40 protein-coding genes and 1 pseudogene (1 of these 41 cut by a window edge) are annotated in these 45,333 nt (G+C 60.9%); all 41 read right to left on the bottom strand.

Annotated elements, in window-relative coordinates:
• Window positions 1–268, bottom strand: a pseudogene (locus ACIQY3_RS06640) (flagellar motor switch protein FliM); the annotation flags it as partial.
• 9 nt (window positions 269–277) lie between these two features.
• A complete protein-coding gene (gene fliL, locus ACIQY3_RS06635) occupies window positions 278–784 on the bottom strand; it encodes a flagellar basal body-associated protein FliL (protein ID WP_403018082.1) in 507 nt (168 codons plus the stop codon).
• 347 nt (window positions 785–1,131) lie between these two features.
• The gene (locus ACIQY3_RS06630; protein WP_403018081.1) at window positions 1,132–2,514 is read right to left on the bottom strand and encodes a flagellar hook-length control protein FliK; all 1,383 of its coding nucleotides are present in this window, start codon (window positions 2,512–2,514) and stop codon (window positions 1,132–1,134) included.
• 83 nt (window positions 2,515–2,597) lie between these two features.
• Entirely contained in the window at window positions 2,598–2,966 is a 369-nt protein-coding gene (locus tag ACIQY3_RS06625; RefSeq protein WP_403018080.1) for an Hpt domain-containing protein, read from the bottom strand.
• 30 nt (window positions 2,967–2,996) lie between these two features.
• Entirely contained in the window at window positions 2,997–4,703 is a 1,707-nt protein-coding gene (locus tag ACIQY3_RS06620; RefSeq protein ID WP_403018079.1) for a SpoIIE family protein phosphatase, read from the bottom strand.
• Between the two features lie 5 nt (window positions 4,704–4,708).
• Window positions 4,709–5,014 (bottom strand): STAS domain-containing protein, encoded by a 306-nt coding sequence (locus ACIQY3_RS06615; protein ID WP_054049335.1) that lies wholly within the window; start codon window positions 5,012–5,014, stop codon window positions 4,709–4,711.
• Between the two features lie 218 nt (window positions 5,015–5,232).
• On the bottom strand, window positions 5,233–5,682 hold the full coding sequence (fliJ, locus tag ACIQY3_RS06610) for a flagellar export protein FliJ (protein WP_403018078.1): 450 nt from the start codon (window positions 5,680–5,682) through the stop codon (window positions 5,233–5,235).
• Window positions 5,683–5,688: 6 nt separating this feature from the next.
• Complete coding sequence (gene fliI / locus ACIQY3_RS06605) at window positions 5,689–7,047, bottom strand: flagellar protein export ATPase FliI (RefSeq protein ID WP_403018077.1); 1,359 nt, start codon at window positions 7,045–7,047, stop codon at window positions 5,689–5,691.
• Window positions 7,037–7,855, bottom strand: coding sequence for a flagellar assembly protein FliH (gene fliH, locus ACIQY3_RS06600; RefSeq protein WP_403018076.1), 819 nt, complete (start codon window positions 7,853–7,855; stop codon window positions 7,037–7,039). The genes fliI and fliH overlap by 11 nt, the downstream gene beginning before the upstream one ends.
• A 7-nt stretch (window positions 7,856–7,862) precedes the next feature.
• A complete protein-coding gene (gene fliG, locus ACIQY3_RS06595; protein ID WP_054049327.1) occupies window positions 7,863–8,882 on the bottom strand; it encodes a flagellar motor switch protein FliG in 1,020 nt (339 codons plus the stop codon).
• Window positions 8,875–10,662, bottom strand: a complete 1,788-nt coding sequence (fliF, locus tag ACIQY3_RS06590; RefSeq protein ID WP_403018075.1) for a flagellar basal-body MS-ring/collar protein FliF — start codon at window positions 10,660–10,662, stop codon at window positions 8,875–8,877. The genes fliG and fliF overlap by 8 nt, the downstream gene beginning before the upstream one ends.
• Before the next feature lie 15 nt (window positions 10,663–10,677).
• Window positions 10,678–11,007 (bottom strand): flagellar hook-basal body complex protein FliE, encoded by a 330-nt coding sequence (gene fliE, locus ACIQY3_RS06585; RefSeq protein ID WP_054049322.1) that lies wholly within the window; start codon window positions 11,005–11,007, stop codon window positions 10,678–10,680.
• A 228-nt stretch (window positions 11,008–11,235) separates the two neighbouring features.
• A complete protein-coding gene (locus ACIQY3_RS06580; protein ID WP_403018074.1) occupies window positions 11,236–12,615 on the bottom strand; it encodes a sigma-54-dependent transcriptional regulator in 1,380 nt (459 codons plus the stop codon).
• A gap of 5 nt (window positions 12,616–12,620) precedes the next feature.
• On the bottom strand, window positions 12,621–13,814 hold the full coding sequence (locus tag ACIQY3_RS06575) for a sensor histidine kinase (RefSeq protein ID WP_403018136.1): 1,194 nt from the start codon (window positions 13,812–13,814) through the stop codon (window positions 12,621–12,623).
• Between the two features lie 128 nt (window positions 13,815–13,942).
• On the bottom strand, window positions 13,943–15,418 hold the full coding sequence (locus ACIQY3_RS06570; protein ID WP_123509133.1) for a sigma-54 dependent transcriptional regulator: 1,476 nt from the start codon (window positions 15,416–15,418) through the stop codon (window positions 13,943–13,945).
• A 173-nt stretch (window positions 15,419–15,591) separates the two neighbouring features.
• A complete protein-coding gene (locus tag ACIQY3_RS06565) occupies window positions 15,592–15,888 on the bottom strand; it encodes a hypothetical protein (RefSeq protein WP_054049314.1) in 297 nt (98 codons plus the stop codon).
• 10 nt (window positions 15,889–15,898) lie between these two features.
• Entirely contained in the window at window positions 15,899–16,294 is a 396-nt protein-coding gene (gene fliS, locus ACIQY3_RS06560) for a flagellar export chaperone FliS (protein ID WP_054049312.1), read from the bottom strand.
• A gap of 132 nt (window positions 16,295–16,426) precedes the next feature.
• Entirely contained in the window at window positions 16,427–17,848 is a 1,422-nt protein-coding gene (fliD, locus tag ACIQY3_RS06555) for a flagellar filament capping protein FliD (RefSeq protein WP_403018073.1), read from the bottom strand.
• A gap of 82 nt (window positions 17,849–17,930) precedes the next feature.
• Window positions 17,931–18,311 (bottom strand): flagellar protein FlaG, encoded by a 381-nt coding sequence (locus ACIQY3_RS06550; protein ID WP_403018072.1) that lies wholly within the window; start codon window positions 18,309–18,311, stop codon window positions 17,931–17,933.
• A gap of 72 nt (window positions 18,312–18,383) precedes the next feature.
• On the bottom strand, window positions 18,384–19,247 hold the full coding sequence (locus ACIQY3_RS06545; protein ID WP_123409194.1) for a flagellin domain-containing protein: 864 nt from the start codon (window positions 19,245–19,247) through the stop codon (window positions 18,384–18,386).
• A 244-nt stretch (window positions 19,248–19,491) separates the two neighbouring features.
• Window positions 19,492–19,758 (bottom strand): hypothetical protein, encoded by a 267-nt coding sequence (locus ACIQY3_RS06540; RefSeq protein ID WP_403018071.1) that lies wholly within the window; start codon window positions 19,756–19,758, stop codon window positions 19,492–19,494.
• Window positions 19,755–21,047, bottom strand: a complete 1,293-nt coding sequence (locus tag ACIQY3_RS06535) for a motility associated factor glycosyltransferase family protein (RefSeq protein WP_403018070.1) — start codon at window positions 21,045–21,047, stop codon at window positions 19,755–19,757. The genes ACIQY3_RS06540 and ACIQY3_RS06535 overlap by 4 nt, the downstream gene beginning before the upstream one ends.
• A gap of 79 nt (window positions 21,048–21,126) precedes the next feature.
• On the bottom strand, window positions 21,127–22,053 hold the full coding sequence (locus ACIQY3_RS06530; RefSeq protein ID WP_265044118.1) for a ketoacyl-ACP synthase III: 927 nt from the start codon (window positions 22,051–22,053) through the stop codon (window positions 21,127–21,129).
• A 229-nt stretch (window positions 22,054–22,282) separates the two neighbouring features.
• Entirely contained in the window at window positions 22,283–23,335 is a 1,053-nt protein-coding gene (pseI, locus tag ACIQY3_RS06525; protein WP_403018069.1) for a pseudaminic acid synthase, read from the bottom strand.
• Complete coding sequence (gene pseG, locus ACIQY3_RS06520) at window positions 23,328–24,833, bottom strand: UDP-2,4-diacetamido-2,4,6-trideoxy-beta-L-altropyranose hydrolase (protein WP_403018068.1); 1,506 nt, start codon at window positions 24,831–24,833, stop codon at window positions 23,328–23,330. Before pseG ends, pseI begins: the two co-directional genes overlap by 8 nt.
• Window positions 24,830–25,531, bottom strand: coding sequence for a pseudaminic acid cytidylyltransferase (gene pseF, locus ACIQY3_RS06515; protein ID WP_403018066.1), 702 nt, complete (start codon window positions 25,529–25,531; stop codon window positions 24,830–24,832). Before pseF ends, pseG begins: the two co-directional genes overlap by 4 nt.
• Window positions 25,528–26,148, bottom strand: coding sequence for a pseudaminic acid biosynthesis-associated methylase (locus tag ACIQY3_RS06510; RefSeq protein ID WP_403018065.1), 621 nt, complete (start codon window positions 26,146–26,148; stop codon window positions 25,528–25,530). Before ACIQY3_RS06510 ends, pseF begins: the two co-directional genes overlap by 4 nt.
• 135 nt (window positions 26,149–26,283) lie before the next feature.
• Window positions 26,284–27,441: a UDP-4-amino-4,6-dideoxy-N-acetyl-beta-L-altrosamine transaminase gene (gene pseC / locus ACIQY3_RS06505; RefSeq protein WP_403018064.1), complete on the bottom strand. Its 1,158-nt coding sequence runs from the start codon at window positions 27,439–27,441 to the stop codon at window positions 26,284–26,286.
• Window positions 27,438–28,439, bottom strand: coding sequence for a UDP-N-acetylglucosamine 4,6-dehydratase (inverting) (gene pseB / locus ACIQY3_RS06500; RefSeq protein ID WP_403018063.1), 1,002 nt, complete (start codon window positions 28,437–28,439; stop codon window positions 27,438–27,440). Before pseB ends, pseC begins: the two co-directional genes overlap by 4 nt.
• Window positions 28,440–28,452: 13 nt before the next feature.
• Window positions 28,453–31,371, bottom strand: a complete 2,919-nt coding sequence (locus ACIQY3_RS06495) for a TIGR00180 family glycosyltransferase (protein WP_403018062.1) — start codon at window positions 31,369–31,371, stop codon at window positions 28,453–28,455.
• Between the two features lie 55 nt (window positions 31,372–31,426).
• A complete protein-coding gene (locus tag ACIQY3_RS06490) occupies window positions 31,427–32,164 on the bottom strand; it encodes a cephalosporin hydroxylase family protein (RefSeq protein ID WP_403018061.1) in 738 nt (245 codons plus the stop codon).
• Between the two features lie 17 nt (window positions 32,165–32,181).
• Window positions 32,182–33,252, bottom strand: coding sequence for a class I SAM-dependent methyltransferase (locus ACIQY3_RS06485; RefSeq protein WP_403018059.1), 1,071 nt, complete (start codon window positions 33,250–33,252; stop codon window positions 32,182–32,184).
• Window positions 33,242–34,096: an NAD-dependent epimerase/dehydratase family protein gene (locus tag ACIQY3_RS06480; RefSeq protein WP_403018058.1), complete on the bottom strand. Its 855-nt coding sequence runs from the start codon at window positions 34,094–34,096 to the stop codon at window positions 33,242–33,244. The genes ACIQY3_RS06485 and ACIQY3_RS06480 overlap by 11 nt, the downstream gene beginning before the upstream one ends.
• Window positions 34,093–35,319, bottom strand: coding sequence for a methyltransferase domain-containing protein (locus tag ACIQY3_RS06475; RefSeq protein WP_403018057.1), 1,227 nt, complete (start codon window positions 35,317–35,319; stop codon window positions 34,093–34,095). Before ACIQY3_RS06475 ends, ACIQY3_RS06480 begins: the two co-directional genes overlap by 4 nt.
• Window positions 35,316–35,876, bottom strand: coding sequence for a dTDP-4-dehydrorhamnose 3,5-epimerase family protein (locus ACIQY3_RS06470; protein ID WP_403018056.1), 561 nt, complete (start codon window positions 35,874–35,876; stop codon window positions 35,316–35,318). Before ACIQY3_RS06470 ends, ACIQY3_RS06475 begins: the two co-directional genes overlap by 4 nt.
• Window positions 35,873–36,955: a CDP-glucose 4,6-dehydratase gene (gene rfbG / locus ACIQY3_RS06465; protein WP_403018055.1), complete on the bottom strand. Its 1,083-nt coding sequence runs from the start codon at window positions 36,953–36,955 to the stop codon at window positions 35,873–35,875. Before rfbG ends, ACIQY3_RS06470 begins: the two co-directional genes overlap by 4 nt.
• Window positions 36,937–37,710 (bottom strand): glucose-1-phosphate cytidylyltransferase, encoded by a 774-nt coding sequence (rfbF, locus tag ACIQY3_RS06460; RefSeq protein ID WP_054049272.1) that lies wholly within the window; start codon window positions 37,708–37,710, stop codon window positions 36,937–36,939. Before rfbF ends, rfbG begins: the two co-directional genes overlap by 19 nt.
• A 315-nt stretch (window positions 37,711–38,025) precedes the next feature.
• Entirely contained in the window at window positions 38,026–39,843 is a 1,818-nt protein-coding gene (locus ACIQY3_RS06455; RefSeq protein ID WP_403018054.1) for a calcium-binding protein, read from the bottom strand.
• A gap of 135 nt (window positions 39,844–39,978) precedes the next feature.
• Window positions 39,979–43,575 (bottom strand): glycosyltransferase, encoded by a 3,597-nt coding sequence (locus ACIQY3_RS06450; RefSeq protein WP_403018053.1) that lies wholly within the window; start codon window positions 43,573–43,575, stop codon window positions 39,979–39,981.
• A gap of 116 nt (window positions 43,576–43,691) precedes the next feature.
• Window positions 43,692–45,269 carry a flagellar hook-associated protein 3 gene (locus tag ACIQY3_RS06445; protein ID WP_403018052.1) on the bottom strand — a complete coding sequence of 526 codons (1,578 nt, stop codon included), beginning with the start codon at window positions 45,267–45,269 and terminating at the stop codon, window positions 43,692–43,694.
• 13 nt (window positions 45,270–45,282) lie between these two features.
• Window positions 45,283–45,333: the 3' portion of a flagellar hook-associated protein FlgK gene (gene flgK / locus ACIQY3_RS06440; RefSeq protein ID WP_403018051.1), read on the bottom strand. 1,989 nt of this gene lie beyond the right edge of the window; 51 of the gene's 2,040 nt are visible here — the last part of the coding sequence; the start codon falls outside the window, past its right edge; it ends in the stop codon at window positions 45,283–45,285.

Genomic DNA, 45,333 nt, shown 5'->3' with positions numbered 1-45,333 from the left:
CGAACTTCATCACCTGCACGCCACCGACGGCAACGTCCGCCGAGCGGCGCAGCATGTTGAACATGCTGATGCGGGTGTAGCGGGCGAAACGCTCGTTGATCATTTCCAGGGTCGGCATGCGTCCGCGGACGATCCGATCCTGGCTGGTCAGGTCGTAACTTTTGACGCTGCCGGGTTCGGAAGCGGTATCGGTCTGTACCAGACCATCGTCGACGCCATGCAACAGCGCATCGATCTCATCCTGGGACAGCAGGTCCTGCACGGCCATGTCGTGTTCCTACTGCAGTACGAAATTAGTGAAAAGCAACTGTTCGATCACCACTTTGCCGAGCTCTTTTTGCGCCACTTCCTGGACGCTGGCGGTGGCCTTCTGACGCAACATTTCCTGGCCGACCGGGGTCGCGAGGGTGGCGAAATCCTGGCCCGAGAACAGCATGACGAGGTTATTGCGAATGACCGGCATGTGCACTTTCAGCGCCTCCAGGTCAGCCTGATTGCGCCCCTGCATGGTGATACTCACCTGCATGTAGCGCTGGCGGCCGTTCTGGGTGTAGTTGGCGACGAAGGCTGGCGCCATCGGCTCGAAAACTGCGGGTTGCTTGCCGGTCGGCGCGGTTTCCGCCGCCACCGCAGGTTTGCTCTGGGCGCTGTGCATGAAGTACCAGGTGGCCCCCACGGACAAACCGATCGCCAGCAGCACCGCCACCACGATCGCAATGATCAGCTTGAGTTTGCCTTTGGTTGCAGGGTCTTTAACCACTGCTGCTGCTTCGCTCTTCGCCATGCCAATAATCCGTCACTATTCAGGTTTTCACAGTCGCACGGCAAGGCAAGAGCAAGTGTTATGCCAGAAGTGTGGAAGAGGAAGTCGAGGTCTTGGAGATGATCGTTCCCACGCTCTGCGTGGGAATGCCTCAATGGACGCTCCGCGTCCGCTTCGACAGGGACGCGGAGCGTCCCAGGCTGCATTCCCACGCGGAGCGTGGGAATGATCAGGAAAAGTGGTGCCCGGGCACCACAAACCAATGTGGGAGCGGGCTTGCTCGCGAAAGCGGTGTAACAGTCGACATAAATGTTGAATGTTGAACCGCTTTCGCGAGCAAGCCCGCTCCCACAGGGTATGGCGTTTGATCAGGCGTAATAATCGACGGCACTGGAGCCGATGACGCTGGTGGTGCTGGCGGCCACTTCGGCAACGCTCGGCACAATCTCATCATCCATGGCATCAACCCGGCCACCGCTGGCACTGGTGCGACCGCCCTGCCCTTGCTGCGCCTGTTGCTCCTGCCCCTGGCCCTGCCAGCCACGGGACTGGTCGGACACGTTGACGTCGACCTGGCCCATGCCCTGCTGCGCGAACATGTCACGCAGGCGATGCATTTGCCCATCCAGTGCTTCGCGAACGCTCGGGTGAGCGCTCATGAAGGTCACTTGGGTCTGCTGGTCCGGGATCATGTTCACCCGAATATCCAGGCGTCCCAGTTCGGCCGGCTGCAACTGAATGTCGGCGGCCTTGAGGTTGGCGCTGGACAGGTACATGACCCGGTTCACCACTTCCTCGGTCCAGCCACTCTGATGCATGGCGATCGGCTGGTTCACCGGCAATGCATTGGCGGTTTTCGGCGTGGCGGCCTGGGTCAATGCCGCGAGACGACTGGCGAAATCATCGACACGGGTATCGCTGCTGGCGGACGTCAGGTCCTTGAGTCCTTCATTGAGCAAGCCACTGAAGGCCTTTTCGCCGCCCTGGCTGGTGCTGTCCTTGTCGGTTTGCACATCGAGCATGGTCGCCATGCCGGCGGCGAAGTTCTGCGCCGAGGTCAACTCGCCATCAGCGGACGCCTGTGCGGGCGTCGTTTTGGATTGAGTCTGGCTGGAGGCCGAGACATGACCGCTCTGTTCCATGGCCATGCGCAGGGCTGGCAGCGCATCGAGGGGATCGGCCTCCGGATCGAAATCCGTGTCGGTGGTCGCGGCAGCTTGCGCCGGTGCGGCAGTCACGGCAGCGGCAACCGCTGGCAACTCGACTTGTGGTTGCGCGGTCGTGACCACGGCCGGCGCCTCTGCCACTGGCGCGGGAGCCACTGGCTGAACGGCTTGCATCAGGGCAGGATCCAGCGCTGGATCGACCGGCGGCGCATCGACGGCGACCGGAGTATCAGTAGTCTGCGCATCGCTGTCACTGTCGCTGGCGCTCTTGTCGTCCGTGGAGGATGGCGCCGGTTTATCGGCGGGCAAGGATTTGCCGCTATCGGCAACTGCCGGCTTCGAAGCGGCAGACTTATCGCTGCTGACGTCCTTTTTGCCGGGGCTGTCCGGGGTCTTATCCTTGCTCGGTTTTACCGGCGCGTCAGCCACCACGGAGGGCTTGTTCTGGGCTTGATTGGCGAAGACATTGGCGAAGCTGGATGCTTTATCCCCAGGCTCAGCGGCCACCGCCGGGGTATTGGCGGGGGCGGCTTGAGGCTTGGCCTTGGCAGCGGCCTGAAGTAGCAAATTGGGGGTAACGGGCATGACGCGGTCTCCGCTGCACTGGGATCGTAGGTACAGTTGCGAGAGATAACTGCAAAGGTCGAGCCAGGCCAGCCAAAAAAGATCTAAAAGCGCCGGACGGTCGCATTGTCGGCCAGTGAGCGTTGACGCTCGGCTTCGTAGAGGGGGCGCACGATGGCGAACTCGCCGTCGATCTCCCCGACCAGTTTTTCGATGCCGGCGAGGCTTTTTTGCCGGGCGCGCTGTTCCAGCTCGTTGCACAGCTCGGCCAGGCGAATGGCGCCCATGTTGCTGCTGCTGCCTTTGAAGCTGTGGGCAGCGTTCATCAGTTGCGCAGCATCTTCAGCTTGTCGCAGGACGCGCAAACGCTCTTCGGAGTCGGCGATGAAGGTATCCAGCAAGGTTGGATACTCGTCCTCCATCACTTCCTGCAACGCGCTCAGCACGTCGCGATCCAGATGTGTGTCAGCCACTTGTTCACTCCTTGATCAAGAATTCGCGGATTATGCCAGAGCCTCCCAGTAAAACTCCACGTGCGCACTACGACCATCGTCGGACCAACTCGCCTTGCGGCTCAACTGGCGGATCAGACTGACGCCGCGCCCCGATAGACGGACGCCCTCCACGGGCCCTTGCATCACCCGCGCCACATCGAAACCCTTGCCACTGTCATCGACCCGGATGCTCAGGCGGCCACCCTCGCCTTCGGGCGTCACCTGCAAATGCAGGCGCACATAGCCGTCCTGCAATTGGTCCAGACGTGTATTGCGCTCCTGATAATAACGCGCAAAACCCGAAGCATCGCGCTTGAGGCCGGAGTCCAGGCCCAGCACGCCGTGCTCCAGGGCATTGGAATACAGCTCGGCCAGAACACTGTACAACGCGCCGCTTTGCGCCCGCAGGCCATGCACTTCCAGCAGCAATTGCAGCAGGTACGGCAGCGGATTGAAGCGCTTGAGGGTGGCGGCGCGGAATTCAAAACTCACCGACCAGTCCAGCGGGCAGGACTGGCCGCTGTCGGAATACACCAGTGCTGGCGGGTTCAGTTGTGCCGCTTCCAGCAGACTGACCTCGACCATGCTCACATCGTCCCGGGCCTCGCCACGGAAGTCGCGCAGGGCCTGCTCGATTTCTTCGAACAACGCATCGGGCTGACGATTGTCGGCAAACACGCCCTCCAACCGCTCGATGCCAAACAATTGCTCGTTGGCATCGCAGGTGTCGATCACCCCATCGGACAACACGAACACCCGATCACCGACCGCCATCGGGAACACTTCGGTGCGGTCATTAAAGGTTTGCGGGCTCAATACGCCCAACGGCAAGTGCCGCGCCTTCAGCGGCGTACGTTCGCCCGTGGTGTTGCTGTGCAGGTAACCGTCCGGCATTCCGCCGTTCCAGACTTCCACCGAACGGCGCTGAAAACTCAGGCACAGCAGCGTCGCGCAACAGAACATGTCCACCGGCAGGATGCGCTTGAGCTTGGCATTCATCTCCCGCAGCATTTCGGACAAGCCGTAGCCCTTGGCGGTCATGCCGTAGAACACTTCCGCCAGCGGCATGGCACCGACGGCGGCCGGCAAGCCATGGCCGGTGAAATCGCCGAGCAGCACGTGCATGTCGCCGGCCGGGGTAAACGCGGCCAGCAACAAATCGCCGTTGAACAGCGCGTAGGGCGATTGCAGGTAGCGGATGTTCGGCGCGTTCAGGCAGCCGGAGTGGGCAACCTTGTCGAATACCGCCTTGGCCACCCGCTGCTCGTTAAGCAAGTACTCGTGGTGCCGGGCGATCTGGTCACGCTGCTCGAGCACGGTGGCTTGCAAGCGTCGCAAGCGATCCATCGCCTTGATCTTGGCGGCGAGGATCACCTGGTTGTAGGGCTTCGCCAGAAAGTCGTCGCCGCCTGCCTCCAGGCATCGGGCCAGGGCTTCGCTTTCGGTCAGCGACGTCAGGAAGATGATCGGCACCAGGGTTTCCCCGGCTAGCGCCTTGATCTGCCGGGCCGCCTCGAAACCGTCCATTACCGGCATCATGGCGTCCATCAACACCAGTTGCGGTCGTTGCTCACGAAACGCTTCGACCGCCTCGGCACCGTTGGCCGCCGTCAGCACCTCATGGCCCTGACGCCGGACGATACTCGACAGCAGCATACGATCAGCCGCGCTGTCTTCAGCGATCAGGATCGTCAGCGGTTCGAACAACGACTGCACGGCGTTCACGCCACGTCGAAGATTTGTTCGAAGTTGGAGATCGCGAGGATCTTGCGCACGTCAGCGTTCGCGTGGGTCAACGAGATTTCGGCATTCTCGCCACCGGCGTGATCACGCAACAGCAGCAACATGCCGAGCGCGGAACTGTCGAGGTAAGTGGCGTCCTTCAGGTTGACTTCGAAGGACTCGGGTTTTGGCTGGAGATTTTCGTAGGACTCACGAAATTCCTGATGCTTGGCAAAATCGAATCGTCCCTTGATCGAAATCGTCAGCTTTTGCCCATCTTGGGAGACTTCTGTAACGACTGACATTTAACGGCTTCCTTGTCATTGGCGAACATGCGTGTACAAGGTTTAGCACTTGGCGGGGGTGGCGGCAAGGTGGGAAGCATCAGTGGTTCGCCAAAGATTTGCTGAATGTGAGGGCCCCTTCGCGAGCAGGCTCGCTCCCACATTGGATTTCTGTCACTCCGAAGATCCCTTGTGGGAGCGAGCCTGCTCGCGAAGAACGATAACGCGGTGAACCTGCTTTAATACGGATCCTGCCGCGGCAACCGTTGGGACAATTCATCCAGCAGCTTTTGCTCGCGCCGGTCTTCGAGCTTGCGCGCCTCGTCCATGTAGCGCTGCACCAGTTTGCGCAAACCTTCGACCCGGGCAAACGCCTGCTGCCAGGAGTCGCGAGCCTTGTTCAGGTTATTTTGGTGCCACACCAGGCTCTGGCGCTGCTGATCGATGGCCGTGCCCAGTTGCGCCAGGAAGCCCTGGTAGCCCAGCAACCACTGGCCGGAAACGCCACTGCTGCCGCGGATGATCCACTGTTCCTGGTAATCGAGGCGAAAGGCTTCAAGGTCGGCGAGTTTGCTTTCGGCCAGACGCACCTGGCCCTGAAAGTGCCCCAAGCGCTGGACAGCGGCTTTCTCGGCCTTCTCGGCCATTTCAACCACCGGTGCCAGGCGCCCCGCGCGACTCTGGGCCATGGCCGGTTAACCGCCAGCCGCAGGGGCGAAGATCGTGCCGAGGTAGGCTTCGCTTTCGCCCAGGCTGATGCTGTCGTTCAGGCCCTGGCGCAGGTAGCGGACCAATTGTGGCTGCAACGAAATCGCCAGGTCGGTTTCGCGATCGCCGCCGGCCACGTAGGCGCCAACGCTGATCAAGTCGCGACTCTGCTGATAACGCGACCACAACTGCTTGAAATACTGGGCACGCATCATGTGTTCCGGCGTGACCACCGACGGCATGACCCGGCTGATAGACGCTTCGATGTCGATGGCCGGGTAATGTCCTTCCTCGGCCAGACGCCGGGACAGCACGATGTGCCCGTCGAGCACCCCTCGCGCGGCGTCGGCGATCGGGTCCTGTTGATCATCACCTTCGGACAGTACGGTGTAGAACGCAGTGATCGAACCGCCGCCCTTCTCCGCATTCCCGGCCCGTTCCACCAGTTTCGGCAACTTGGCGAACACCGATGGCGGATAACCCTTGGTCGCCGGCGGCTCGCCGATGGCCAGGGCGATTTCCCGCTGGGCCTGGGCGAAACGGGTCAGGGAATCCATGAGCAACAGGACGTTCTTGCCCTTGTCGCGAAAATATTCGGCGATACGCGTGCAGTACATCGCGGCGCGCATACGCATCAGCGGCGCATCATCGGCCGGTGAGGCGACGACGACGGAACGCTTGAGCCCTTCTTCACCGAGGATGTGCTCGATGAATTCTTTAACTTCACGACCCCGCTCACCGATCAGCCCGACCACGATGATGTCGGCCTCGGTGAAGCGGGTCATCATGCCCAGCAGCACCGACTTACCGACACCGGTACCGGCGAACAGGCCGAGACGCTGGCCGCGCCCGACCGTCAACAAACCATTGATGCAGCGAATCCCCACGTCCAGCGGTTCGCTGATGGGGTGGCGCTTGAGCGGGTTGATCGTCGGGCCGTCCATCGGCACCCAGTCTTCGGCTTTCATCCCGCCCTTGCCGTCGAGTGCGCGACCGGCACCGTCGAGCACCCGGCCGAGCATGCTCATGCCCATCGGCAAGCGACCGGTATCGGCCAGCGGCACGACACGAGCGCCGGGCGCGATGCCGGCGACGCTGCCGACCGGCATCAGAAAGACTTTGCTGCCGGAGAAGCCCATGACCTCGGCTTCGACCTGCACCGGGTGATAGCTGTCATCGTTGATGACCATGCAGCGGCTGCCCATGGCGGCGCGCAAGCCTTCAGCTTCGAGGGTCAGGCCGACCATGCGCAGCAGGCGACCTTCAAGGATCGGCGCGCCTTCCAGCTCCGTGGCCTCGGCGTAGCCGCTCAGGCGCTTGGCGAAACTGGTGCGTTCAAGGCGCATCGGGGGTGTCCGGTTCCGGCGGCAGGTCGGCTTCCGGCGCGGCCGCAGGCTTTGCCTCCACCGGCAGTTCCAGGCTCAGGTCCGGCGCCGCCGGGTGCAAGGCTTGCTCATGCAGTTGATCGAACAGCTTGTCCATGATCCGGGCGACACGGGTTTCGACGGTGGCATCGATGCGGCTGTGCTCGGTTTCAACCCGGCAACCACCGGGCAACAGCGCCTCGTCCTCGACGATGCGCCAGGTTTCTTCATGGCGCTCGCGCAGGGCTTTGACCTGTTCGAAATCCTGGGGATTGATGTACAGCCGCACATTGCCCACGCCCAGCGGCAACAGCTTGAGGGCTTCGCGCATCACGCTTTCGATCTGCGTGGAGTCGATGGCCAGTTCGCGCTGGATCACCTGTTTGGTGATGTGCTGCACGAGATCCACCAGGGACTTTTCGATCTGCGAATCTTGCTCGGCGATGGGCTCGAACAAATGGCCCATCAGCTGTTCCAGGCTCGCGATCTTGGCGGTCAGGGCCACCTCGGCTTCCTGACGGACCTTGAGCGTGGAGCTGTGGAAACCTTCTTTCTCACCCGTGGCGAAGCCTTCGTTGTAGGCCTCCTGACGGATGCTTTCGAGTTCTTCAAGGGTCAGTGGCTGGACTTCTTCCAGCGGCACTTCTTCCATTTCCGGCGGTTCGGGCTCGGGTTCCGGCTCGGGCTCCGGCACATGCGGGTCGAAGCTGGGCAACGACCACACGTCGAACCCACTGACCCCGGTGCCACGGATCAGGTCAGTGTTGGACTCATCATGTTTGGACGACATAGTGACCTTAGATCATCTCTTCGCCACCCTTTCCACCGAGAACGATTTCTCCGGCTTCGGCCATACGGCGGGCAATGGTGAGGATTTCTTTCTGCGCGGTTTCCACGTCGCTGACACGCACCGGGCCTTTGGCCTCGAGGTCGTCGCGCAACAGTTCGGCCGCTCGTTTGGACATGTTCTTGAAGATCTTTTCCTTGACGCCTTCGTCCGAACCCTTGAGAGCCAGCACCAGCACGTCGGAGGACACTTCGCGCAGCAACGCCTGGATGCCACGGTCGTCGACATCGGACAGGTTGTTGAACACGAACATGAGGTCTTCGATCTGACCGGACAGGTCTTCGTCGACTTCGCGGATCGAGTCCATGAGCTGGCCTTCGATCGAGCTGTCGAGGAAGTTCATGATGTCGGCCGCACGCTTGATGCCACCCAGGGTGGTGCGCGAGGCATTCGAGTTGCCGGAGAACTGCTTCTCGAGAATCTGGTTGAGTTCTTTCAGGGCCGCTGGCTGCACGGTGTTCAACGACGAGACGCGCAGGATGATGTCCAGGCGCACCTTGTGGTCAAAGTTGCCGAGCACTTCGCCGGCCTGGTCCGGGTCGAGGTACGCCACGACGATCGCCTGGATCTGTGGGTGCTCGTAACGGATCACGTCGGCGACGGCGCGCGGCTCCATCCACTTCAGGCTGTCGAGGCCGCTGGTGTTGCCACCCAGCAGGATGCGGTCGATCAGGCCGTTGGCCTTGTCTTCGCCCAGGGCCTGGGTGAGCATTTTGCGCACGTAGTCGTCGGAGCCGACGCCCAGGCTGGTCTGATCGCCGACGATTTCGACGAACTCGCTCATCACCTGCTCGACCTGCTCGCGGTGCACGTTACCCATTTGCGCCATGGCCACGCCCACACGCTGGACCTCTTTGGGCCCCATGTGGCGCAGCACTTGGGCGGCGTCGGTCGAACCCAGGGACAGCAGCAGAATCGCGGCTTTATCGACCCGGGACAGTTTGGCGACAGCGGCTCGGTTATCACTCATCTGCGTTAATCCACTCTTTCACGACCTGGGCCACACGACCCGGATCTTCTGCCACCAAACTTTTGATTGCATTCAACTGTGCGTCATAGCCTTCGCTCGGGCTCGGCAGCAGGATGCTTTGTGGGCCGCCGAGGCTGACGCGGTCGTTGGCCAGTTCGCCGTCCAGGCCGCCCATGCCACCCAACTCGACGTCGCTGCCCAGACCGGCCAGTTGTTTGCCTTTGCCGCCACCGGTGATGTTGTTGAGCACCGGACGCAGCACACCGAACACCAGCACCAAGATGAACAACACACCCAGCACTTGCTTGACGATGTCCCAGAACCAATGCTGGGAGTAGAACGGAATATCGGCAATCACTTCGCCGCGCTCGGCGGAGAACGGCATGTTGATCACGCTGACGCTGTCGCCACGGCTTGCGTCGAAACCGACGGCGTCTTGCACCAGGCGAGTGAAGCGCGCCAATTCGTCGGCGCTCCATGGCGCACGAGTGGTTTCACCGTTGGCCGCGTTGATCTTGACCTGGTCATCCACCACCACCGACACCGACAGGCGATTCAAACGGCCCTGTTGCTGCTTGGTGTGGCTGATGGAGCGATCAAGCTCGAAGTTCTTGGTGGATTGTTGACGCTTGTCCGCCGGGTAAGGTGCAAGCATAGGCTGCCCGGTGGCCGGGTCCATGATTTGCTGACCATTGGCATCGAGCAATGGCTGGCCTGGCTGCACCATGCCGGCCGACGCAGTCGCGCCACCGGTGGTTTGCGGCGCGGAGGCTGGCGATGGCGGCTGGTTGCTCAGGGCACCCGGCACGCCTTGCGGGCCATTGCTGGCGGTGCGTTGTTCGTTGACCGACTGCTCGCTGCGCAACGCCGGTTGATCCGGGTTGAACTGCTCGGAGGTCGATTCGACGGCGCTGAAATCCACGTCGGCCGAGACTTCGGCTTTATAACGATCGTTGCCCAGGACCGGTTGCAGGATGTTGTGCACTCGCTGGGTGAGCATGCTTTCCATGCGGCGGCTGTAATCGAATTGCTTGCCGGCCATGGTCAGTTCGGAGTTCTCCGCCTGATCGGACAGCAGGTTGCCCTTCTGGTCGACGACGGTGATCTGCGATTTGCTCAGCTCTGGAACGCTGGTGGCCACCAGGTTGATGATCGCCAGTACCTGGCCAGGCTCCAGGGAGCGACCGGAATACAGTTCAACCAGGATCGACGCACTCGGCTTGCGCTCATCGCGCACGAACACCGAGCTTTTCGGAATCGCCAGGTGCACGCGGGCACCCTTGACGTTGTTCAGGCTGGAGATGGTGCGCGCCAGTTCGCCTTCGAGGCCGCGACGATAACGGGTCGCTTCCATGAACTGGCTGGTCCCCAGACCCTGGTCCTTGTCGAGGATTTCAAAACCGACGTTGCCATCGCTGGGAGTGACACCAGCGGCCGCGAGCTTGAGTCGCGCACGGGACACATCGTCGGCCTTGACCAGCAAGGCACCGGAGTTGGGTTCCACGGTGTAAGGAATGTCAGCGGCGGCCAGGGTTTCCATGACCTGCTTGGCGTCCATACCGGCAAGACTGCCGTACAGAGGCCGGTAGTCCGGCTGCTGCGACCACAACACCACGGCAAAGCCAATCGCCACGCTCGCAGCCAGGCCGACCAACAGGCCCACCTGACGCAACATGGTCATCTCGGAGAGGTTTTCCAGGAAGGACAACCCGAACAGCGGCGGTTTACCGTCTATTGGAGTGGCCTTGGCCGGAACATTATCGGCGACTGCTTCTGCCATGACTCAATCTCGTCCTTAAACCGGCATCTGCATGATGTCTTGGTAAGCCTGAACCAGCTTGTTACGCACTTGGGTCAACGCCTGGAAAGACACGCTGGCCTTCTGCGAGGAAATCATCACATCCGTCAGATCAACGCCACTCTTGCCAATTTCAAAGGCACTGGACAGCTGATTCGACGCCTGCTGGGTGTCGTTCACTTTATTGACGGCTTGACCGAGCATGTCGGCGAAGCTGCTGCCACCCAGTTCGGGAACGGCGGCAGTCGATTTCGGCGCAGACATGGCATCCATTTGCATGGAGCGCATATCCAACATCAATCGATTAAATTCAATACCTTGGCTCATGGTCTACTCTCTCTGGCGACCCGCAATTTTTTGACACTCACTCGGCGGGTACTGAGGTGTTAGCAACAAGGGTGCCAGCTCGGCGACCTTGTTTCACAAAAGCCGTCCGGACCGCGAATCACTGCAAAACCATTGTGGGAGCGAGCTTGCTCGCGAAGTGGGAGTGTCAGTCGACATTTGTGTACCTGACACATTGCCTTCGCGAGCAAGCCCGCTCCCACAGTGAGATCAAGTGGCGAACAAATAGGCTTCCACATCCATTCCGGCATCGCGCATCTGCGCCAGCTTGTAGCGCAAGGTGCGCGGGCTGATGCCCAGGCGTTCGGCGGCTTCTTTGCGCCGGCCGCGCTCGGAACGCAAGGTGTCGATGATCATCTGGAACTCATGGCGGCGCAGGTCGTCGCCCAGGGCACTGGCCGATTCGACCTCAACCTCCGCGACTCGCACAGCTGCCAATGCGGGCAAAGGCGCACAAGCGACCGGCCCCGACAGGCAGAAATCCTGCGGCTGAATCAACCCGCCCTGCTGCAGAATCAGCGCACGCTGAATGGCGTTGTCCAGTTCGCGAACATTGCCCGGCCACGGATAACTGATCAGACACGCCTGAGCCTCGGGCGACAACCTGGCCGCCGCGTGCTTCATTTTATTGACGTGTTTGGCCAACAGGCGCTCAGCCAGCGGCAGGATGTCGGCGGTGCGCTCGCGCAACGGACGCCAGGCCAGCGGAAAAACCGAGAGCCGATAATAAAGGTCTTCACGAAAACGCCCCGCCGCCACTTCACCCGCCAAGTCACGGTTGGTGGTGGCGACAACGCGGATGTCGAGGCTGATCGGTTTGCGTGCGCCAACGCGCTCGACTTCCCGCTCCTGCAACACGCGCAGCAACTTGGCCTGCAGACCCATGGGCATTTCGGAGATTTCGTCGAGCAGGATGGTCCCGCCGTCAGCCTGTTCAAACTTGCCGGCCTGGGCCGCGATGGCGCCGGTGAACGAGCCTTTCTCGTGACCGAACAACGTGGCTTCGAGCATGTTGTCCGGGATCGCCGCGCAGTTGATCGCGATGAACGGTTGGTTGGCGCGATGGGAATGCTGGTGGATGTAGCGCGCCAATACTTCCTTGCCGGTGCCGGACTCGCCGGAGATCAACACCGTGGAATCACTGCGCGCCACACGGGCGGCCAGTTCCAGCAATTGCGCACTGGCCGGCTCGAACGCAATCGGCCCTTCGCTGTCGCTGGCGCCGAGATTGCCCAAGGCATGCCGCGCCACCAGATCGAGCAAAGCCTTGGGTTCGAACGGCTTGACCAGGTAATCCGCCGCGCCCTGGCGCATCGCATCGACGGCCCGCTCCACCGCGCCGTGCGCCGTCATCAACAGCACCGGCAATTGCGGCTGACGCGCCCGCAATAATCCGAGCAACTGGTGGCCGTCCATGCCCGGCATATTGACGTCACTCACGACCAGACTGAACGCCTCGACGCCGACCGCTGCCAGCGCTTCTTCCGCTGAACCGACAGCCTTGTAATCGTGCCCGGCGAGCAGCAGCGTATCCGCCAGTGCTTCCCGTAGCGCGCGGTCATCCTCGACCAGTAGAACCTTGATTGCCATGCCCTTCACTCCGCATCCGATGCGCTGGAAAACAACGGCAGGGACACCAGCGCACAAGTGCCGCGACCGAGCCGCGAGCGCAAGTGCAATTCTCCCTGATGAGCGCGAGCCACTGCCTTGACCACGGTCAGGCCGAGGCCGGTTCCGGTGGTCTTGGTGGTAAAAAACGGTTCGCCCAGGCGCGCCAGCACCGTGTCATCGATCCCGCTGCCGCTGTCGCTGACGCACAGGCGCAGGTTGTTGCCACGGGTATAGAGGTGAACCTTGAGACGGACTGCACCGCCACTGGCCTGAATCGCATTTTCGATCAAATTCAGAATCGCCCCGACCAGGGTGTCGCGGTTGCACAGCAACTCCCCGGCGTGACTGTCGCACTGCCAGCGGATCGGCAGTTCCTGGACATGGGTCAGCGCCGCCGCTTGCAGCGACTGCATCAATTCCTTGGGGGTGACGCGATTGGTCAGCGGCAGTTCGCCGCGGGCGAACACCAGCATGTCGCGCACTTGATGTTCCAGTTCGTGCAGACGCTCTTTCAAACGACCGGCGAAGCGTTGCTGGGTGGCGACCGGCAGTTCCTGTTCAGTCAAATGACTGGCGTACAGCAGGGCGGCGGAAAGCGGTGTGCGAATCTGATGGGCCAGCGAAGCCACCATGCGCCCCAGGGACGACAGGCGTTCGTGGCGGGCCAGTTGACCTTGCAGTTGACGGGTTTCGGTCAGATCGTTGAGCAACACCAACTGACCGGGCTCGGCATCCAGCGAGCGGGTGGCAATCGACAGGCGCCGACCGTCCTTGAGGGAGATTTCGTGACCGTCGTCTTCACGGGGCGCGAAGCAGCGGGCAATCACCTGGCGCCACAGCTCGCCTTCGAGGGGCTGACCGAGCAACTCGCTGGCCGCCGGGTTGGCTTCGCGCACCATGCCCTGGGCATCGATCACGATGACGCCGCCGGGCAACAGATCAAGGAGGTTTTGCAGGCGGTTGGCCAGGCGTTCTTTTTCCGCCAGTTCCTGCATGCGCTGGGCGCTGACCACCGCCAGTTCGCCCTTGAGCTCGGTGACCCGGGCTTCGAGCATGCTGTAGGAGTCAGTCAATTGGCTCGACATCTGGTTGAACAGGGCAAACGCCTGCTCAAGACCCAGCCGGCTCGCCTGTTCTACGGACGACGGTTGCCCCGAAGCGTCAGGGACAGAAGACATCTGGGCGGCTTGGGGCATCGTGCTCTCTCGCTTGGCTGACCGTCAGTGAAACGGAACGTTGCGAGAGCTGTAGCAATACCCGTGCCTAAAAAAAACCGCCTATAAATGAAGCACTTGAAAAACAGGCGTCAATCATCCGCCTGTTCATCACCATCCCGACGACTCATGCCGTACTTGCGCATCTTCTCCACCAGGGTGGTGCGACGAATACGCAGACGTTCGGCGGCACGCGCCACGATGCCATTGGCATCATCCAGCGCCTGCTGAATCAACCCTTGCTCCAGACCACCGAGGTAGTCCTTCAAGTCCAGGCCTTCGGGCGGCAGCAGTGCATTGGCGGTGAAGTCCGGGGTATGCCCGTTGATGGCCACCCGTTCTTCCAGATCGCTGCGCAAGCTGTCGACCAGTTGCTCGTCTTCATCATCGACGTAGCGGAATTTCTTCGGCAACTCGACCACGCCGATCACCCCGTACGGATGCATGATCGCCATGCGCTCCACCAGGTTGGCCAGCTCGCGGACGTTGCCCGGCCAGCCGTGACGGCACAGGGACATGATCGCGGCCGAGTTGAAACGGATCGAACCACGCTTCTCGTGCTCCATGCGCGAGATCAACTCGTTCATCAGCAGCGGAATGTCTTCGACACGTTCGCGTAACGGAGCCATCTCGATCGGGAACACGTTCAGGCGGTAGTACAAGTCTTCGCGGAAGGCGCCGATCTCGATCATGCTTTCGAGATTCTTGTGGGTCGCCGCGATGATGCGTACGTCGGCACTCTGGGTCTTGTTGCTGCCCACGCGCTCGAAGGTGCGCTCCTGCAACACGCGCAACAACTTGACCTGCATCGGCAACGGCATGTCGCCGATTTCGTCGAGGAACAGCGTGCCGCCGTTGGCCAGTTCGAAACGCCCGGCACGACTGGTGATTGCCCCGGTGAAGGCGCCCTTCTCGTGGCCGAACAATTCGCTTTCCAGCAACTCGGCCGGGATCGCCCCGCAGTTGACCGGAACGAACGGCGCGTCACGCCGCTTGGAGTGGTAGTGCAGGTTGCGCGCGACCACTTCCTTGCCGGTGCCGGACTCGCCGAGGATCAGCACGCTGGCATCGGTGTCGGCCACTTGCTGCATCATCTGGCGCACGTGCTGGATCGCCCGGCTGGTGCCGACGAGGCTGCGGAACAGATTGGGTTCACGGTGACGACCGCGCTCGCGGGCCTGGTCGTACATCTCGCGATAGACCTGGGCACGGTGCAGGGAGTCGAGCAGCTTGCTGTAGCTGGGCGGCATTTCGAGGGTCGAAAGCACCCGGCGACGCTGGTCTTCAGGCAGGTCAACGGAAGAATTATCGCCCATTAACAAAACCGGAAGGAACTCATCCCAGGTTGAGAGTGTCTTTAACAGGCCCAAAAGCGCACCAGGAGCACTGACCGTCCCGATTAGTACGCAAATGACTTCACGACTCGATGACAAAGAGCCGACCGCCTGCTGCCAGTCATGGCTGCCGCAGGGTAAATTTTCTTCACCGAGAAAATTTAAAATCACCGCCAAATCGCGGCGACGGACGCTATCGTCATCAATCAGCAGAATTTTGGTTTCACGCCACATGCAATAGCAACTTCCCTAGTCAACTCAATGCCCGAAATGAGGGGGCAAGCTAGACGCTTGCAGACACGTTATGCCTGTAGACGCCTGAAATCTGGAACCAGCCACTAGTTAAGTCAAAAAACCGTGCACAGTCAAATTTATGGCGCACTATGTTTGGATTAACCTGGGATTAATTAACCAAACAGATGGTAAACCTTTGCAGCGTTTTGCGCTTGGTGGATCTGAGACATCTCGTCGACTATCGCTTGTCTCTCCCCCATCGCCACCTCAAGAAGCTCCTTGTAGACCCCCAGCAACTCCTCAAGATTGGCGCGCAACGCCACCTCGTCCAGCGAAGCTTCACTCAAGACATCTTCCATGCAGGAACGGCAATCAAGGTCCAATTGACCGATAGCTTCCCAGTTGCGTTCGGCCAGTGCCCCGACCAACGCTTCACGGGTTTGTTCGATTCGCTGCAATACAAGACTCATGGTGATCTCCTTAAAACTGCGGACCAGGCGCGGCGATGGCATCCCAGCCTTCTTTGACCGTGCGCAGCAAACCAGCGACTTCATCGAGAATCCGCGGGTCGCTCTTGATGTTCGCCTCGGCGAGGCGCTTCATCATGTAGGCATAGAGACGGTCGAGCTCACCGACGGTATCGGCGGCTTTTTCCAGGTCCAGGCCTTCGCGCAAGCCACCGATGATGCCGATAGCCTTGCTGATCGACGTTCCCTTGCCGGGAATGTCCTTGCGCTCCATCGCGCCTTTAGCCTGGGCAATGCGATCCAGGCCGCCTTCCATCAGCATTTGCACCAGACGGTGCGGACTGGCTTCGGACGTCTGGGCTTGCGCCCCAACCTTCTGATATTGCCGAAGGGCTAACATCGGATTCATGTTCTACCTCATTGCCACTCAATGACTCGTATGACCAGTGTATCGTCTGCGAGCCTGAAAACTTTAGATCAGAAGACAAAAACCCGGCACACGCCGAAAAAGCGTAGCCGGGTTTTTGTCGTCAGCCCATCGCTATTTGGCGGACTGCTGAGCGTTCAACGACGCGAAGAAGCCGGTGATGTTGCTGGCGGTGGCCTTCATCTGGCCGACCAACAGGTCCATCGCGTTGTACTTGGCAGTCAACGAAGCCGTCAGGTTGGTCACCCGCAGGTCCAGCGCCGTCTGCTGGCTGCTCAGGTCTTTCTGGACCTTGCTCAGGCTGGTGTTGCGCTGATCGAGGATCCCGCCAGTCTGGGAGTACGGCGTGATGGCCGCCGACATACGTGCCAGCAGACCATTTTTCGGGTCAGTGCCGGTGAACAGGTTCTGTACCGAACTGCTCATCCCCGGGGTGGCCATCGCCTTGGCGTACTTGGTTGCATCGATGGTCAACGTACCGGTCTTCTGATCGGTCTGGATACCCAGCTGCGACAGCACCGACAATTGACCGCCCGCCCCCGGCGCCACCAGCTCATTGCGCACGGCAGTGATCAGGTTACGCGGCAGGGAGTCACCGGTCATGGCCGCGCCGATGGTCGGGTTGCCCTCATCATCCAGGCTTGGCTTGGTGAGGGTCGTCAGGGTGTTGATCACGGTGTTGTAGGCGTCGACGAACGTCTGCAGCGAGGTTTTCAGGCCGTCGGTGTTGGTTCCGACCGTCACTTTGACCGGTGTCGGGCTTTCCGCCACCAGGGTCATGTTGATGCCGCCGACCGCACCGCTGATGGTGTTGCTTTTGCTGGTAACAGTCAGGCCATCAATGACGACCGTTGCATCCTCGGCCAAACCGCCGATGTTGCCCGATGCGCCAGCAGCAGGGGTCGTCCCCAGGCTGGTGGAACCGTCGATCTCCAGGCCGGCAATACCGCTGACCTTGAGGTCCGAGCCCGCGCCCGTAACGGTCGAACCGATGACCAGGCGCGAACCGTTGGAGTCGGTGACGATGTTGGCGCTGATGCCCTTGCCTTGCAGCGTGGAGTTGATTGCGTCGCGGGTCGACTGCAAGGTCGCGCCGCTGGCAATGGTCACCGGGTAATCAATACCATTTTGACTGATTTTCAAAGTACCAGTCGGAATGGCACTGCTGGCACCGCCGGCAAACGCCGCACTGGCCACTTTCGAACTGGTTGCCAGGTTAGTGACTGTAACGTTGTAGGTACCGTTTACCGCGGTGTTATCCGAGGTCACAGTCAGCGTCGCCGGCGTGCTCGACGTCGCGGTAAAACCGGAAAACGCGGGCGCGTCTTTTTTGCCCAGGTTGGTCATTGCGGTCTGGAATGCTGCCAGCGCCGACTTCAACGAACCGGTAGCGGAAATCTTGGCCGTGTTGATCGTCGTCTGATTGGTGATCAGCGTCTGTTTGGCCGATTTGTCGGAGTTGACCAGCGCGGTCACGATCGCACCGATGTCGAGACCGGACCCTAGACCCGAACCCGGTAGAATTGGACTTGCCATGTGCATCTCCCTATCTGTGTGTCGCCGGTCTTTTGACCACTATGCGCGGACAATGATCGTACAAACACGTTTCATGCCAGTGTCAGGCTTTGGCATCGAACAAAACGTTACTGGCGTTGTGCAGGCTTTCAGCCAGTTTCATGGCCTCAGCCGACGGAATCTGTCGAATCACTTCACCGGATTCGCTGGCAATCACCTTGACGATGACTTTGCCGGACGTTTCATCGATGGAAAATTCGAGGTTACGCTTGACCGACTGAACAAACTTTTCGATCTCCTGAACGGCCATTTTCAACTTATCCGAGTTGTCCGAAGTGTCCGAGTTGTCTGAATTCGAGCTTTTTGCAGTTGCAGCGACAGCCTGGGGGAATTCGGCACGAGGCGCATCCGCCGGCTTATCGGTAGTACTGACCGCCGGTTTCGCGGCCGGGTAAGACAAGTTCAGCTTAACGCTCATGTCCATGACCATCACCTCTTAAACGGAAAAAGCGAGAGAGCACGCAAGCGCACTCCCCCGCCAAAACTCAATCCGATATTACTGAAGCAGTTTCAGTACAGCGGATGGCAGCTGGTTAGCCTGGGCCAGAACAGCGGTGGAAGCTTGTTGCAGAGTTTGCTGTTTGGTCAGGTTAGCGGTTTCTGCGGCGAAGTCGGTATCTTGTACGCGACCTTGAGCAGCAGTAACGTTTTCAGTGATGTTTTGCAGGTTGGAGATGGTGCTGGTCAGACGGTTTTGCGAAGCACCCAGGTTTGCACGGGTTGCACCGATCGCAGCGATTGCAGCGTCGATTGCGGTGATCGCGTTGTCGATGTTGGTTGCAGCGGAGCCAGCACCCGAAACAGCGGTAGTACCGGTCAGAGCTACAGTACCGCTACCTACCGACAGGCTGACGGCGTCGAACTTGGAGCTCAGGGTCAGGTCGATGTGGTTGGCGGTACCAGTGTTGGAACCAACCTGCAGGGTCATGGTGCCAGCCGAACCGTCCAGCAGTTGCTTGCCGTTCAGGTTGGTCGAAGCCGCGATACGAGTCAGTTCGTCAGACATCTGAGCGAATTCAGCGTTGGTTGCGGTCTGGTCAGCAGTGCCATTGGTGCCGTTACGTGCTTGTACAGCCAGTTCACGCATACGTTGCAGAATGTTGGTGGATTCTTGCAGAGCGCCTTCAGCGGTCTGAGCCATCGAGATACCGTCGTTGGCGTTTTTAACCGCTACGTTCTGGCCACGGATCTGGGAGGACATACGGTTGGAGATCTGCAGGCCGGCAGCATCGTCTTTAGCGCTGTTGATTTTCAGGCCGGAAGAAAGACGAGACATCGAAGTCGACAGAGCGTCGGAAGCGCGGTTCAGGTTTTTCTGAACGTTCAACGACGTGGTGTTGGTGTTTACTGTTAAAGCCATGACGAATTCCTCGTTGGTTGGGTACTGCGGCTTCCGGCCCTGGCAACCGCCGGGTATGGCCTAGAGAACCTTCGTAATAGTTATCGTCGGATATGCAGGTTGCTTGAGGGCTTTTTTGAAAAATATTGCCATCACACTGCCACCCCCTAGAAAACAAAGGCTTAGCGGCCTCTCCCCACCCGAAAAATGACGCCATAAAACCGTCCGACACCCAAACATCCCAACCAGAGCCCTTACCCGGCTTTCAAACCTGGACGCTTTCCAGCAAATCCACCAGTTCATATTCCATGAAGTCGGCCAGTCCCAGCCAATCCTGGCGCTCCTGGCACGCGAGCATGTGCGTGAGCACCTGCGTCCATTTCAGTTGCACGGCTTGAGGCGCTGTCGATAACAGTCGCTGCGCCTCATCAAACACATCGACCATGGTCAGTGCCGCTTCGACATCCCGGCCCAGACGAAACAAACCGGCGCACTGCCGGCATTCATTGATGCATTGCGCAAGCGCACTCACTGCACGAACTCCCGATTGAACCGGGTACCGGCGATCATGGCGCCCGCCCGACTGCTGTTAAAGAAGCGCACCTCAGGGTGCCCGGCGATGTATCGCTCCAGCTCACACAGGTAGCTACGGAAATTCAGTTGCGTCCTGACCCGCTCGCCATGCCCGTCGCGCACCCAGTGCCGGGCCAGATTCACCCCGGGCCCCAGATCACCGTCGTTCCAGCCGGCATGGGTCTTGTTCATCGGAAAGGCAAAGTCGGCGCCAAACAGGGTAATGCTGGCCGCCCCCATCTTCACCGCCAGGTCCACGGCTGGATGAATCACGCTGCCGCCCACGTACAGCTGCGCCCTGGCGTGCTGGTGGCGCAACGCGGCGTAGATCGGGCTGGCCGAGTAACCGCCATATCGCTTGCCCTTCCAGGCCTTCAGGACGTGCGGATCACTCATGGGCAGGTACACCAGCGGAATCCCGTCGGACTCCTCGAAAGGCAAATGCTGGAAGCTGATGCGCTGATCGATGGTCACCACCAGGTCGGGCTTGATCCCGTGCTCTCGCAGCGGCCGGTAGGCGGTGTCGACGCAAATGAACAATGGCCGTTGCGCCTGCTCGCGAATCGCCGTCAATTGCTGGAAATGGCTTTCCAGGCTCGGGCCGGTGCCGATCACATAGACTTCCCGGCCAGCACACGTACCGAACAGCTGCGCGACATCATCATCGGCGAGCAGCACTTCAAGGCTGTCCTGCAAACGCTGGAGTATCGCCGGGGACTGCGGATCGAAATCACGGTTGTTGAAGTTCAAGTGCACTTCGCTGACCAGCCGATCGCGAATCTTCGCGTTGAAGTCGTCTGCCAGGACCATCTCCGAGGGCAGCGCAAAGAACGGCGTGTAGATATCCGGCTGATCACCGGCATACAGCAATTCAACGCGCGGGTCGTCGAGCCATTGCCGCTGGTCGAGCAAGCGCAGCACCAAGGCAAACAACGCGCCGTTGAGGATATGCACGTACAGTCGCTCGAGATCGGCGCGCTCCAGCAGGACGGTGGGCAGATCCCCCAGTCCGGTGCCATAGACATGCAACTGCGCCTTGCCGCTGGGCAGGCTGGCCGCCTGAACACGGGCTTCGCGGACACGGTCATGCCGACTGGTGAGTTGAATGCCACCGATACTCAGCGTCGAACCCAGCCCTTCGGACAACTCGGCGTGGACCGACGTGCTGTCCTCCAACATCAATCGCGTATGGAGCGTCGGCCAGCGCCGTTCTATCACCCTCGCATTGTCGTCAAAGCTGTCGCTCATGCTGGCTCGCTCTTCTCACAGGCAAAAAAATAGCGTTCAAGGTTAACCCTTGAACGCTTTTTTTATATCAGGTTGTGGGTCAAGGACGATAGATAATCGCCGAACCCCACGACAGCCCCACACCAAAACCGCTCAACGCCACGCGCTTCCAGTCCGAGTCCAGGACGTGTTTTTCCAGCAACAACGGAATGCTCGACGACACGGTATTCCCGGTCTCGACCATGTCCTTGATGAACTTCTCCGGTTCGCCTTCGAAGCGCCGAGCGACCGCATCGACAATCGCCGCGCTGCCCTGGTGGATGCAGAAGGCATCGATGTCGTCAGCCTTGAGGCCGGACTCGTCGAGCAACTCATGCAAATGCGCCGGGACCTTGAGCAGCGCGAAGTTGAAGACCTGACGGCCGTTCATATAGAACACGCCATCGGTGACCTTCAAATGCGGTGCGCCGGAACCGTCGGTGCCGAACTTGGCCTTGCCCAGTTGCCACGGCGCGCCCTCGCCCATCCAGGTCGCGGTGGCGGCATCGCCGAACAGCATGGTGGTGTTGCGGTCTTCCGGGTCGACGATCTTGGAGTACGGATCGGCGGTGATCAGCAGGCCATTCTTCAGGCCGGCGGCCTCCATGAAGCCCTTGATCGCGTAGATGCCGTAGACATAACCCGAGCAGCCCAGGGAAATATCAAACGCGGCCACGTTGGTCGACAGGCCCAGCTTGTCCTGCACGATGGCGGCGGTGTGTGGCAGGCCTTCTTCGTCGCCGTTCTGGGTGACGACGATCAGCACGTCGACGGCTTCACGTTTCAAATCGGGGTTGTTGGCGAACAGCGCATTGGCCGCTTCGACACACAGGTCCGAGGTTTCTTGCTCAGCGTCTTTGCGCGGCAGGAAGGCCGAACCGATCTTGCCCAGGATGAACTCTTCATCCTTCTCGAATTTTGCACCTTGTGCGTAATTGTCCACGCCGGCTACAGGAACGTAGCTCGCAATGCTTTTTATGCCAATCATTACGGCTTCCCAATAATAAACAGCCCAATACCACCGCTCGCAAGGATTCGAGGGGCGCCGACATACAGAGATTTTCAGCCGCCCGTAATGGGCGACAGCGGGAAGCGTCAAGGGCTATCACTGGACCCGATAAAGGGCCAGGCGCCATCTCCCCGGTCAATACAATACAGTGAAGATGCGCGTTATGACTCACAGGTCACGCTATTTTGCCGAATCAACCCGACAAGGGTTATTCGACCAAGGACCAGTCCAGTGCGGTTCCGCGCTTGATCGCCTGGCGAGCGCGGCGGCCCAGCAGGGTTTCAGCGTGTTTGGGCGCCAGCCCCAGGCCCGGGCGGATGGCCCGCAGATTGGCGGTGGTAAAGGCTTCTCCGGCGGCCATGTCCTGGGTGACATACAGCGAGCGCCGGTACACCAGGGACTTGCGCTCAGCCTCGGTCACGCCGTAATGCACCTGGCCCATGGCTTGCCAGGCGCGCTCGGTTTCGATCACCAGGCTGGCCAGCTCCGACGGCTCCAGGGAGAAACTGGCGTCCACCCCACCGGCAGCGCGGTCGAGGGTGAAGTGCTTTTCCACCACCGTCGCCCCGAGCGCCACTGCCGCGACAGAAACGCCAACGCCCATGGAGTGATCCGACAGACCAACCTCACAACCAAACAATTCGCGCAAATGTGGAATGGTCCGCACATTACTGTTGGCCGGTGTCGCCGGGTAGGTGCTGGTGCACTTGAGCAGCACCAGGTCCTTGCACCCGGCCTCACGGGCGGCGCGTACGGTTTCGTCGAGTTCGGCGATGCTCGCCATGCCGGTGGAGATGATCAGTGGTTTGCCAGTCGCGGCGACCCGACGGATCAGCGGCAGGTCAGTGTTTTCGAAACTGGCGATCTTGTAGGCCGGCACGTCGAGGCTTTCGAGGAAGTCCACGGCGGTGTCGTCGAAAGGCGTCGAAAATGCGAGCATCCCCAGTTCCTTGGCCCGGGCGAAAATCGGCGCGTGCCATTCCCACGGCGTATGGGCCTTCTCGTACAGCGCGTACAGCGAAGTGCCGGCCCACAGGCTGTTCGGGTCCTTGATGAAGAACTCGCCTTCATCGAGGTCCAGGGTCATGGTCTGGGCGGTATAGGTTTGCAGCTTCAAGGCATGGGCGCCGGCCTTGGCCGCGGCTTCGACGATTTGCAGCGCCACGTCCAGCGACTGGTTATGGTTGCCACTCATTTCGGCAATGATGAACGGCGGCGCATCGGCACCGATCAAGCGTTCGCCAATCTTGAAGCTAGTCATTGCGGTGATCCTTTAGAACGCGGGTGAACGCGCAAGCACTCTGGGTGAAACCGGCTTCGCGAAACAGACTCAGCGACGGCTGGTTGGCAGGCAATACCTGAGCAGTGATGGTTTGCAATTGCGGCCAATGGGCCTTCACGAATGCTTCGCCGCGAGCCAGCAGCGCCCTGCCCCAGCCCAGACCGAAGCGACCTTCAAACAGATAAATCGAGACTTCGGCGCTGGCACCGTGAAGGTCGTAGCGCAACGCACCGACCGGGCCGTCACCCGCTTCGGCGATCAACAGCAATCGCTGCGGATTGTCCAGGCTTGCGGCCAGCCAGGCTTGATGCGAAGGCCAGTCGATGACGCGGCTGTCCAGCGACCAGCGCCGCACGGCGTCGGCATTGCGACCCTCGAACAACAATCGTGCATCGTCCAGCGTCGCCGCTCGCACCGGCAACACCGCACCAATCAGCGCGGCCGCCACCCGTTGTGCGCCACGGCCATCGACCCATTGTCGGGAACGCTCTGCCAGGCTCTGGCGCAAACCCTGGTTGCCCGCGACAAAACCGACCGCCTGGCGCAACTGCTCGACGCTGACCTGCTCACGCGCCCCGAGGAACACATGAGCACCGGAAGTCGCCATGACCTCGCCATTGGCCTGCTGATTGTTCGACACCGCAATGCAGATCGTCGGCAACCCCATGGCGGCCCGCTCCCAACTGGTGCCGCCGCCGGCGCCGATAAACAGGTCGGCCTCGGTCATCAATCGGTAAAAGTCGCTGACAAAGCTGTGCAAACGCCAACTCGGACGATCAGCCGCCAGCGCTTGCATTTCGTCCCAGGCCGGGTTGTCGGCACCGGCGACAAAGTCCACTTGCAGTTCATGAAAGTCCGCCAGCGCCCGCATCGCGTGATGGGTTTGTCGCGCCGCATCGAAGCCGCCGAAATTCACCACTACACGTGTGGCCCGAGGTTTGATTTCAATCGCCGGGCAGCGGAATTCATCGCGCAGCATGGCAAAGCGCGGACCGAGCAAGGTCCGGCAATCCGCGCCAATCAAACCGACATAGGCCTCGGGTGTGCCCGACAGATTCTGATTGAGCAGCAGATCGACGCTGTAGGTACGCGTGGCCAGATCATCCACCGCCGCAATCCGTGGCGCCCAGCGCCGCGCTGCGGTTTGCCAGTGATGATCGAGGCCGTAGTGGTCGACGATGATCCAGTCGAAGGTCGCGTGATTTTCCAGTGCCCGGCCCAGCGCGGCAATGTCCGCCTGCCATGGCAGCATGGATTCGATGGCTTGCTGCGGGTCTTCATCGGGATAGCGATCGGGCAAACGCAACGTTTCAAAACCTTCGGCCGCCAGACTGTCCAGTCGATGACCAGGCAACTCACGACAGGCAAAAGCAACGTGCACGCCTTTCTGGCGCAAGGTCCGGGCCAGGGGCAGCAAGCGGGCGATATGGCCGCTGCCGATGGTCGGTGACGCGTCGGAGCGAATCAGCACCCTCATTGCAATTCACCACCCGCCTTCAACGCAGCGTAGAGGTATTCGGCACGTTTCCAGTCCTCAAGCGTGTCGATGTCCTGCACCAGATAGCGCGGCAGGATGACTGGCAGGCTTTGCGTTGAATACAACACCTCGCCGCGCAGCCAGGCACCGGTGCGCCCCCAATAGAACTGTCCGGCGTCCTGATAAGCCGGTGGCAGATCCTGGGAACGCGTCTGGCGGAACTCCGGGTACAACGCGGTCAAGGCGCCCTCTTCATCAAGGGTCAGGGCACGCTGCACCGGAAAACCAAAGTCGCAGACCGAGAACGCAAAGGACTTGTCCGGATGCTGCTGCAACAGGCTCAGACCCTGTTGCAGAAACCGGGGTTGCAGCAGCGGCGCAGTGGCGTAGATGCAACAGGCAAAATCGAACGCCTGCCCCTGCAACGCTTGCAGCGCATGGACAATCACCGCAGCCGTGCCGGTGAAATCATCCGCCAGCGCCGCCGGGCGCATGAACGGCACTTGAGCGCCGCAGTGGCGGGCCAGTTCGGCGATTTCTTCGTCATCGGTACTGACCACCACTTGGGCGAACAACCCCGAATCGAGGGCGGTTTTAATCGAACGGGCAATCATCGGCACGCCGTCGAACGGCTTGAGGTTCTTGCGCGGTATGCGTTTGCTGCCACCGCGGGCCGGGATGATTGCGACGTTGTTCAAAGGCGCTTTTCCAGAAGGAACCAGGTGATGTCATCCACCGGGAATTGCGGGTCGCGGTGGTAGCCGAAGCCGTAATCCACCAGCTGCAAGTCATCATAACGATCGAGCATTTCACCGGCAAAATCACGTTTGAACAACTTGCCGCTGTTGCCGCGATACGAGACTTCCACCGGCGCCGGGTTGTAGTACTCGGCAATCAGGATGTAACGCTGGCTCAAGGCATACAGCTGCGCATACGCTGCCGGGAGTAACTCCGGCGCCAGATGAATCAGCACGCCTTTGCTCAGGGTCAGGTCAAAGTGGCGCTCACGGGGGAAATCAAACAGCGAGCCGTGCCAGATCTGCGCGATCCCCAGTGCCTGGGCCTGGGCATGAGCGCTGGCGTTGATCTCCACACCGAACAGGTCGCATTGGGGCAACAGCTGACGCAGCGCCTGCAAATTGTTGCCGGCATTGGTGCCGAGCTCCACCAGACTTTCAATCCGCCCGGCCCGGGTCAATGCCTTGGCAAACAACGCCAGGTTGGCCGCCACCAGCGGTTGACCGATATTGCGATCGACGTATTGATTGCCGAAGTCGCCCTGCCAGAACTTTTCCTGCTCACTCAATTCACGCATTGCACATTCTCATCTAAAGCACTGGACCCTGTGGGAGCGGGCTTGCTCGCGAAAGCGGTGTGTCAGTCAGCATTAATGTCGCCTGGCACACCGCTTTCGCGAGCAAGCCCGCTCCCACATTGGGGGCTGCGGCGGTTATTCGGTCAGTCGTCGCAATTGCTCTACCACATAGTCCTGTTGTTCTTCGCTGAGCAACGGAAACAGCGGCAGGCTGATGGCCTCGGCGTAGTAACGCTCGGCCTGTGGGAAGTCCCCTTCGGCAAAGCCCAATTCGCGGTAGTACGGCTGCAAATGCACCGGAATGTAGTGCAGGTTCACACCGACCCCGGCCGCTCGCAACCCTTCGAACACCTGCCTATGGCTGAGGCTGATGCGATCCGGCTGCAAGCGCACCACGTACAGATGCCACGCCGACTCGGCTTCGGGCTGAGGGCTGGGCAAGGTCAGCGGCAAGTACGCGAGCAAGCGGTCATAGCGCGCCGCCAGTTCACGTCGGCGCGCGATGAAGTCATCCAGTTTGTTCAGCTGTGACAGCCCGAGGGCCGCTTGCAGGTCGGTGATGCGGTAATTGAAGCCCAGTTCCACTTGCTGGTAATACCAGGGGCCATGGCTCGGCTCGGTCATCTGCGCGGGGTCGCGGGTCATGCCGTGGCTGCGCAGGCGTTGCAGGCGCTCGGCCAGATCCCGGCGATTGGTCAGCACCATGCCACCTTCGGCACTGGTGATGATTTTCACCGGATGAAAACTGAACACGGTCATCGCCGCGAAATCACCGCAGCCTACCGGGCGCCCGGCATAGGATGCGCCGACCGCGTGGGAGGCGTCCTCAATGATCGTGAAGCCATAGCGCTCGGCCAGTTCGGCGAGCAAGCGCATGTCGCAGCTCTGCCCGGAGAACGCCACCGCCACCAGCACTGTGGGCAGCGTGCCGTTGTCCTCCGCCACTTCGAGTTTGGCCTTCAGGGCGTAGGCATCGAGGTTCCAGGTCAGCGGGTCGATATCAACGAAATCCACCTCGGCGCCACAGTAGCGACCGCAATTGGCCGAGGCCAAAAAGGTATTCGGTGTGGTCCACAAACGATCACCCGGACCGAGTCCGGCGGCCAGGCAAGCGATGTGCAGCGCCGCGGTGGCGTTACACACCGCCACCGCGAAATCGGCCTGGCAACGGTCGGCCATGGCCTGTTCGAAACGCTCGATGGTCGGGCCCTGGGTCAGCCAGTCGGATTGCAACACGGCGACCACCGCATCGATGTCCGCCTGATCGAGACTTTGCCGACCGTAGGGAATCATGCCGACAGGTCCGCGTGCAGATCGGCGATCTGGCCGACCGACAGGTAATGCGGATTGGTGTCGGAGCGGTATTCGAAATCCTCACTGACCGGTTTGCCCTGCTCGCCCAGTTTGTCCACGGCAAAATCCACGTCGACGCTGGTAAAGCGAATCGACGGCTGGATCGTGTAGTGATCGGCGAATTCCAGGGTCATGCGCGCATCGTCCAGCGGCACCATCAACTCATGGAGTTTTTCCCCCGGACGAATCCCCACGTGCTTGTGCGGCAGGTGCCCGGCCATGCCTCGTGCCAGATCGACGACGCGAATCGACGGGATCTTCGGCACGAACACTTCACCGCCGTGCATCCGGGCGAAGCTGTCGAGCACGAATTGCACGCCGTGATCGAGGGTGATCCAGAACCGCGTCATGCGTTCGTCGGTGATCGGCAGTTCGGTGGCGCCTTCGTTGATCAGCTTGCTGAAGAACGGCACCACCGAGCCTCGCGAACCCGCCACATTGCCGTAGCGCACCACGGCAAAGCGGGTTTGCTGTTCACCGGCGATGTTGTTGGCGGCCACGAACAATTTGTCCGACAGCAACTTGGTCGCACCGTACAGGTTGATCGGGCTGGCGGCCTTGTCGGTGGACAGCGCGACCACTTGCTTGACGCCATTGTCGATGGCGGCGGCGATGATGTTTTCCGCACCGTTGACGTTGGTGCGGATGCATTCGGTCGGGTTGTACTCGGCGGCCGGCACTTGTTTCAGGGCCGCGGCATGCACCACATAATCGATGCCGCGCATGGCCTGGCGCAAACGCTCGGCATCGCGCACATCCCCGAGGAAGTAGCGCATGCACGGCGCGTTGAACGTCTGCTGCATCTCGTACTGCTTGAGCTCGTCCCGGGAGAACACCACCACGCGCTTGGGCTGGTATTGCTCCAGCAAGCGGCGGATGAAGTTGCGCCCGAACGACCCTGTGCCGCCCGAGATGAAAATCGATTTGCCGTTGAACATGCCGTGAATCCTTTTAGGCGATCAACTGTGCCCAGTTGATCGGAGTGCTTTCACCCAAAGCGAAACCCTTGCCGGTCAGCGCCAGGTTGGCGTTGTAGGCCTGATCCTGCGCAAACGCGTCGGCCCATTTGTCACGCAGGGCGTCGAGTACCTGCGGCGCTTGTGGCACCACACCCGAATGAACGATCTGCACCAGCGGCGTCCACACGGTGAGGTAACCGGCCTGCCCGGCCTTGAGGCACAGATCGACGTCGCTCAAGCCTTCGCCGAACACTTCGTTATCCAGGCCACCCAAGGCGTCGAACAGTTCTTTGCGCACCATCAGGCACACCTTCGACACTGCCGAGTAGTTCTGTTCCAGCACCAATCGCTGCAAATAGCTGCCGCTGGCGTCATAGCGCTGGCCGACAAAGGCCGAACCGACGCCGCCATTCAGACCCAGGATCAAACCGGCTTGCGTGACCTTGCCTTCACGGTCGACCAGTTTGGCGCCGACAATCCCCACTTCCGGACGTTGCGCATGGTTGAGCAGCGATTCGATCCAGTTCGGGTTGACCACTTCACCGTCCGCGGCCAACAGCACCAGGTATTCACCTTGGGCCTGCTGACTGGCGGCGTTGTACAACGCCACATTGTTCAGCGGCCGGTCAGCGCGCAGCACGCGTACTTTGGCGTGCTGGTGAGCGCCGAGCCAATCGTTGACCTCGGCGGACTGATTCGGGTTGACCGCGATCAGTACTTCATAGCGGGTGTAACGGGTACGCAGCAACACACCTTGCAGGCACTGTTGCAGTACAGCCAAATCGTCCCCGGCCGGAATGATGATCGACACCAGTGGACGTTCGGTATGGCGGTAATCAATCTGGTAGGTGCCAGGCGCCGCCGAGGTGACCTTGGCCTTGTAGCCACGGTTGCCCAGATGACGCAGCAACGCCAGGCGCTCATGGGCGTTTTCTTCCAGCACCGGGGCCCGGGCGATCAGCAAGGGTTCGTCGAGGTGGGCCAGACCATTCAGGCCACCCGTCTCGATGATGCGCAGCAGCAGGTCGAATTCCAGCGCCTTGTTGAAGTCGGGCTGGTAGCCACCGGCCTCGATCAACACGTCGCGGCGGATCAGCCAGTGACGCGCCATCAACGCTGGCAGGCTTTGCAGCAGATCGAGGTTGAAGCCGGGACGGAACACATCCACCAATGCGCCGTTGTCGGTGCGCTGGATTTCATCGGTGGCCACGGCGCGCACGTCGGCGGCGGACAGCAGTTCCAGGCTGGCGCGCAAAAGGCCACCGGCAGTGAACTCATCGCCCGCCTCCGCCAGCAGCAGCCAGTCACACGGCGACTGAGCGGCGCTCAGGTTCAGCTTGTCGACGAAATTGCTCTGCGTGACGCGGACAAAGTGCAGGGTATTCTGCGCCGTGGTCGCCGCCGGTGCTTCGCCGGTGGTGAACACCACGACTTTGAATGTCTTGCTGTGACCTTCGAGCAGGCTGTCGAGGGTGACCTGCAGTTTGTCGACGTTGTTATCCAGGTCCAGCAGGAAAATGCCGAACTGTGGGCCGCCGTCGTTGGCCGCCAGGTGCCGGGCAATCGCTTCGGCCTGTTCAGCGTCAGGCTGGCGCGGTTCCAGCCACTTGAGCAGACGACCCGACAGCATCTTGTCGAACGTCGGGCGATGATCCTCGGCCGACACCGCGTCAATGCGCTCGCTCCAGTCGCGCATCGATTGCGCGTCTTCGTCTTCGCCCAGCAGTTCCAGTTGCGCCACCAGGCGCTTGACCACCGTACGGTTGAACGCGTTGGCGTCGTAGGCTTGCCACAAACGGTCGACCACGCTTTCCGGCGTGTCGTTGTTACGTGGGCTCAGCAAGTGTTCCTGGCGGGTCCATACGCCTTCCAGTTCTTCGAGCTGAAGACGGCCGGCGGGCATCGCATGCAAGAGAAATTCGAAGCGGGTCAATTGATCGAAAAAGGCCTGATTGTAGAAAGGCATCTCGACGTATTGCTGCGGCCCGAACCGACGTTTGGGCTCCTTCAGGTCATTGTTCCAGAGGGACCCGAAAATCAACTCCGCCGTCAGCGCCCGACCGGTTTGCAGGCTGTCGATCATGGCATCGAAACTGTCTTGCACAAACGCTTTGCCCTGCGCCGGATCAAGGTCCTTGATGCCGGTTGGCAACGCGGCCAGGAACTCGATAAAGGACTCCCGCTCGGCCACCGATTTGGCATCGGTGTAGGTCAGCGAGTGATACACCTCGGTGTTGTGCTCGGAGTTGCCATAGTTGATCTCGCGCACCACATAAGCGGTCGGCAGGATCCGCGCCTTGGCGCACGCCAGCATGTAGTAAACGTGACCGATTTCCTGCCATTGGAAACTGGTGCCCGGTGGCAACAGCGCGTACCAGGATTTCATCAGCGAAGTGCGGGTCACCGCGTAGAACGGCGGCAGGTACTGGCGCATGTACTCGACCACGCGATCCTGAGGTCGCTCGGAGGAATAGTCCTCGCAGACCTTTTTGTCGCGACGGTAATAGCTCACGTTGCCGGCGAGGGTCAGGTACATCAGGCAATAGCCGTGACACATACCGTAGTCGCGGTTGGCTTCCAGGAAGTCCACCGACTCGGCCAGCGCCTCATGCACGATAAAGTCATCGTCGGCCGCCAGCACCATGTACGGCGTGGTCACTTGCTCCACGCCATAGGCGATCTTGGCCTGGAAACCACTGTAGGCAAACTGCGGCACGTGACGGTATTCGACGTCGGGGATTTCGCCCTGGAAATACTCGGTGGCGGAATCGAGCACCAGGACTTTGCAAGGCAAGTCGCCGTAATACTTCATCGCCCTGCGCAAAAAAGCCGGACGGTTGTGGGAAATCAACACCACCGTCAGCAGCTCATTCAACGGCAACATGTGCTCAGAAACGGACTTGCCTTGCATAACCTCTCCCACGACCGGCGAAACGCCTGGTTAACGCTTTAATGATGTGCCGAAATTAACGAACGCGACGCAGGTAGCCGTCCGGTGCCACGGTGAGCAGCAGTTTGTTCTGCATCTGCTGATCGATCTCGAAATCCTTGTTTTCTTCGAGGTATTTCCACACCGCGGTTTTCGGGTTATCGCCCGGGCCCCATGGACGGTCCGGGAAGAAATCCGCCGGCATGTCTTCGACCACGGTGTCCATCACCACGCAGTAGCTGTCGACGGAAACCAGCGGTGCGTAGAGGCGCAGTTCTTCCAGCACGTGGTCGTGGGTGTGGTTGGAGTCGAGCACCAGAATGACTTTCTTGCCTTCAGCCGCGGCACGCACCTGGGCAGCGATCGCCGGGTCAATGCTCGAGCCTTCGATCATCTTGATGCGCTTGCTCATCGGGTGGCTTTCGATGGCTTCGCGATTGTGCGGGCGGATGTCCAGGTCGATACCCAGCACTTCGCCGTGGCCTTGCAGCTCCAGCAGGGATGCGTAGTAGATGATCGAGCCGCCGTGGGCGATGCCGCATTCAATCACCAGATCCGGCTTGACGTTCCAGATGATCTCTTGCATCGCCAGCATGTCTTGCGGCAGCTGGATGATCGGACGGCCCATCCACGAGAAGTGGTAGCTGTACTTGTGCCTGGCCGATTCGTTGAAGAAATCCCGGGCCAGGCCGGTGAGTTTCTGGTCATCGCCCTGACGTGCGATTTCGGCCTGGCACTCGGCTTCGAAAGCTTTATTGATGGTGTTGTCGGTCATTTTAAAAGTCTCAATAGTCACTGGAACGAAGCGCTGTCTACGGCGTGATAGACGTAGCGTCCACCGGTCATCCGCTTGATTTCTTCGAGGTAGTTGGAGTTCATCACAAACAGGTTGGCGCCTTCGGGCAACGCATCCATGGCCTCTTGCGGCGAGGACACCCGCACGCCACTCAGGGGCAGGTAACGGCCCTGTTTGGCCGGGTTGATATCCACCACGCGATCCACCGCCACCCCGGCCCGTTGCAGGAACAGCGAATAGATCACGCCTTTGGACGACGCGCCCCAGATCGCCGAACCCTGCTGCGCATTGGCCTGGATGATCTGCACGGCGCGCTCAAAGCTGCGGGTGAAGTTGTCGGGCAGATCAAGGCGCGGCACCGGTTGTTCCGGAGTCAGGCGCAGGGTCGCGAGGTCGGCGACGATGTACAGGTATTGGCCACCGAACAGGTGACCGGCCTCGTGCACGGTGCCGAACATCCGGCGCAGGTCATCGAGGCGGAAATAATTGACGTGCTCATAGAACAGGTCGAACCAGGCGCGGTGCTCCAGGATCCAGTCGAAGCACGGCACTTCGATGTAGATCTGCCCGCCCTGATTGGCCTCGGCCATCTCGGCGAGGAAGCTCACCGGATCCTGAATGTGTTCCAGCACATGGCGCAGCACGATGGCGTCCGCCGCCAGGCCCAGGCCACGGGTGAACGGAGCCTTGATCACGTCGGCATTGGTGCCTTCGTAGGCCGGGTCGATGCCGGTGATGGCGTAGCCCAGGCCGTTGAGGAGTTCGAGAAAATAACCTTTGCCGCAGCCGACTTCGATCAGCTCCTGGCCCTTGAAGTGACGGGCAATGATCCCTTCCACATCGCTCAGGTGCTGCTGGAACTGGCCAGAATGCGCTTGTTCGTTCTGGTAGTCGGCGTCGTAGCTGAGCTTGTCGGCATCGAAGGCGTCGTTGAAGATCAACCCGCTCTGTTCATCCTGCACCAGCACCATGTCCGCACTGGCAGAGGCCCGGGCCGATTGCGAATCGGCGAAGGTGCGATTCTGCAACACCGGCAGGTCAGCGACCCGATACAACTCATGCTTCATGATTGCCTCCCAACAGCTGTTGCAAACGGTCCGCCACGCCCCAGAACGCCATCGGTTCGTGGGTCGGGTATGGGTAGTGGCCGAGGTTCAGACCGATGGAGGCGCCGCGTTCACGCAGCCGCTGCTCCACCAGTGTCCTGACCGATATCGGCTGGCCGCTGGAACAATTGACCAGCCCATTGAAGTCCCGCCGTTGCAGGATCGCCGCCAGGTAACCGGCAGCGGTGTCGATGGCCAGGTAATCGCGCAGCTGTTCACCGGCCGACATGTTGAAGGTGGCGTCGCCGGCCTCGATCGCCCGGTCCAGCGCTGCCAGCAAACTGTTGGGGTTCTGGCCTTCGCCGTGCAGGTAGAACAACCGCGCCCATTGCAGGGTGAACGGCTGAACCTTCTGCAAATTTTCCAGAAACAGACGCAGGGTGTTTTTCGCCAACCCGTAAGGATTACTTGGCTGCGGCGCGGACTGCTCGGTGAGCGGCCCGCTCTGCATGCCGTATTCGAAACAGGTGCCGGTAACCAACACTTGCGACACGCCCGCCTCGACCGCGCCCTTGATGAACCGATAATCGGCCATCAGGTTGTGCTCGAAATGGAACAGCGCCTGATAGTTCGGCAAACCGGGCCACGCCAGATGCGCCAGGGCATCGACGCCTGCGGTCAGCGCCGGGAGATCCAGGTCGGCGTGAATATCCGCCGCGATGAATTCCACGTCATTGATCCACGGTAAACCCGCTGCAGTCTCGGCATTGCGCGCCACGGCGCGGACCTCGCAGCCACGGGCAAGCAACGCCGCGACCAGATGCCGGCCGACGAACCCGGTAGCGCCGGTGACCAGCACCTTCACAGGACGGTCAACTCGGGCACGGCGATCACGAACTGGCCGCCCCACTCACGCACCTGGGCCAGTTGCTGACTGACTTCGTGCAGCAAGTTCCACGGCAGCACCAGCACGTAATCCGGTTTCTCGAGTTCGATCCGGGCCGGCGACACAATCGGAATGCGGCTGCCCGGCAGGTACTTGCCCTGCTTGTGCGGATTGGCATCGGCGACCCAGGCCAGCAGATCCGGCTTGACCCCGGCGTAGTTGAGCAAGGTGTTGCCCTTGGCAGCGGCGCCGTAACCGACCACGCGCTTGCCGTCGGCCTTGGCCTGCAACAGGAAGCGCAGCAGTTCGTGCTTGATGCGTTCGGCCGCCGGCGCCAGGGTCGCGTAGTACGCGGGGGTTTTCACGCCCGCCGCGAGTTCGGCCTGCAGCTGTTGCTGCACCGCCGGTTGTACGTCACGACGCTCACCATCGAGGCGCTGCACGAATACCCGCAGCGAACCGCCATGGGTCGGCAATTGACTGACGTCGAACACTTCCAGGCCATTGCGCGCGCACAAGGTTTGCACGGCAGTCAGGGACAGGTAGGAATAGTGCTCGTGATACAGCGTGTCGAACTGCTGGCCAGCCATCAGCGTCAGCAGCTGCGGAAACTCGAAAGTCGCCACGCCGGCCGGTTTGAGCAGGGTCGCAAAACCGCCGAGGAAATCATTGATGTCCGGGACGTGGGCCAGCACGTTGTTGGCGGCCATCAGGTCGGCGGACCAGCCGTCAGCGGCCAATTGTGTGGCAGTGTCGCGACCGAAAAACAGTTCGCGAATCTCCAGGCCTTTTTCCCGCGCCGCTTGCGCGGTGCTGCGGGTCGGTTCAACGCCCAGGCACGGAATGCCGCGCTTGGCGACGTACTGCAACAGGTAACCGTCATTGGCAGCGATTTCCACCACGCGGCTGTCGGCAGTCAGGCCAAAGCGCTCGACCATCTCGGCCACATAGCGCTCGGCATGGGCCAGCCAGGTGCTGGAGAACGAACTGAAATACGCATACTCGGCGTCGAACAGGCTGTCGGCGCTGGTGTAATCCTCGGTCTGTACCAGCCAGCAGTGCTGGCACACCGCGACTTTCAACGGCACCCACTGCTCGGCCTGCTCCAGTTGATCGGCACGCACATAGGCGTTGGACGGCGGCGAGGTGCCGAGGTCGATCAGGGGCAAGGCCAGCGGCGTAGCGCAACCACGGCAATTCATACACGCACTCCGGCGAAGTGTTCATCGAGCACGGGATGGCTGGCGTCCCGGGCTGACAGATTATTGACAGGCAACGGCCAGGCGATCGCCAGCCGTGGATCGTTCACCGATAAACCGCCCTCGTGGGCCGGTGCGTAATCGGCGCTGTGCAGGTAGAGCAATTCCGCGTCGTCGGTCAGCGTCTGGAAACCGTGGGCGAACCCGGCCGGGATCAACAGGCTGCGACCGTCGCCGGCCCGCAGGTGCTCGGCGTGCCAATGCAGGAAGGTTTCGGAGTCGGGACGCAAATCCACCGCCACGTCCCAGACTTCACCGCGCAGGCAGGTGATCAATTTGGCTTCCGGCGCGTTGGCATTCTGGTAATGCAAACCCCGCACACTGCCCCGCGCACGGGTGCAGGAATGGTTGATCTGGCGGATATGAAACGCCTGGCCGAACGCGCTCAGACTGCCTTCGCAGAACAGTCGCGCGAAGTGTCCGCGATCGTCTTCGAAGCGCTTGTGCTGCACGCTGAACAAGCCGTCCAGCGGCAATGCGTTCAAGAGAAATTCGCTCACAGCGCGCCTCGGTACAGGTTCAACTGGCCCAAAGTGATGGCGCGCATGTCGTCGCCGTTTTGCCACGCCAGGTGCCAGTCGAGGGTTTGGGTCAGGCACTGCTGCAACGACCAGCGAGGCTGCCAACCGAGCAATTGACGGGCGCGACTGCTGTCCAGGCGCAACAGGCCAGCCTCGTGCAAATCACTCGGCTCGATGCGCAAGCCTCGGGCCTGCGGCCAGCGACTGGCGAGCAGCTCGACCACTTCGCCGACGCTGCACATGTCCGCTTCGCTCGGGCCGAAGTTCCATGCACCGGCGTATTCCGGGCCTTGTTCGTAGAGGCCGGCGGCCAGTTGCAGATAACCGGCCAGCGGCTCCAGCGCGTGCTGCCAGGGGCGCACGGCTTGCGGGTAGCGCAGGGTCACCGGTTCGTCGGCGGACCAGGCTTTCAGTACGTCAGGAATCAACCGCTCCGGCGCAAAATCACCGCCGCCCAGCACGTTACCGGCACGGGCCGTGGCCAGGGCCAAACCGTGTTCGGCATGTTTGTCGGCCGGGAAGAACGACGCGGCGTAGGACTGCGCCAACAACTCGCAACAGGCCTTGCTGCTGCTGTAAGGATCGTGGCCGCCGAGGGCTTCGTCTTCACGGTACGGCCACAGCCATTCCTTGTTGGCGTAAACCTTGTCGGTGGTCACCAACACGCAGGCGCGCACGCAACCGACCTGGCGGATCGCTTCCAGCAGGTTGAGCGTGCCCATGACGTTGCTGGAATAGGTACCCAACGGATCGCGATAGCCTTCACGCACCAGCGGTTGTGCGGCCAGGTGCAAAACGATCTCCGGCTCGGTGTCGGCGATGATCTCGAGCAAGGCGCCGAGGTCACGCAAGTCGCCACGTTGATCATTGATGCCTTCGTGCACCCGCGCCAGTTCAAACAGGCTTGGCTCGGTGGACGGATCCAGGGCAAACCCGCTGACTTCGGCGCCGAGGCTTTGCAGCCACAGCGTCAGCCAACTGCCCTTGAAACCGGTGTGCCCGGTGACCAGAACCCGCTTGCCGCGCCAGAATTCCGGGCTCAGTCCCATTGTTTCCATGGGGCCTCCCCGCTCAGCCACAACGCTTCGAGGTGGTTCTTGTCGCGCAGGGTGTCCATCGGATGCCAGAAGCCGTCGTGCTGGAAGGCCTGCAATTGTTCTTCGCTGGCCAGTGCCGCCAGGGGCTCGGCTTCCCAGGACGTTTGATCGTCGGCGATGTACGGCAAGACCTTCGGCGACAGCACGAAGAAGCCGCCATTGATCCAGCCGCCGTCACCGCGCGGCTTCTCGATGAAGCCTTTGACGCTGTCACCGTCGCGCTCCAGGGCGCCGTAACGGCCCGGCGGTTGCACGGCAGTCACGGTGGCGAGCTTGCCGTGGGCCAGGTGGAAATCCACCAATGCGCCGATGTTCAGGTCGGAAACACCATCGCCGTAGGTAAAGCAGAAGGCCTGTTCGCCTTCCAGATAGCGCGCGGCGCGGCGCAGACGGCCACCGGTCATGGTGTCTTCGCCGGTATCGATCAGAGTCACGCGCCACGGTTCGCTGTAATTCTGGTGAACGTCCATGCGGTTGTTGCACATGTCGAAGGTGACGTCGGAGGTGTGCAGGAAGTAGTTGGCGAAGAAGTCCTTGATCGCGTAGCCCTTGTAGCCAAGGCAAATCACGAAATCATGGATTCCGTGCGCGGAGTACTGCTTCATGATGTGCCAGAGAATTGGCTTGCCGCCGATCTCGATCATCGGCTTGGGCTTGAGGTGCGACTCTTCGCTGATTCGCGTACCCAGGCCACCCGCCAAAATAACTGCCTTCATCCTCTTCCCCTCTTGTTCGTCACAGGGCCCAGCCAAGCTGTATCAAGCTTTTGCCGGCCTTCTGGATAAAACGCTCAACGCCGCTGTGTGCACTGCCCGCCGAGGCGCGAGTGCTCGTTTTATGGCGATATGAAGGGGGACTTGCAGGAAACGCGCCAGCTCTGTGGGCCTGGAAGCCACCCAGAGGGAAGAGAACCTGTGGGAGTGGGCTTGCTCGCGAAGGCAATCGGTCATCCGACATTGATGCCGACTGACCTACCGCTTTCGCGAGCAGGCTCGCTCCCACAGGGGAGGTGCTTGTTAGCCGAAAATCATTCAGCCAAACATGGCAAAGCCATCAGTGCTGGTCGGCAAATTGAAGGCCTGGCCGTCAGCGGTCTGGATGTGCTCGATGGTGGCGAAACCGGCGAACCAATCCTGGAGCTTCACCCCGTTATCCGGAACTGCTCCCGACGCGGGGCTGGTGTTGCTGAGGTAAAGGTCATTACCCACCCGCATGACATTCAGGTCGGCGGCCGTGGCGACGTTGTTCAGGATCAACGTGTCACCGAAGGCATTGCTGCGGCCGTTATCAAGGATCGTCACCAGGCTGCTGGTGTTGATGACGTAGGTGTCGTCACCGTCGCCTCCCTCGAAGGTGACCCCGCCGATGGAGGTGGTGAACGTGTCGGCCCCGAACGAACCGATGACTTTCTCCACATTGGTCAACGTATCGGCCCCAGCGTCAGCGCCGAGCCCCGGCTCGCGAAGGTGAATGTTCAGCGCGTCGCTGGACCAGGAATAGTCCACGGTATCGAAACCGTCCCCGCCATCGAAGCCGACCAGCCTGTCAATCGCCCGAAAATGATCATCGTAGGTCGAGCCACGAATCAGTTCGATACTGGTGTAGAGATCCCCCACCGCCACGCCTGTGCTCAACTGCCCGGAGACCAGGTCGACCGTGACGCCCTCGGCACTGTCGGCATAGCTCGCGGTGTCCATGCCGGCGCCGCCGATCAGGTGGTCCGCACCCTCGCCGCCCACCAGCACATCATTACCGACGCCGCCGGTCATGGTGTTGTCGCCAGCATTGCCATAACCGGTGAATGAGCCCTTTCCGGTGTAGGTCAGTGACTCAATGTTGGCGTCCATGGTGTAGGAAGCCAGGCCGGTACGAATTTCGTCGATCCCCATCGCGAAGCCGCGCTCGGCAATCGTGACACCCGTGGAGTTGATCACGTAGGTGTCAGCCCAGATGGTGCCAATGACGTGTTCGATATTTTTCAGCGTAACGCCTTCGGCATCGCCGCCAATGCCAGGCTTGCCCGTGCCATTGCGGATATCGAGGGTAATCCCCGCTTCCGACATCGAGTAATCCACCGTGTCAAAACCATCAGCGCCGTCCAGCGCCTTGAAAGCGGCACCGCTGATAAACACGTCGTCATGGTTCGAGCCGCGGATCGCTTCGATGTCGGTGTAGGTATCGCCGAAGGCAATCCCGGAGGTGTAGCCACCGTACTTCAGATCAAAGGTCATGCCCTCGGTGCTGTCGGTGTAGCTCGCGGTATCCCACCCCGCGCCACCGATCAAGTGGTCGGCCCCGCCACCACCCAGCAGCACATCATTGCCCGCCCCGCCGGTGATCACGTTATCGCTGGCGTTGCCGTAACCGGTGAATTTACCGGTGCCGGTATAGGTCAGGCGTTCGATGTTCTCGTCCAACCGGTAGTGGGCCTGATTGGTCAGCACCTGATCGTCATAACCGCCACCCCAACCACTCTCTTCGATGATTTTGGTGCCGCCGGCATTGACGATGTAGGTGTCGTTGCCCCGACCGCCTTCAAGGGTCCGGCCGCCCAACGAGGTGGTGAAGGTGTCGTCGTAATCGCTGCCGATGACCTTCTCGATGTTCTTCAGCGTATCGCCTTCGGCATCGCCGCCGACACCGCGCTGGCTGACGCCGCTGCGCAGGTCGATGTTGATGCCGGCCGAGGACCAGGAGTAATCCGCCGTATCGAACCCGGCGCCACCGTCGAGCTTGTCCGCGCCGGCGCCGCCGATCAGGACATCATCGCCGCGCAGTCCATTGATCACGTCATCCTCGTTCGTTCCGATCAGCGTATCCGTGCCGTTTGTTCCGTTAATAACTGCCATGTTTTCTTCCTTGCCGTGGTGTGAAAAAACCAGATCCTTGGGCAACTATCGACTGCTGAAAGCAGAAGCTTGAACCGGCGGGCAAAAAAAAAGGCGACCCAAGGTCGCCTTCTGTTTAACAGCCAGGTGAAACGATCAGTCCGCCAACCAACCGTTCTCCCAGTAACGCAGGTTGTCGCCGCGCAGCACGTAGTCGCGCAGCACCACTTCGCGCAATTGATCGCCCATGCGGTAGCTGGCGTCCGGGTCGGCGAGGTGCATGCGGATGGCTTGCAGCCACTCATCGGTGCTGTTGGTCTTGATCCGGGTGCACGGCAAATAGCCGCGATACGCCTCGGTGTCGGTGCAGATCACCGGGTAGCCGCACGCGCCGTATTCCAGCAGACGCAGGTTGCTCTTGCAGTCGTTGAAGATGTGGAATTCCAGCGGTGCCAATGCCAGGTCGAGGTTCAGGCTGGCCAGTTTGGCCGGGTAGACGTCCAGCCCGATCACCCCGTGGAACTCGTGCATGTACGGACGCAGATCATCCGGGCACATGCCGAAGAATACCCAATCGACTTCATTCGCCAGCTCGCGGACCACATCGGCAATCACCGCCAGGTCACCGTGGTGACTGGTGCCGCCGCCCCAGCCGACCCGGGGTTTTTTCGAGGTGCGGCGCTGGCTGCGCATGTCGTTCCACAGGTGCCTGGACAGCATGTTCGGCACCACGCGAATGTCTTGGTGCATATCCGACAACGCATTACCCAGCGCTTCGGTGGAGACCACTACGCGGTCGCACATACCGATGGCACGCCGCACCAGGCGCTCCATCTCGTCTTTGTTCGGCATATTGCGGATATGCGCGTTGCGATGGGGAACATGGATGACATAGTCATCCAGTTCATAGATCCGCCGGGCATTGGAGTAGGTTTGCAGCGGCACGATTTCGTTGATCGTGCCTTCGGAGTACCGCCCCTGCAGGATGATCACGTCAGGTGACTGGCGCTCGATTTCAATCATCGTGGGCATGTTGTAGTGAATGCGCCCCTCGGCCCGGCCGGCAGCTTCCAATTCGATCATCGGCTGCGTCACGCGGTAATGGCCAATCGCGGAGGCATTGATCGGAACGGCGAGGATCTTCGGCAACTGCGCTTTGGAAAACGGGCTCCAACCGGTACGCAAACCTGGCTCGAGGCTGAAGCTCGAACCGCCCAGCCCCTGCAATGACAGGTTGATGTTGTAAGCCGGGTCACGGGCGATGATCGGCAGCCAGCGTTTGTAGAACACTTCCTGTTCCTGGCTGCGCAACGCCTGTTCGCCTTCCTGCGGCAGCACGACCGGACGTGCACCCAGCGCCAGCCGGGCATACGGCGTCCACACCACCAGGTAACCGTCCTGGCTGATACGCAAACACAGGTCCGCTTCATTGAGGGACTGGGCCAGGTGCGTTTCATCCAGGCCACCGACCGCATCGAACACGGCCTTGCGCACCATCAGGCAATCACCGCCGACGGCGCTCAGGTTGTGTGCGACCTGCAACCGGAACATGTAGCCCGGCGCCTGCAAGGACTCACCATAAAACGGTACGCCGGCCGGCCCTTGCAAGCCGAGGATCAGCCCCGCATGCAACACCCGACCGTCCGGGTTGAACAGCTTGGCACCGACCACGCCGACCTCCGGACGCTGGGCGTGATTGAGCAGCTCATCCAGCCAGTCGCCCTGTGTGATCACCGTGTAAGGGTTGAGCATCAGGACGTAATCACCGCCGGCCTGCTTCACCGCAAAGTTGCACACGGCCGCGGCATTGCCTTGCTGTGGATACGCCAGCACGCGAATCCGCTCGCTGCCCAGCCCTGCCATGCCAGCCAGCCAGGCCCGTGCCTCGGCAGTTTCGCTGCCATTGTCGACCAACAACAATTCGTAATCGCCGTAGGCGGTTTTCTCCAGCAGGCTTTCAACGCAACGCTGCAAAGCGACGGTCTGGTCCTTGCTGATGATAATGATCGACACCAAGGGCCGGGCCGTGTGCTGATAGTCGACACGGTTGATCAATTCGCCGCTGGCGCTGCGGTTCTCATAGTGCACGCCCAAGCGTTGCAAATGCGCGTCCAGCAACAACGGGCTGTTATCCACCACGTCAGCGTGAGCCAGCCACTTGGCCAGATCGAATGTCGACTCCAGCAACACTTCGGCGATGTGTCCGATCACCTGCGTGCCGTCCTCCTCAACCATGCGCCAAAGCACATCGTGTGGCGCCAGTTCCCCGTGCACCGAGTCGAACCCGCCCAGGGCCAGGAAACGTTCGCGCTTGAATGCCAGGGCTCGCCCGACGTAGGGGTAGCTGCGCATCAGGTCAAGGTTGAAGTCGGGCTTGAAGGCCGGTTCGGCCGATTCCCCCTGACGCAAACTGCCTTCGTCGCTGTACAGGCACGCCAGGACCGGCGACAGGACAATCCGCTCGGCCATGGCCAACAAGGCCGGCGCCACCAGGCGATCACCGGCACGCAGCAGGTAAAACCAGTCAGCACCTTGCAACTGCGGCAACAGTTCATTGACCTGCGCCAGCCAGTCCTCTTGCAATGGCAAACGGAAGACTCGTTCATCCAGCGCAGCTTCGGTGCACGACGCGGACAACACCAGTGTCAGCTCGGGCGCGTAGTCCTGCGCGGCAAGCGACTGCAGGGTCAGCTCCAGGGCCGATCGGCTGCCGAGTTCATCGATGATGACCGGGACGATTTTCGGGGTGTGGGTCCAACCGGCGATGGTGTCCGGTAATAGCAACCGTTGACCGTCATTGAGGACACGGCACGCCAGCCACTGCGCATAGAGCTCGGCAAAACTGTTGCTGGCAATGCCGACAAGCCATTCCTGGGCACTTTGCTTGGTGCCCAGGGTTCGGCTCAAGGGCAATTCTTCCCAGACCCGGGGCGACTCTTCGGTCCGTGTCAACGGCAGATAACGAACCCAGCCCGGTGCCGGCGCGGACTCGCCACTGCGCGCCTTGAGCATCTGCAAAATCCATTCACGCTCAACTTCTACGGCGTCCTTCATCGCTTGCTGAGCGCTCAAGCGCTCCGGGTAAAGGCGCTCGACACTGAGCACGTTGTTGGACATCACCAGATTGCCGCGCCGCAACAGGCACACGTACAAGGCAAAATCGAGGGTCGCCACAAAGCAATGACCCGCCTGGGACAGTGCAGGCAACAACTCCAGCACGTCCGCCCGACGGAACAGCGCATTGCTGAAACCACCGAGGATGTTGACCGGGAAATTCTCGAAAATCGCCAGCAGGTCGTCACCCTTGAACAGGCCGCTCACCGGGGACAGCGACGTGTTCTCCAGACGCGAAGGCAGCAGCATGTCATCGGCGTCCCAGAACAAACGCTGGGCCAGCACCAGGCTCACTTCATCACGCGCCATCAGCTCTTGGGCCTGCTGCTCGATGCACGCGGTGAACAGGTGATCGTCATCACAGAGAAACTTGATGAACTCGCCCTGGGCCTCTTCCAGACAGGCCTGCAAGTTGCCCACCATCCCGAGCGTGCGCGGGTTGCGCACATAGCGCACGGCAACGCCGGATTGCCCGGAGATCAAGATGACCGCCTCTTCGATCTCACTGCCACGGCTGTCGTCGCACACAATGATCTCGAGATTGCCATAACCCTGAGTCACGGCACTGTGCAACGCACGACTGAAAAAGCGCGGATTGAAGGCAGGAATGACGAGGCTGACTAGAGGGAGTGAATTCACGGCGGACTCGCAGGCGGCGTGAGCTCGCCCAGTAAAGCGAGCCCTTTGAACCGCGGAAAAAGACAGTAGATATCAGAGGGGCAGCAGTGACCGGGCGCTTGCGCGCCCGGCTACTGTCAGATCTTGTTGAACAGGCCCAGCGACGTGATCTTGCTGAACGCCAATTGAGCGGCTTGCAGCATGGTCTGTTGCAGGGTCAGGCGAGTCATCACTTCAGCAGGATCGGAGTCACGAATCGAGCCTTGGGTAGCGGTGTTCGCCAGGCTCAGGCTCTGGTTGGTCGTGGACTGATCGTCCAGCGACTGACCGCGCGCACCAATGGAAGTAACGGCTGAGCCCAACTGGTCAGTGGCGCTGTCCAGGTTGGCCAGGCCCGAATCCATGGCGGCCTGGAATTGTTGCTTGGCCACGGTGTTGCCGTCGATTGGCGAGTTCAGAGCGGTGATCATCTTGCCCAGGGTATCGAGCACGTTCTGGGTCTGGTGATCATTGGCCTGCACGGCGAACTGATCGCCGGCAGCCGGTGTGCCGCCGCCCAGCGTGAAGGTCACGCCTGCCGCGGTGGCGGTAGCCGGAGGACCCGCCACCACAGCACCCGACGATACCGGACGGCTGTCGGCCGTCACTGGCGCCGCGTACAAATCGAACGCGGTAGCGCTGGTGAACTTGAGGATCGCCCCGCCCGACGGGAACGCCGCGTTGTAGGCCGTCGGGTTGGTCACCGAGGAACCGGTGACGACCGCGGTGGACGCGTTGCCGGCGCTGCGCACGGCACCGATGGTGTCCGGGTTGGCCGTCAACTGGAAGGTGTGGCCGGCAATGACCGTATCCGGTACGTCGCCCGACTTGAGGTTGATGTTCAGGTTCAGATCGACACCACGGAAATTGACCACCTGGTTGGCGCCGTTGCTGTTGCTGAACGCGCCGTTCTGGCTGGCCTCGGTCGTGACGTCGTTGCCCAGCCCGTCGGTGATCTTCAACTGGGTGCTGCTCAGGAAGGTGACCGTGTACGGCTGGCCGCTGGCAAACTTGGAGTCGTAGGTGGCGCTGTTGGTCACCTGGCCGTTGGACAGGACCACGCGACCATCATCCACCGCCGGCGCGGTCATGGCAGCCTGGGTGCGGCTGGTGTTGATGGTCTGCTGGAACGCGTCCCAACCGGTGGTGTTGCTGGCCACGGTCAAGCCGTCGCCGATGCCCAGGTCGATGTGGGTCTGGTCACCGTTGTAGCTGTAGGTGCCGTCGGAATTCTGGGTGTACGGCGGGGTGTCGGTTTTCGATCCGGAGAACAGGTAGTTGCCAGCCGAATCCTTGGAGTTCATCAGGCCCAGCACTTGCTGCTGGATCTGGCCCAATTCTGCCGCAAAGGCCTTGCGGTCATCGTCGGTGGTAATGCCGTTGTTGGCACTGAGGCCGATTTCCTTGGCGCGCTGCAAGGCGGTGCCGATGGAGTCCAGGGTGGTCTCTTGCAGGCTCAGCGAACTCTTGGTCGAACTGATGTTGGCGTTGTACTGATCCAGCATCGCGCTCTGTTGGCCGAGTTGCAGCAAACGACCGGCACCGATCGGATCGTCGGAGGCCGTGTTGACGCGGGTCAGGCTGCTGGCTTCGTTGCTGGTCGCGATCGCCTTGTTGAAGTTGCGCTGATAGTTGGCAGCGGTTGTCTCGTAATACTGGGCGGTGGAAATGCGCATGAATTACGACTCCTTAAAGGCTGTTGATCAGCGTGCTGAAAGTTTCCTGCGCAGCCTTGATGAT

Origin of the sequence: Pseudomonas sp. NPDC096950 (assembly GCF_044762525.1) — a bacterium.
Taxonomy (GTDB): domain Bacteria; phylum Pseudomonadota; class Gammaproteobacteria; order Pseudomonadales; family Pseudomonadaceae; genus Aquipseudomonas.
The sequence above is the reverse complement of the archived record's forward strand: the minus strand, read 5'-3'. Positions and strand labels throughout refer to the sequence as shown.

What these genes read in the sequence shown, in the direction of transcription:
- ACIQY3_RS06545 (WP_123409194.1), bottom strand. Translation starts at nt 19,247, where the DNA reads ATGGCTTTAACAGTAAACACCAACACCACGTCGTTGAACGTTCAGAAA.
- rfbF (WP_054049272.1), bottom strand. Translation starts at nt 37,710, where the DNA reads ATGAAGGCAGTTATTTTGGCGGGTGGCCTGGGTACGCGAATCAGCGAA.
- pseB (WP_403018063.1), bottom strand. Translation starts at nt 28,439, where the DNA reads ATGTTCAACGGCAAATCGATTTTCATCTCGGGCGGCACAGGGTCGTTC.
- fliE (WP_054049322.1), bottom strand. Translation starts at nt 11,007, where the DNA reads ATGAGCCAAGGTATTGAATTTAATCGATTGATGTTGGATATGCGCTCC.
- ACIQY3_RS06495 (WP_403018062.1), bottom strand. Translation starts at nt 31,371, where the DNA reads ATGCAAGGCAAGTCCGTTTCTGAGCACATGTTGCCGTTGAATGAGCTG.
- fliH (WP_403018076.1), bottom strand. Translation starts at nt 7,855, where the DNA reads ATGTCGTCCAAACATGATGAGTCCAACACTGACCTGATCCGTGGCACC.
- fliI (WP_403018077.1), bottom strand. Translation starts at nt 7,047, where the DNA reads ATGCGCCTTGAACGCACCAGTTTCGCCAAGCGCCTGAGCGGCTACGCC.
- pseG (WP_403018068.1), bottom strand. Translation starts at nt 24,833, where the DNA reads ATGAGGGTGCTGATTCGCTCCGACGCGTCACCGACCATCGGCAGCGGC.
- ACIQY3_RS06490 (WP_403018061.1), bottom strand. Translation starts at nt 32,164, where the DNA reads ATGACCGACAACACCATCAATAAAGCTTTCGAAGCCGAGTGCCAGGCC.
- ACIQY3_RS06580 (WP_403018074.1), bottom strand. Translation starts at nt 12,615, where the DNA reads ATGGCAATCAAGGTTCTACTGGTCGAGGATGACCGCGCGCTACGGGAA.
- ACIQY3_RS06455 (WP_403018054.1), bottom strand. Translation starts at nt 39,843, where the DNA reads ATGGCAGTTATTAACGGAACAAACGGCACGGATACGCTGATCGGAACG.
- ACIQY3_RS06475 (WP_403018057.1), bottom strand. Translation starts at nt 35,319, where the DNA reads ATGAATTGCCGTGGTTGCGCTACGCCGCTGGCCTTGCCCCTGATCGAC.
- ACIQY3_RS06575 (WP_403018136.1), bottom strand. Translation starts at nt 13,814, where the DNA reads ATGTCTTCTGTCCCTGACGCTTCGGGGCAACCGTCGTCCGTAGAACAG.
- pseI (WP_403018069.1), bottom strand. Translation starts at nt 23,335, where the DNA reads ATGACTAGCTTCAAGATTGGCGAACGCTTGATCGGTGCCGATGCGCCG.
- ACIQY3_RS06630 (WP_403018081.1), bottom strand. Translation starts at nt 2,514, where the DNA reads ATGCCCGTTACCCCCAATTTGCTACTTCAGGCCGCTGCCAAGGCCAAG.
- fliJ (WP_403018078.1), bottom strand. Translation starts at nt 5,682, where the DNA reads ATGGCCCAGAGTCGCGCGGGGCGCCTGGCACCGGTGGTTGAAATGGCC.
- fliG (WP_054049327.1), bottom strand. Translation starts at nt 8,882, where the DNA reads ATGAGTGATAACCGAGCCGCTGTCGCCAAACTGTCCCGGGTCGATAAA.
- fliD (WP_403018073.1), bottom strand. Translation starts at nt 17,848, where the DNA reads ATGGCAAGTCCAATTCTACCGGGTTCGGGTCTAGGGTCCGGTCTCGAC.
- ACIQY3_RS06565 (WP_054049314.1), bottom strand. Translation starts at nt 15,888, where the DNA reads ATGAGTCTTGTATTGCAGCGAATCGAACAAACCCGTGAAGCGTTGGTC.
- ACIQY3_RS06570 (WP_123509133.1), bottom strand. Translation starts at nt 15,418, where the DNA reads ATGTGGCGTGAAACCAAAATTCTGCTGATTGATGACGATAGCGTCCGT.
- ACIQY3_RS06485 (WP_403018059.1), bottom strand. Translation starts at nt 33,252, where the DNA reads ATGAAGCATGAGTTGTATCGGGTCGCTGACCTGCCGGTGTTGCAGAAT.
- ACIQY3_RS06615 (WP_054049335.1), bottom strand. Translation starts at nt 5,014, where the DNA reads ATGTCAGTCGTTACAGAAGTCTCCCAAGATGGGCAAAAGCTGACGATT.
- pseC (WP_403018064.1), bottom strand. Translation starts at nt 27,441, where the DNA reads ATGATTCCCTACGGTCGGCAAAGTCTCGATCAGGCGGACATCGATGCG.
- rfbG (WP_403018055.1), bottom strand. Translation starts at nt 36,955, where the DNA reads ATGGAAACAATGGGACTGAGCCCGGAATTCTGGCGCGGCAAGCGGGTT.
- ACIQY3_RS06550 (WP_403018072.1), bottom strand. Translation starts at nt 18,311, where the DNA reads ATGGACATGAGCGTTAAGCTGAACTTGTCTTACCCGGCCGCGAAACCG.
- ACIQY3_RS06530 (WP_265044118.1), bottom strand. Translation starts at nt 22,053, where the DNA reads ATGATTGGCATAAAAAGCATTGCGAGCTACGTTCCTGTAGCCGGCGTG.
- ACIQY3_RS06535 (WP_403018070.1), bottom strand. Translation starts at nt 21,047, where the DNA reads ATGAGCGACAGCTTTGACGACAATGCGAGGGTGATAGAACGGCGCTGG.
- fliF (WP_403018075.1), bottom strand. Translation starts at nt 10,662, where the DNA reads ATGGCAGAAGCAGTCGCCGATAATGTTCCGGCCAAGGCCACTCCAATA.
- ACIQY3_RS06510 (WP_403018065.1), bottom strand. Translation starts at nt 26,148, where the DNA reads ATGCGTGAATTGAGTGAGCAGGAAAAGTTCTGGCAGGGCGACTTCGGC.
- fliS (WP_054049312.1), bottom strand. Translation starts at nt 16,294, where the DNA reads ATGAATCCGATGTTAGCCCTTCGGCAATATCAGAAGGTTGGGGCGCAA.
- fliL (WP_403018082.1), bottom strand. Translation starts at nt 784, where the DNA reads ATGGCGAAGAGCGAAGCAGCAGCAGTGGTTAAAGACCCTGCAACCAAA.
- ACIQY3_RS06445 (WP_403018052.1), bottom strand. Translation starts at nt 45,269, where the DNA reads ATGCGCATTTCCACCGCCCAGTATTACGAGACAACCGCTGCCAACTAT.